The organism is Pseudomonas canadensis (genome assembly GCF_030980095.1).
GTDB classification, from domain to species: Bacteria; Pseudomonadota; Gammaproteobacteria; order Pseudomonadales; family Pseudomonadaceae; genus Aquipseudomonas; species Aquipseudomonas canadensis.
Map to the genome: position 1 here is coordinate 2,560,952 of NZ_CP133298.1, position 54,787 is coordinate 2,615,738.

The window sequence follows — 54,787 nt, forward strand, 5'->3', positions numbered from 1 at the left end:
CGCAGACCGCCTTGGAGGCACTGGCAGATGCCCTCGGCGATTACCGTTCCGGTTGGGGTGAGCAGATCAGCGAGGCCAAGGCGCAGTTGGAGGCCGAAGTGGACCGTGTGCATCAGGTCGAATATGCCGGCGACGGTTTTGTGCCTGAGGTCGACGACCACCTGGACCGCGCGGTGCTGCGTGAATTTATCGAGCTGACGGGCTCGTGCCTGACCCAAAGCCGCGTGCTGGGTGTATTGAATGAAACCCTGGCCGACGACGCCATCATCGTCGCCGCCGCCGGCAGCCTTCCCGGCGACCTGCAGCGAGCCTGGCGCAGCAAGGGCGTGAACACCTACCACGTCGAGTACGGCTATTCGTGCATGGGCTACGAGATCAACGCCGCCCTGGGCGTGAAACTCGCCGAACCGAGCAAAGAGGTCTACGCCCTGGTCGGCGACGGCTCCTACATGATGCTGCACTCGGAGCTGGCCACCTCGATCCAGGAGCGCCGCAAGATCAACGTGGTGCTGCTCGATAACATGGCCTTCGGCTGCATCAACAACCTGCAGATCGGCAATGGCATGGACAGCTTCGGCACCGAATTCCGCTACCGCAACCCCGAGAGCGGCAAGCTCGACGGTGGCCTGGTGCCGGTGGACTTTGCCATGAGCGCAGCGGCCTATGGCTGCAAGACCTACAAGGTCAGCAGCGTGGAACAGCTGCAAGCCGCGCTGGCCGATGCGCGTACGCAGACGGTGTCCACGCTGATCGATATCAAGGTGCTGCCCAAGACCATGATCCACGGCTACCTGTCGTGGTGGCGAGTGGGCGTGGCGCAGGTCTCCACCAGCGAACGCACGAATGCCGCCGCGAAAAAACTCAATGAACACCTGGCGAAGGCCCGGCAGTACTAATCACAAGAGGAGTGTTTGTATGTCTTTGAAGCTCGGTGTCATCGGTACAGGCGCTATCGGCCGGGACCATATCCGTCGTTGCAGCCAGACCTTGCTCAACAGCCAGGTGGTGGCGGTGACCGACATCAACCTGGAGCAGGCCGCCAAGGTGGTGGCTGACTTGAACATCAGCGCCGAGGTGTACGCCGACGGCCATGCGCTGATCAACTCCCCGGAAGTCGAAGCGGTACTCGTCACCTCCTGGGGCCCGAGCCACGAAGAGTTCGTGCTCGCCGCCATCGCCGCCGGCAAGCCGGTGTTCTGCGAGAAACCGCTGGCGGTCACCGCCGAAGGTTGCCGCAAGATTGTCGATGCCGAAGTGGCCTTCGGCAAACGCCTGGTGCAGGTCGGTTTCATGCGCCCCTACGACGAAGGCTATCGCGCCCTCAAAGCCGTGATCGATAGCGGCCAGATCGGCGAACCGCTGATGCTGCACTGCGCGCACCGCAACCCGACGGTGGGCGAGAACTACAAGACCGACATGGCGATTACCGACACCCTGATCCACGAGCTGGATGTGTTGCGCTGGCTGCTCAACGACGACTATGTGTCGGTGCAAGTGGTGTTCCCGCGCAAATCCAGCAAGGCGTTGGCCCATCTGCGCGACCCGCAGATCGTGCTGCTGGAAACCGCCAAGGGCACGCGCATCGATGTGGAAGTGTTTGTGAACTGCCAGTACGGCTATGACATCCAGTGCGAAGTGGTGGGGGAGACCGGCATCGCCAAGCTGCCGGAGCCGTCCCAGGTGCAACTGCGCAGTGAAGCGAAGCTGTCCAACGCGATCCTGATGGATTGGAAGGACCGGTTTATCGGCGCCTATGACGTGGAGTTGCAGGCGTTCATCGACAGCGTGCGCGCCGGCCAGGTCGGCGGGCCTTCGGCGTGGGATGGCTTTGCGGCGGCAGTGGCGGCGGATGCGTGCATCGAGGCGCAGAACAGTGAGCAGATTGTGAAGGTGAGCCTGCCGGATCGCCCGCGCTTCTACGGCTGATTCACTGGAGAAACCCGGTCAAAAACTGTGGGAGCTGGCTTGCCTGCGATGGCGGTTCATCAGTGTCAGATTCATTGCCTGACACACTGCTATCGCAGGCAAGCCAGCTCCCACAGTTGAATTGGGTTTCCAGTTTAAATTAGGAGTGTTTGTATGAGAATTGGACTGGTTGGCTACGGCCATGGAGGGCGCTTCTTCCATGCGCCGCTGATTGCAACGCTGCCCGGCGCTACGTTTGTTGGCGTCGTTACTCGCTCACCTGAACGCCGCCAGCAGTTGGCGACTGACCATCCCGGTCTCAAGGCTTTCGATTCCATCGGCCAGATCGTCGAGGCGGGTGTCGACGCCCTGGTCATCTCCACCACCCTCAAAGGCCGCCCGGCCCTGGTGCTGGAAGCCATCGAGCACGGCGTTACCGTGGTCAGCGACAAACCCTTCGCCGCCAACGCCGAACAGGCCCAAGCGCTGATCACCGCGGCCGAGCGCCAGGGCACGCTGCTCAGCGTGTACCAGAACCGGCGTTGGGATTCGGACTACCTCACCCTGCGCAAACTCATCGACGCCGGCGCCCTGGGCAAAATCAGCCGCTTTGAATCCCGCGTGGAACGCTACAGCCCGCAAGCCGTAGGTAACGCCAGCGGTGGTGGCTGGCTGCGCGACTTGGGCAGCCATTTGGTCGACCAGGCCTTGCAACTGTTCGGCCCGGTAGATCGAGTGTTCGCCCAGCTGCATTACACCGCCGAACACCCCACGGTGGATCACGGCTTCTTTGTCTCCCTGACTCATGCCAACGGCGTGATCTCCCATCTGTGGGGCAACGCCTTGCAAAACAGCCAGGCACCGCGTTTTCGCGTCAGTGGCAGCGCAGGCTGTTACACCGTCGAAGGCCTGGACGGTCAGGAAGAGGCGCTAATGGCCGGCAAGTCGCCGAAAACCGAAGGCGAGCACTGGGGGGCCGAAGAGCATCGACGCTGGGGCTGGTTCGAACAAGGTTCTGAGCGTGAGCGAGTACCCTCGGAGAAGGGCTGCTGGACGCAGTTCTATCGGCAGTTGCAACTGGCCGTGCAAGGGCAGGGACCGTTGCCAGTGGACGCCTATGACGCCTTGGAAACCACCCGTATATTGGACGCCGCACGCCTCAGCGCCGAGCGTCAGCAGGTGGTTTCAACAAAAATAGAATAAAATTCTAAAACAGGTTGATATGGAAATTATTTTCCAATAAAGTCTTTTCCAGGTTGCATAAAGTACGTTCGGGCTCGACCCGCGCGACTCAACAAAAACAAGATCAAAAACAACCAGGTACCGTCAGATGAAAATCTTCAACGCTGTACTGCGAGTTTTACGCCCCACTCTTGCGCCACGCGGTCTGCCCCGCGCCCGGCCGTTCTACTTCTCCTTCCTTAATGTGCTGTGCGTCGAAAACAAAGGCGCGCTGGTGTGCTGCATTCCAGGCGCACCGGTCGTCCGGCTGCCTGCCGAGCTCTGATAAACGCAACGTCCAAAAAACCAACAAGAAAGTGGAGACAGACCGTTCATGAAGACCCCGATCCGTTTTACCGCGCTGGCCCTGTCCATGCTGCTCGCCAGCGGTGTTGCCTCGGCTGCTGACCTCAAGATAGGCGTGAGCATGTCCGCCTTCGATGACACCTTCCTGACCTACCTGCGCGAAGACATGGACAAGCAAGCCAAGTCGTATCCCAAGGGGGATGGCGTGCAATTGCAGTTCGAAGACGCCCGTGCCGACGTGGTCAAGCAACTGAGCCAGGTCGAGAACTTTATCAGCCAGAAAGTCGACGCGATCATCGTCAACCCGGTGGACACCGCGTCGACGGCCAACATCATCAAGGCCGCCACCGCAGCGAAAATCCCGCTGGTGTTCGTCAACCGTCGTCCTGACAGCGCGACATTGGCCCCAGGCGTCGCGGCGGTGACGTCCGACGACGTCGAGGCCGGCAAGCTGCAGATGCAGTACATCGCCGAAAAGCTTGGCGGCAAAGGCAACATCGTGATCCTGCTGGGTGACCTGGCAAACAACTCCACCACCAACCGTACCAAGGGTGTGAAGGAAGTCCTGACTAAGTACCCAGGCATCAAGATCGAGCAGGAACAGACCGGTATCTGGCTGCGTGACAAGGGCATGACCCTGGTCAACGACTGGCTGACCCAGGGCCGCGAGTTCAACGCAGTGTTGGCCAACAACGATGAAATGGCCATCGGCGCGTCCATGGCCCTCAAATCGGCGGGCAAGAAGGGCGTGTTGATCGCCGGTGTCGATGGTACGCCGGATGGCCTGAACGCGATCACCAAGGGTGACATGACGGTGTCGGCCTTCCAGGATGCCAAGGGCCAGGCCGATAAGTCGGTGGAAACGGCGCGCAAGATGGCCAAGAACGAGCCTATCGAGCAGAACGTGGTGATCCCGTTCCAGCTGATCACCCCGGACAACGTCAAAGACTTCAAATAGCCCTGCATAACAACAATAAGCCGGCAGGGCGGTCTTGGCCGCCCTGCAGATGGAGTACCTCCCTATGCTCGCTCAAGCGACTGTCTCGCAGCCTCCCGGTCTTCAGCCCCAGCCGCTGGAAGAACCCTACCTGCTGGAAATCGTCAACATCAGCAAAGGCTTTCCCGGCGTCGTGGCCCTGGCCGACGTGCAACTACGGGTGCGCCCCGGCACCGTGCTGGCGCTGATGGGCGAGAACGGTGCGGGCAAGTCGACGCTGATGAAAATCATCGCCGGCATCTACCAGCCCGACGCCGGGGAAATCCGCCTGCGTGGCAAGCCGATCGTGTTTGAAACCCCCCTGGCGGCCCAGAAGGCCGGGATCGCGATGATCCACCAGGAACTCAACCTGATGCCGCACATGAGCATCGCCGAGAACATCTGGATCGGTCGTGAGCAGCTCAACAGCCTACACATGGTCAATCACCGCGAAATGCACCGCTGCACCGCCGAGTTGCTGGCGCGCCTGCGCATCAACCTGGACCCTGAGGAACATGTGGGCAACCTGAGCATCGCCGAGCGGCAGATGGTCGAGATTGCCAAGGCGGTGTCCTATGACTCCGACATCCTGATCATGGATGAGCCGACCTCGGCCATTACCGAGAAGGAAGTGGCCCACCTGTTTTCGATCATTGCCGACCTCAAGTCCCAGGGCAAAGGTATCGTCTACATCACCCATAAAATGAACGAAGTGTTTGCCATCGCCGATGAAGTGGCGGTATTCCGCGACGGCCACTACATCGGCCTGCAACGTGCCGACAGCATGAACAGCGACAGCCTGATCTCGATGATGGTCGGCCGTGAGCTGAGCCAGTTGTTCCCGGTGCGCGAGACGCCCATCGGCGACCTGTTGCTGACGGTGCGCGACCTGACACTGGATGGCGTGTTCAAGGACGTATCGTTCGATCTGCACGCCGGTGAAATTCTCGGTATCGCCGGGCTGATGGGCTCGGGCCGTACCAACGTGGCAGAAACCATTTTTGGCATCACGCCCAGCAGCAGCGGCGAGATCACCCTGGATGGCAAGGCGGTGCGCATCACCGACCCGCACATGGCCATCGAAAAGGGCTTCGCGCTGTTGACTGAGGATCGCAAGCTCAGTGGCCTGTTCCCGTGCCTGTCGGTCCTGGAAAACATGGAAATGGCCGTGCTGCCGCATTACTCCGGCAACGGCTTTATCCAGCAGAAAGCCCTGCGTGCGCTGTGTGAAGACATGTGCAAGAAGCTGCGAGTGAAAACCCCGTCGCTTGAGCAGTGTATCGACACCTTGTCCGGTGGTAATCAGCAGAAGGCCTTGTTGGCGCGCTGGCTGATGACTAACCCGCGGCTGCTGATCCTCGATGAACCCACCCGTGGCATCGACGTGGGCGCCAAGGCCGAGATCTACCGATTGATCTCATTCCTCGCCAGCGAAGGCATGGCCGTGATCATGATTTCCTCCGAATTGCCCGAAGTGCTGGGCATGAGTGATCGGGTCATGGTGATGCACGAAGGCGAATTGATGGGCACCCTGGACCGCAGCGAAGCGACCCAGGAAAAAGTCATGCAGTTGGCCTCCGGGATGACGGCAGTCCACTGACGTACAGAATAAGAAGGTGATGGGCTATGAACGCAATAACGGATAACAAACCCGCGACGGTACCCACCAAAAGTCGCCGACGCATGCCCACCGAGCTGAGCATCTTTTTGGTGCTGATCGGCATCGGCCTGGTCTTCGAGCTGTTTGGCTGGATCGTGCGGGACCAGAGTTTCCTGATGAACTCCCAGCGCCTGGTACTGATGATCCTGCAAGTGTCGATCATCGGCCTGCTGGCGATTGGCGTGACCCAGGTCATTATCACCACGGGGATCGATCTGTCCTCCGGTTCGGTGCTGGCGCTGTCGGCGATGATCGCCGCGAGTTTGGCCCAGACTTCCGATTTTTCCCGTGCGGTGTTCCCGAGCCTGACCGACTTGCCAGTGTGGATCCCGGTGGCGATGGGGCTGGGCGTCGGGCTGCTGGCGGGGGCGATCAACGGCAGCATCATCGCCGTCACCGGCATTCCGCCGTTCATTGCGACCCTGGGCATGATGGTCTCGGCCCGAGGCCTGGCGCGTTACTACACCGAAGGCCAGCCGGTAAGCATGCTCTCGGACTCGTACACGGCCATCGGCCATGGCGCGATGCCCGTGATCATCTTCCTGGTGGTGGCGGTGATCTTCCATATCGCCCTGCGCTACACCAAGTACGGCAAGTACACCTACGCGATTGGCGGCAACATGCAGGCGGCGCGTACCTCGGGGATCAACGTCAAGCGCCACTTGATCATCGTGTACAGCATCGCCGGTCTCTTGGCTGGCTTGGCGGGTGTGGTGGCCTCGGCACGTGCCGCCACCGGCCAGGCCGGCATGGGCATGTCTTACGAGCTGGATGCGATTGCTGCGGCAGTGATCGGCGGTACCAGCCTGGCGGGCGGGGTAGGGCGCATCACCGGCACCGTGATCGGCGCGCTGATCCTTGGGGTGATGGCCAGCGGGTTTACCTTTGTCGGTGTGGATGCGTACATCCAGGACATCATCAAGGGCCTGATCATTGTGGTGGCGGTGGTGATCGACCAGTACCGCAACAAGCGCAAGCTCAAGCGCTGAAGCGCTTTCTGGTAGGAGCCGGCTTGCCGGCGATAGCATCGACACGGTCTCGCTGAAGAGCCCGGTTGACTGCATCGCCAGCAAGCCGGCTCCTACATTTAACCGTTTGTCTTCTATATAGCTCCACAACACTGAATTTCTTGCTATAAACGCACTCCGATGACCATTCGCCGAGCCCGTCCTGGTGCTTTTGGGGGTTATCTCGGAAAAATTGCCTGTCTTTTCAGTTGCTGCGCCCTCAAGTCGGCCTTAGACTGCCGCCCCTCGTAAATTGAGTGCCGGGTGGCGCTTGAAATGAATGGCGCCCTTCCGAGACCTGCAGAGGCCTTCCGGAACGCTCCCTTATTCGCCTTAATGCACGTATTTTTTATAGAGAAATCAATGACAAAGGAAAAGTTGCTGGCCATGCCGGCGGATGACTACATGAATGCCGAACAGCACGCTTTTTTCGAGCAGTTGCTGCAAGACATGAAAGTGGAACACCACGAGCGCATTGAACAGAACCGTATCGCCATTGAAAGCCTGGACACCCCGGCCGACCCGGCCGACGCCGCTTCTGTTGAAGAAGAGCGCACCTGGCTGGTCAACGCCATTGACCGCGACCAGCGCATGCTGCCGCAGCTTGAGCGCGCACTGGAGCGCATCAAGGAAGATTCCTTTGGCTGGTGCGATGACAGCGGCGAGCCTATCGGCCTCAAGCGCCTGCTGATCAGCCCGACCACCAAGTACTGCATCGAAGCGCAAGAGCGCCACGAGCAGATCGACAAGCATCAGCGCCAAGCCTGATGCGGTGAAGCGGGGGACCGTCCAGCGGTTCCCCGGGAAAGACCCGTTGCACCCCGTCTATTGATCTGCTGCAAGCCACCCCACTAAAGGCCCATGGATAATGGCCCGATAGTGGCGTTTAATGCAGCGACAATAATGACAAGCAGTGGGGTAACGAAGATGGCTGGAGACGGATCTCTGATGGGCGCAGCAGTGCCACCGCAAGCGGTGGCGCGCGGGCTGCCCGGCTGGCTGACGCCCCTGTTGCAGAGTACCGCCCTGGTGTTGGTCCTGCTGGGCTTGGCGCTCGCCAGCCTGCCGCTCTACCTTTGCCTGCCACTGGCCCTGCTGGTGATCTGGCTACCTCGATTGAAAAGTCGCACACCTGTTATCGCATCGTCCGATGCCGTCGATGCCATCGGCGAATTGACTCGCGACCTGTCCTACACCACCAGTCATAACGCGTTGTCCGCGGCCGGCGTGGCCTTTTCGGTCAAGCAGCTGGCGGCCCGTGTGCAGTCGCAGTTGGGCGCGGCCAAGCAGATTGTCAGCAGCGCCGAGGTGATGATCGGCACTGAAAAGATCACCTCCCAACTGAGCCGCGAAGCGCTTGGCGCCGCCAGCCAGGCGCATCAACGCAGCACTGAAGGCCGCGAAGTGCTGGCCCAGTCGATTACCCGCATGCACCAACTCAGCCAACGCGCCAACGCCAGCCGTGAGCTGATTGAAGCCTTGAGCCTGCGCAGCGAGGAAATCCAGCGTGTGACTTTGGTGATTCAGTCCATCGCCAGCCAGACCAACCTCTTGGCGCTTAACGCCGCGATTGAAGCGGCGCGGGCCGGTGAGCATGGGCGCGGGTTCGCCGTGGTCGCGGATGAGGTGCGCGGTTTGGCGGGGCGTACCGCAACGGCCACCGATGAAGTCGGGGTCATGGTGGCGGACATCCAGCAGCGCACCGCCCAGGTGGTGGAGCAGATTCGCCAGTTATCGGCGGACTTGCATACCGGTGTCGAGCAGGTGGAGCACGCCGGCGAGCAGTTGCAAAGTATCGCCAGCCTCGCGGCCGATGTGGAAGGCCAGGTGAATGAAATCGCCCAGGGCACCGACACCAACCGCACCCAGCTCGACAGCTTGTTCCATGCCGTGGAACAGATGCGCAGCGACCTGGCTGTCAGCGATCAGCAAACCCGCCAGTTGGCCGACGCTGCCGTGCAGATGGAAGGGCAAGCCGAAACCATCAGCGAGCGCCTGGCGGAAGTTGGGCTGGACGACTACCACCAGCGTATCTACGACCTGGCGCGCGAGGGGGCGAGCCGGATTGCTGGGCAATTCGAAGCCGATGTGCAGCAGAACCGGATCAGCCTGGATGACCTGTTCGACCGCAGCTACACGCCGATCGCCAACACCAGCCCGAGCAAGTACCACACCCGGTTCGATAGCTACACCGACCAGGTGTTGCCGCCGATTCAGGAGGCGCTGCTGCCACGGCATGAGGGGTTGGTCTTTGCCATTGCCTGCACTCCGCAGGGCTATGTGCCGACACACAACAAGGCATTTTCCCATGCGCTAACGGGTGATGCGCAGGTGGATGCGGTGCAGAACCGCACCAAGCGCAAGTTCGAAGACCGCACCGGGATCCGTTGCGGCAGCCACCAGCAGGCCGTTTTGTTGCAAACCTATACCCGCGACACTGGAGAACTTATGCATGATCTGTCAGTGCCGATCATGGTCAAGGGCCGGCATTGGGGCGGCTTGCGCCTGGGCTATAAACCTGAGGCAGTAAAGGGCGGGCGCTAAGGATTATTGTTGTTTATGCAATGGAGCTATTCCTGGGATAGCTTTTTCCAACTGGAAGAAAACCGTAGCATGGCCAACATTGTTAGCCAGCTAACTAATGCTGCGGAGAAGCTCCATGCAAAACAAAGTCGATGTCGCCGTGATGATTGGCAGTGGCGTTCCCGAAACCTTGCGTGCGCTGGGTCAGAAGGCTTGCTGGGTGGTGTTGCTCAACGGTGAGCAGCGCGGCACGGCGTTCGCCAGTCGCGATGAAGCGGAGGAGTGCAGGGCTGCCTGGCAGGCGCTGTTGCGCCTGGAGCAGTCAGACAGCCTGCATTGACGCCGACTCAGTTCGCTTGATGCAGGCGTTGGTTAAGTTCATCCACGGCAATCGCCCATTCGGCATCGTCGCGAAGCTCTTCCTTGAGAAAACTCGCTTGTTGCGCCGACCAGAACGGTGCATCGATGAGCTTCACGTCTTCAGGCAATGGATGGGCAACGATAAACGCATCGATGGCGTCTGGGGTTGAATCCAGGCCCAATTGTTCAAACAGGGTTTCAAGGGTGGGGATTGGCGCGTCCATTTGGTTCTCCATGCAGGGTGGTCGTTATGCATGGGAGGGTTGTGGCGCAGCAGAGTTCTATCGGATCTCAGGAATTCAGGGCCCCGTCGTCCACGGCAGTCTTTAACGCCTTGGCGGCGTCCTTGGCGGCGATGGCAGCCGCGTCGACGGTTTTGAACCAGCGGTCTTTTTCCACTTGGTGGGTGGTGACAGTGGTCAGCGGAGGCTTGGCCCGCATAATGATCACTGCTTGAAACTCACCGTCTACTTCCCTTGCGTCGCCATGGATGAAAAATTCGCCGATATCAAATTCCGTCACTTAGAGCCTTCCCTTGGAGATAACTGCACTGGAGAAACCTGGCCCGCAGGGCACAAACTTCAGTGGACGGGCCAGTATGGCAGTTGTTGCGGGTCGGCGGCGCAGTTAAGTTATCGGGCGGACGAAACGACCGCTCCATGGTGAGCTTGCAACTGGGCTTCTAGTTTCTTGGCCAGTTCACAAGCCTTGACATGGCCGCTGCGAAAGCCTTTTATTTGGCCGCTGAGCACTTCACGGATGTGGAAGAAGTTTTTACCGGCAGGTACAACCTGGTAAAGAACCGGGTCCGAGTACCCCTCGAAGCCGCCCAAGCGGTAGTATTGAGCCTCGCCCTGGCATGATGAACGGGTGTGCGAAGACATCGCATTGTAGGTTGATCGTTGCATGGCCTGCTCCTTTCGATCGCTCCGGTTGACTTGATTGCAACGTTTTGGGTGGTTTTGATTGGTGCTGCTGTTTTAGTATTGTCGTCGGCGATCTGCGCCTGGTTCCATGACAGCGTGCTTATTTGCGCTTGCGTGTCGGAAAACTGCATTTTTAACTGGGTTATTCTCTGAAGTGGGTCGGTCCGTATTCTCTGGCCGTTGAACCTGTGATCTCCTGTGGTGCCTGATGACCTTGCACAAGGTCCATCGCGTACGTCTGTACTGGTCTTATGGCGCGGCAGTGGGTTCTTCTTCAGTTTTTTTCAAAGAATGAGTGATGTGATCGTGCCGTAATGGCCGTTTTTTTGTGCTGCCCGCTCTGGCGGACAGCGCTCTTTTTGATGTGGGGGCGTTTCCTTGGCAGTCAGTAATCTGGATATGCACGCGTTGTTCGTGCTGGGTGATTTGCGCGCAAAGTTGGTCAAACAGTTTCAGTCCCGTTTCGTTTACATTACTGAGCAGACGCCGGAAGGTATCTACATCGCCGAGATCGACACCGAGGCGGCGTTGGTCGTGGACGACAAGCCCCGCCTGGAACTCAAAGTTGGCGATCACTTCCGCGCAGCGGTATTGCCCAGCCGTGAAGGTGGCAAATTCGAACTGAAGTTCCGCGATATCAAGTTGACCGTCTATGGCCTGGGTGACTACGCCTTTGTCTCCTCGGCCGAAGGCCAGGGCATTGTGTTCAAGGAAGGCCACAGCGTGATGCTGGTGTTTGCCGCCAACGAGCAACTGCAGGAAGGCCTGACCAAGACCCTGAAAGCCGTGACCGGCAAGGCCGCCAAATGGCGCAAGGGTGAACTGGTGACTTTCAAGGCCAGCGAATAACCATCAAATTCCGCGAACACCCGTTATCTCCCGGAACCTCTACTACAGTTGAGTTGACTTAACTATTCAGAGGCTTCGCGCTTACGCAGCAAAGCCGTCCGCTGTCTGCTGCGATATCGCGAGGTGCAAGGGCATGAAAGGATTGAGAACGCTGTTGGCTGCATCCGTGACAGCCTTGAGTCTGTCCGTGGCCGCACTGCCGGTTTCGGCCGCCGAGACGCCGATACACTTTGCCGATTTGAACTGGGAAAGCGGCAGCCTGATCACCGAGGTACTTCGGGTGATTGTCGAAAAGGGCTACGACTTACCGACCGACACCTTACCGGGCACCACCATCACCCTGGAAACCGCCCTAGCGAAGAACGACATCCAAGTGATCGGCGAAGAGTGGGCCGGCCGCAGCCCAGTGTGGGTCAAGGCTGAAGCCGAAGGTAAAGTCGTCGGCCTGGGCGATACGGTCAAAGGCGCAACCGAAGGTTGGTGGGTGCCGGAATACGTGGTCAAGGGCGACCCAGCCAAAGGCATCAAGCCTCTCGCGCCGGAACTCAAGAGCGTGAAGGACCTGGCGCGCTACAAGGACGTCTTCAAGGACCCGGAATCCCCGGGCAAGGGGCGCTTTCTCAACAGCCCTATCGGCTGGACCTCGGAAGTGGTCAACAAACAGAAGCTCAAGGCCTACGGTCTGGACGACAGTTATGTGAACTTCCGCAGTGGCTCGGGCGCGGCACTGGATGCCGAGATCGCTTCGTCGATCCGCCGGGGCAAACCGGTGCTGTTCTACTACTGGTCGCCGACGCCGTTGATGGGGCGCTACAAGTTGATCCAGCTGGAAGAGCCACCGTTTGATGCCGAGGCGTGGAAGACGCTTACGGATGCGGATAATCCTGATCCAAAACCAACACGCTCGCTGGCATCCAAGTTGAGCATCGGGGTGTCGACGCCGTTCCAGAAGGAGCATCCGCAGATTGCGCAGTTCTTTGAGAAGGTCGAGTTTCCGATTGAGCCGCTGAACAAAGCCTTGGCGACCATGAGTGAAAACCACTCGGCGCCACGGGAAGTGGCCCAGGTGTTTCTGAAGGAACATCCGCAGGTGTGGAAGGCTTGGTTGACCGAGGATGTGGCGCAGAAGGTTGAAGCCAGTCTGAAATAACAGTACGCATGTACTGTAGGAGCCCGGCTTGCCGGCGATGGTGTTTATCGGACGCCATCGCCGGCAAGCCGGGCTCCTGCGTTCAGGTGTTTAGAACCTGGTTTGTACTGCCAGCTCGAATGTCCTTGGCGCACCCAGGTAGTAAGCAGGCGACACATGCGCAAACTCGGCATACACCTCATTCGTCAAGTTGCGTACCCGGCCCGTCACCGAGGTATGCGAGTCCACTTTGTAGCGCAGGAACGTGCCGAACAGCGTGTAGGCCGGCACCGTCTGGGTGTTGGCGTTATCTGCGTACACCTCGGCCACATAACGCGCATCCACGCCCCCTTGCCAATCCTCGGCAAAATCATAGGTCAGCCACAGGTTCCCCACGCGCTTGGGCACGTTGGTTGGCGTATTGCCTTTGCGCGAGACCACCGCGCCACTGGCGATTTTCTCGTTGAAGTCGTCGTACTCGGCGTCGACCCAGGCGAAGTTACCCTCCGCCAGCAACCTTGGCGTGATGCGTAACGAACTGGCCAACTCGATGCCTTTGGATGACTGTGCGCCGACCGGAATGCTGTTAGTCGGGTCCTGCGGATCGGTCACGGCAAAATCCTTACGCTCGATCTTGTACGCGGCCACGGTGGCCGAGCCACGGCCGTCCAGGTAATCGAACTTGCTGCCCACTTCCCACTGTTTGCCCGTCGAAACATCAAACACTTGCGTGGTGGTGTTCGGCTGCTCGGCGGCGGTGCTGTATTGCACATACACATTGGCCGACGGGATGAACTGGTAAGTCAGGCCGACGCGGCCGGTTACCGGCTCCCAGCTGCGCTTGAAGTGGCGGGGATTGGTCGCGGTGATCGCACGGTGGTTGGTGACGTCCAGGTCGATAGCGTCGTAACGCAGGCCGGTAAGCAGCGAAAGTTTGTCGGTGAGCCCCAGGCGGTTCTCCACGAACACAGCTTTGGTGGTGACCTCGTTGGTCTTGTCCTTGCCGAACTTCTCACGGGTTCGCGGGATGTCGTAGAAGTGCCCGGGATCGAAGTTGTCTGGATTCACTGTACTGTTGCCTGGCACATTCCATGGGGTATTGGTGGTGCTGTTGACCTTGTATTCGAAACCGCCAGACCACGTGGTCGACAATCCGAACATACTGTCATCGTGGCGCAGTTCGAACTGGTTGCCGTTCTGTTCGCCTTGATGACGTACCTGATAGGCCGTCGAGCGGTTCACCGCGCTGTTGTCGGCGTTGTACTGATAGGTTTCCAGGTTGCGGTAATCGCGTTGGCTGTCCAGGTGGTAGAGGGTGTTTTTCAGGCTGGTGCTGTCGTTGAGGCGGTAGTCGATGATCGAGCGCGCCCAGATCGTGCGCTGTTCGTAGCGACCGTCAGCAACGTTGTAGTTGTTGAAGCGGTTGTGCTTGTCGATCTTCAGCTCGCCCACCTTGGGGTTGAGCACCGGCGTGCCCCAGTAGGGACTGTCTTCATGCTCATCCTGGTATTCCAGCGCCAGGGTGTGAGACAGGTTGGGCGTGAGGTCGCTGAGCAGGGAAAACGCCAGGCTCCAGGCCTCGCGCTGGTCGCGGTCGATGTAGCTGTGATTGGTGTTGCGGCTTACATCCAGGCGCGCGTAGTGCTGCACATCGGCGCCGGGTTCGGTCAGGGCGTGATTGACACCAAACGCCATGCCGGCGGTGTCATAGCTGCCATAGGTGAGCTGGCCTTCGGCGGCCTGTTCCTCGCGGGTGGCCAGCTTGGTCACGTAGTTGAGCGAACCGCCCACGGAGCCGGCACCGTTGATCAAGGAGGAGGGGCCGCCTACCAGCTCCACCCGGTCATAGATCCAGGCATCCACCGGCCGGGCCAGGCCGGTCGCCACATTGATCCCGTTGAACATCTGGGTGATCTGGCTGCTGGTAAACCCACGGTAGGAGACAAACCCGCCAAATCCTGGCGGGGCGCTGGCATTGACGCCAGGCAAGGTGTTGGCGGCGTCGCGGAAGGTCTTGGCGCCGCGGCGCTCGATGTCATTGCGGTTGGCGATAGCCACCGACGCTGGGGTTTCGCGCACACTCAAGCCCAAGCGCGAGGCCATGCCGCTGGATTGATCCAGGGCCAGGCCAGGCTCGGCGGTTTGTTCGCCATCAATGGTGGTCGGAGCCAACTCAAGGGCCCAGGCGCAGACGGGCAGGCAGCCGAATAGGCCCGCCAACAGGGGTAGATGTTTCATGGTTGAATCCTGAAAAACTTGGCTTGAAAACAACGCACAACCGCCCGTACTTCCTTGCGGAAACGGTGGTCAGTGCAGATCGGAAAGCGAAGGAATCAGGCGAAAGCAGGCGGTGCGCGCGGATTAGCCGCAGGCCAGGTGAAGCGGGCAGGGATGTCAGCAGCCAGGACAATGGCCGGCGGTGGCGCATGGGGCTGTGGCAACACCGCCACATTCAGGCTGGAACTCAGCGCTGGGCCCATGCCGCCGGTTGAGCACAGCGGGCAACCAAATGCCTTGGACAGCGTTGGCAGGTTCTCTTCAGTGGAGTTGGACGGCTTGGGCGCCTGGGTGCGCGGGTCCACTGTACAAAACTGACCGCCGATGCCATTGAGCTGCATCCCGACCATCTGCCCGTGACCGATACTGCAGGCGAACACATTGAACAGGACGCAGCAATAGAGCATCCAGGCAATGAGCGAGCGGTCGGCACGGGCGATTTTCATGGGGCGGCACTTTACCACCAGCCGCCGACGAAATGCCTGCAAAAAATCACCAGGCGACTATCCTCTTTCGCACCTTTTACGGGAGAGCCAGCCATGAGCTTTGTTGTCGCACGATGGATTGTCGGCATTTTCACCTTCATCAGCATGGTGCATTTGTACTGGGCTGCCGGCGGAAAACTCGGCTTCCAGGCCGCTATCCCCCAACTGCCCGGCGAATTCGCGCGTGGGCCGAAACCTGCGTTCAAACCCTCGGCGCTGGCTACGTTTCTGGTTGCCCTGGGGTTGGTGGGCATTGCGCTGATGGTGTGTTTGCGTGCCGGGCTGTATTTCTCGGCGGTGTCCCACGGGGCCTTGCAATGGGGGATCAGCGCGATTTCGGTGGTGATGTTTGCCAGGGCGATTGGGGATTCGGAGTTGGTGGGGTTTTTCAAGAAGGTCGGTGGTTCGCGGTTTGCGAGGTTGGATACGTATTTTTATTCACCGTTGTGTCTGGTGTTGGGGGTGGGGTTGTTGGTGGTGGCGTGGGGGTGAGGGGGGCTAACGCAGCGTTTGTAAAAAGCTAGAAGAAGAAAAACAGGCCTGTTCGGTCCGCTCGCCATAAGGGACTCATTTGCCTTGGCGAGCGGGGTTGCTGTAAATGGGCTCGGGCGCTCGCTTTCAACTTTTAGACTTGGTCGTGTTGTAGTACCGCTCTAAACAAGTCAAAAGAATTTGTATGAATTTTCTCTGGTCAGTTACAGGCGCGCTGAAGTAGGTTGCCATATTTTTAAAAACTTCATCAAAGTCATCATTTATAGCTAGGTAGTGTGTGATCGACGTAATGAACCACTCTTGCTCGGCCCTGCTGTAATCTAAAAATTCTGGCTTGGTCAATTCATCAAGAAGCTCGGTGAGTTCTTTCTCGTTATTTATGTCTTTTGATGCGATGAGTTTTTCTCGCTCAAAGTCATCCGTGTTTTCAATGTCGTAGGTGAACAGTAGTCCACGGATTATTGACATGCTCGGCTTGTTTGTCATTTTTTAGTCATTTCTCTGTGTATGCGGTTTTCGGTTTACCTTGGTTATTTAATATCACTCTTGCTTTACGCTGCTGACTATATTCCATACTGGTTCTGGAATATCCTTCACCAATTATTTTGCCCATGTCCATTGGTTGTAACGATGCTGCGAGTCCATTTCTTCTAAAAATAAGCTGGGCTCTATATATCGAGTTTAACTGATCCCTGTGGCTGAGATAATGCGTTGCGGCGGGCGGATATTTAGGTTCCCCTACGTTCGGCCCAGATGTGTAACGCTCAATAGTTCCTGTCGTCGGGTTTCTTGCGGTGTTCAAACGTTCGAGTTGAGACGCGAGTGTAGTCTGTGCTCCGTGTTTCTCTAGAAAGTGTGCTCCTGGCGTCGCCTTCTCCAATTCGTCTAGGCGCCTATATGCGTTCGCCTCAGCAAGCTCATCAATTCTTTCCTGACGCTTAGCACGCGTCAGTTGCGGTAAAGTGGGCTCTCCGTCGTTGACGCTTGGCGAAGAGCGTTGAGAGATGGCGCCTTGTTTGCAACCATCTCCACCAGGACATGAGCTCAATCCTAACGGGTCAACCCATCCGGTAGGATTGGGTGCGTACTGGTACGCATTGATCCCACCCGCCAGTTTCACCGGGTCCGGTGTCAGGTATCGACCAATATCCGGATTGTAGTAGCGATGACGGTTGTAGTGCAGCCCACTTTCTTGGTCGAAGTATTGGCCTTGGAAACGAAGCGGATTGTCCACTTTTCCTATGTCGAGACGGCTGATTTCGCCGTAGGCGCGGTAGTGGGCGGACCAGACGATTTCGCCGTTCGGGTCGGTGAGTTCCTGCGGCGTACCGAGGTGGTCGAGTTGGTAGTGGTAGGCCTTGGTTTCCTTTGGGCCGAAGCCTTCCAGCAGGGCCAGCGGGCGGAAGCTATCCGGTTCGTAGAGGTAGCTGCGGTGGCGGTTCGCGTGGTGCTCGGCGATGATTTTGTCGCCTTGCCAGAAGAACTCAGTCGTGATGCCGTCGACGGTTTTGCTGATACGCCGCCCAAACGCGTCGTAGCGATAGCTCGCGGTTTGGCCGTTGGGCGTCTTAACGTCGATCAGCCGATGCTGGCAGTCGTAGCGGTAATCAGTAACGAGTTGATGACCTTTGCCGCGTCGTTCGCGGATGAGGTTGCCGAAGGCGTCGTAGTCGTAGTGATGGTCGCCTTGGATCATCAGCCGATTGCCCGCCACGATGTCGGGGCCGGGGCGGTTTTGCATGAGCAGGTTGCCGGCGGGGTCGTGGCCGAAGCGTTCTTGCTCGCTTTGCGAGTGGTTGGCCCGGGTGAGGCGGTTTAGCGGATCGTAGTGGTAGTGGTGGTCGCCTTTGTGGGTGTCGAGCAAGCGGGTGAGGTTGCCGGCTTTGTCGTAGTCGTAGTGGCGTTGGTAAAGCGTGTGTTGCTGTTGGGTAACGGCGTGGGCGTGCAGGCGTTGTTGATCGTCGTAGTGGTAGTGGCTGATCAGTTGGCCTTGTTGGCGTTGGTGTTCCTGACCGGCCTTGAACAGGTGGGAGGTAAGGGTTTCACCGTTCAGTTCGACGGTGACTAGGTGGCCGCCTTTGCCGTGGTTGAACGCCACCCGATTGCTGTCGGGCAGGCGTAGGTTTTGCAGTTGGCCGCAGGCGTCGTAGCCATAGCGCAGCGTGCCCCAGCCTTGGTGTTCGGCGGTGAGACGGTTTTGGCTGTCGTACTCGTAGGCCAACGCCCAGTGGCCATCCTCGACGCTTAGGAGATTGCCCTGACGGTCGTAGGCGTAATCGACCCGGTTGCCATCAGGCAGGGCTTTTCTTACGAGCCGTCCGGCATAATCGCGCTCGTAGTGGGTAACCAGCTGACTACCGTCATCGCCATGCTCGGTCTTTTCCTGCAGGTTGCCGTTGAGGTCGTAGAGGTAAGCAGTGCGCTGGCCGTCAAAGCCGGTTTCCTGTTGGATCAGGCCATTGGTGTGATACTGGAGTCGGTAGGTTTCGCCCACCTCATTTTCGATCTCGGTCAGCAATAACCGCACATTGTCGTAACGGTATTTGATCTGAGTGCCATCGGCGTTGATGCGCCGGCTGATCAGGTGCAGGCCATCGGCGTATTCGTAGCGAGTGACGTGGCCGAGTTCATCGCGTTCGGAGGTGATTTTTCCGTACGCGTTGTAGGTATATTTACGCGTATCACCGCTCGGCAAGACGATTTGGACTAATCGTCCTACGTGGTTCCACTCAAATTGCGTGAGCGCGCCGTGTTCGTCTTCCAGGCTGATTTTTCGCCCGAGATCGTCATAGCGGTAGCGCTTGATTCCGCCATTCGGCAACTGCTCTTCAAGCAATTGCCCGTGCTCATTCCAGACCAGTCGGTGACAGCTGTGATCCGGCAGCCAAACCTGCGTCAGTTGTCCGCGTTTGTTGTAGCTGTAGTCAGTAGCGTTGCCGTCAGGATCGGTCCTACGCGTAACGTCGCCCTGGTCATTACGCTCATACTTCCAAACCGCTTCACCACGCCGCACAACCCGTACGAACCCATTGTCATGCTCGTAGGTCGTTGGCTCATCATCCCCCGGAAACAACGCCACCAAACGCCCAGCTTCGTCGTACTGGTAGGCCGTGATCGCCCCGAGAGGGTCCTGCTCAACCGTCAGCCGGCCTTTCTCATCGTAGGATTTGAAGTGCTCAGCACCGTCAGGATCCACCCGCTGCACCAGCCGCGCCCGCTGGTCATGCACATAGACTTCCTGGCTGCCATCGGCGTTAAACACCGTGACTTGACCGTTATCGTCCCAGGCATAGCGTGTGTCCATTTGCGAGAAACTGGCCCAATGCCGGACACATAGCGCGGCCTTACCAGACCTTTCCCACTCCCAGAAGAAACTCGCCCCACCCGCCAAACCACGCTCAAGAATGACGTGCTGCTCGTCGTACCGATAAACCTCGCTTTCGCCTACGGCGTTGGTCGCAGAAACCAGTCGTCCAAAATTGTCATAGGCGTAGGAAACAACGTTCTGCTCCCTCACCCAAACAAACGGCCCGTCATCCACGTCCCGCTCAACCTGGTAATCCACCGCCACAATGCGACCCAACGCATAGCGCAAAAACAGCGAACGCCCCACGCCGTTATCCAACCGCTCAATCTGCCCCAGGTAATTCCGGGAAATGCGCAACCGGTTGTCATACGCATCGCTAATCGCCGTCAGCACACCGTCGCGAAAATGGTAGAAGCGCGACCCTTGAGACAGGACTAACTCATCGGGCAGCGACCCCAGGTAGATCGCCGCTTCGGCCAGGCTATTGGTGATCGCAGGCCGAGAAACTGTGGGCAGGGGCAGGGTAGTCGACCGATTTTCATGATCGATCCACACCACCGAATCACCGGAAACACTCAGCCGATGCGCCAGCGAGTGACTCCAGCCAAACCCCAACCCGCAATCCACTTCCACCGCACTGGTGCGATACAGCCGGGTCCACTCAAACGGCAAGATCCCGTCCAGCTTGCCATCGGTCAGGGTCAGCAGTTCCTCACCCGTGACCATCGACACCGGACAGCCGTTGGTGGCCGTCTTGTCCGAAGACGCAGCCGCATCCCCAGCCGGATTCTTCCCAACAGCAGGCACATCATCCACATGCTCCGCCTGCCTCAGCATCGCGTTCTGCCGCGCCTTCCAGCGCATCTGCAGCCTGCCTTGCTTCAACCCACCAACCACCCCGCGAACCGCGACTGCCTTGTAGCGATCCACGGCCTGCATGAACTTCGTCAGAATCCCCAAAAGCCCCCTGACAAAACCCGTCGCCGCATCAAGAATCTGCTCGCCATACTTGACCAACCGCAGACTCAAATACGCCACACCCGCCGCCGGCAAGGCGATGGTCAACACCACGCCAATCACCAGATCAATCAGCAACGACACCACAAACCCAGCCGCCATCTCGGCCATTTCACCGGGCGGCAATGCGTCCAACCAGATCATCGCCGTGCGCAGCATCAGGAACAGTGCTGCCTCATCACTGGCCAGCAGCATCGCCTGTTCCATGACTTTGGGCGCATCGGTGGCGAGCTGCGCCAATTTGGCCGCTTCTGCGCCCAGCTGTTCGACGTACTTCAACGGGTCATCAAGAATCGCCTGCACCAGCTTGATGCTGTCCCACACATCACGAATCGCCGCCCAACTGCCCGCCAGTACGCCGCTGCCAATCGCGCTGGCGGTGGACTGCTCCCAGCGCGGTTTAAAACCCGACCACTCAGACCGAAGCCACTGCTCCAGGTCCCCGGTCAGCCCCGCGTAAGAGGCAAACAACGCGTCCACTTGCTCAGCAGAAACGCCCCCCTGCACCCGCACTTGATAGCGTCCGCCCGCCGCGCAGTGGTGCGAGCCTTTGCCTTGTTCATCCAGCATGACCACGGTAGAACTGCCGTCATCCAGCCCGATCACCTCCACCGGGATGTTGCCGATCGGCACGTCATACACCGACTCGAACAGGCTCTCGATCTTCAGCTCGTCGCCCACCGGGCACTGGGCCACGGTGGAAAAGTCAGCATCCGCAATGCTCACCGCCCGCTGCGAATCCCCCACCCGCAACACCCGATCCATCCCCAGCAGCGACGGCATATCCAGCCCATGGCTCACCGAATCCAGCGCACGCGAATACCACGCGTCCATGTGCTGGCGATAAATCACCAGGCTCTGATGGAAACCATCCAGCTCAAATTCGACAAGGGCAATGCGGGAAGGGTGGGTCATCTGTGACGTCTCGGCAAAGGGCAAGGCGTCGGAGCATGCCGTAGCAAAACGCAGCGGGATGAGCGGTTGAGAAATTCAGAAAGGGCTGACTGAACACGGGGAAAAAACGCAAAAAACCAACCCAAAGGGCTACAGAAAAAAGCGACAAAACTGATTGCAGCGCGGCAGCTTAAATAAAAATCGCTCTCATCCTTGCCCGATTTTCCGACATGGCCGTCATGGTTAATAGAACCTCCCTTACGCAGGATTTCCCATGTCGCGCCTTGCTCGTCCCTTGCACCCACTGGCCTTGTCAGTGGCGATGGCTTTTGCCGCCGTGCCGTTGCTGACCGTCCAGTCCTCCTTTGCCGAAGAGAGCAGCAGCGCCGTGCGCAGTTTCTCGATTCCCGCCGGTGATTTGAGCCAGGCGCTCAATAGCCTGGCCGAGCAGGCGGGCCTGGTGCTGGCGTTTGATGCAAGCCTGACGCGCGGCAAGCGCAGTAAGGGTTTGAGCGGGCAATACGACACCGATGTGGCGCTGAACCAGTTGCTCGACGGTAGCGGCTTGCAGGCCTTGAAGATTTCCGCCGACCGCTACCGCCTGGAAGCTATCCCGGATAACGGCGGGGCCATGGAGTTGCAGGCCACCACCATCAGCGGCGCATACCAGACCGAAAGCCCGACCGGGCCGGTGTCCGGCTATGTGGCCACGCGTAGCTTGTCGGGCACCAAGACCGACACCGCGCTGATCGAAACGCCGCAATCGATCTCCATCGTCACCAAAGACCAGATGCGCGCGCAAAACGCCGAGAGCCTCAACCAGATCCTGCGCTACAGCGCCGCCGTCATTCCGGAGACCCGTGGCGCCACCGCATCGCGCCTGGACCAGTTGACCATCCGGGGTTTCTCACCGGCCACTTACCTCGACGGCCTGCGCATGCCCTCGAGCCGTGACGCCTTGCCGCAAAAGGACGCTTTTGACCTGGAACGCGTCGAAGTGCTACGCGGCCCGGCCTCGGTCCTTTACGGCCAGGGTACGCCGAGCGGCGTGATCAACATGGTCAGCAAGCGCCCGCTGGACACGCCGTTTCACGAAGTGGGCGTGGAATACGGCACGTTCAACAAGAAGCGTACGACCTTCGACCTGAGTGGCCCATTGGATGATCAGGGCGTGTATTCCTACCGCGTGGCCGGGCTTTTCGACGATGCCGACGGGCAGGTAGAACACACCGAGACGCGCCGCCAGTCGCTATCCAGCGCCTTCACCTGGCGCCCGGACGACGCGACCTCGCTGACCCTGCTCGGGCATTTCCAGAAGGACCCCAAAGGCGCGTCCTACGGTTCGGTGCCGGCCTGGGGCTCGGTGCTGCACAGCCCGACCGGGCGCAGCATCGATGTGGATTTCTACGACGGTGAAAAGAATTTCGAGAAAAGTGACCGCGAGTACTACAGCATCGGCTGGGCATTCGAGCATCACTTCGATGACGTGTGGACCGTGCGCCAGAATGCGCGTTACCTGCGCAGCGAAGGCCAGTACCGCAGCCTCTACAGCAACTACCTGATGGCGGACTATCGCACCATCCGCCGCTCGACCATCGCCAGCGATGTCGACCTGGATGCCTACACCCTCGACAACCAAGTGCAGGCCAAATTCGATACCGGCCCGTTGCAGCACACCTTGCTGATGGGGCTCGACTACCAGAACACCAGCACCGATACCCTGTCCGGCTCGGGCGTGTACACCGCCGGCCCGACCCAGGATATTTTCAATCCGGTCTACGGCGCGGCCGTTCCGGTGCCGGCCTACACCACCGACGGCACCTCGCGCAGCGAGCAGACCGGCGTGTACCTGCAAGAACAGATGAAATGGGACAAATGGGTCCTGTTGCTGGGCGGGCGCTATGACTGGGCCAGCACCGACAGCAGCACCAAGACGATTCGCACCGGCGCCAAATCCGAGTCGTCCCTGGACAGCAAGGCGTTTACCGGCCGTATCGGCCTGGTCTATCTGTTTGATAATGGCCTGGCACCCTATGCCAGCTACGCCGAGTCGTTCAACCCGCAGTCGGGCACCGGCTACGGCGGTTCGGTGTTCAAGCCGACCGAAGGCAAGCAGTACGAAATCGGCATCAAGTACCAGCCGCCAGGCAGCAACAGCTTTATCACGGCAGCGATCTTCGACCTGCGCCAGACCAACGTGCTGACCACCGATCCGGACCCGACTCATCTGTGCGGCTCCGGACGCTGCCAGAGCCAGGACGGTGAAGTGCAATCCCGTGGCTTTGAGCTGGAAGGCAAGGCCAGCCTCAATGACAACCTGGACATCACCGCGGCCTACGCCTACTTGGACAACCGCATCAGCAAGTCCAACAACACCGTGCGGTATGCGCCCGTCAGTGACATCGGCGTAGGCCCGGCCATCGCGGCCGAAGGCACCACCACCTACGGCGTGCCGCGTCACACCGCCTCGGCGTGGGCCGACTACACCTTCCACGATGGCAACCTCAAGGGCTTCGGTGCCGGTGCGGGGGCTCGGTATGTCGGCTCGTCCTGGGGTGATACGGCCAACACCCTGAAGGTGCCGGGCTACACCCTGTTCGATGCAGCGGTGCACTACGACATCCCGAACATCACCAGCCTGAAGGACAACCTGCGCCTGGCGCTCAATGCCACCAACCTGGCGAATAAAGAGTATGTCGCGTCCTGCTACTCCTATTCGTGGTGCTGGTATGGCTCGCAGCGCACCGTACAGGCAAGCGCTACGTACCAGTGGTGAGGTAAAAAATGGCCTTGGCGAAAGGATTCGGGAGCAGCATCGCCAAGGCCGAAACGGGCTAGCGCTTAGCGGGCTCAATCCATTTGTTGACCACCGGCGCCTGCCACCGCCCAAGGGCATCGAGCAGGGCGCCGGGGTTGTCTTCGACGATCAGCATTTGGCTGTGTTCGGCCTTGATGAAGCCTTCTTGCACGCCGTGCGCGAACAGGCCCTGCAACGGCACGAAAAACTGTGCGGTGTTCAGGCAGGCCACGCCTTTGTGGTGCTCGCCCAATTGCGTCAAGGTCATCGCTTCCAGCAATTCTTCAAAGGTGCCGAGGCCACCGGGCAGGGCGATGAAGCCATCGGCCAGTTCGCTCATGCGCGCTTTGCGGCTGCGCATGTCTTCGGTGATTTCATAGGTGCTGAGCCCTGGATGCATGTGCCCGAGTTCATGCAGCAATCGGGTGATGACGCCGATCACTTCGCCACCCTCGGCCAGTGCGCTGTCGGCAATCACGCCCATCAGGCCTTTGGCACTACCGCCGTAGACCAGGCGAATACCGCGCCGGGCGATTTCGCGGCCCAGCGCTTTGGCGTCTTCACTGTAGCGAGGGTGGGTGCCGAAGTTGGAGCCGCAAAACACCGTGAGACTGCGCATTAGAAATCCTGGCTGGGGGGAGGGCGTCGCAGTTTCACGGCTGTTGGCCGACAAGAACAGCGCCAAGAAATCACCTGATGACTAGGCCACCAAGCATTCCAGGATGCGCCGGCCCAGTGCTTCGGCGCTGGTCTGGGAGTCGATGTTGGCAAACCCCAACAGCAGGCCGGGACCGGAGTGCTGCACGACATTCCATTCGCTCAAGGCTTCCGCGAAGAGACCGACGCTTGCCAGTTTCTGCACCAGCAAGCGGTCCGATTGCGGGGTCTTGAACCGCAGGATCAGGTGCATCCCGCCAGGTTGTGCATCAATGGAAATATGCGCGCCTAATACCTTGCGCAACCCGTTGGCGGTGGCTTCGCGGCGCTCGCCGTACAGCTTGCGCATGCGCTGGATATGCCGGGCGAAATGCCCTTCGGCGATAAAACTGGCGACGATGGCCTGGGTCAGTTCCGGGCAGTTGCCGAGGAAGCTCTGGCTGACCTGTTCGAAACGCCCGACCTGGGAAGCGGGTACCACTAGGTAGGCCAGGCGAATGCCGGGGAACAGCACTTTGCTGAAGGTACCCGCGTAAAGCACCCGGCCCTCGCGGTCCAGGCTCTTGAGGGCAGGTAATGGGCGGCTGATGTAACGGTACTCGCCGTCGTAGTCGTCCTCGATGATCCAGGCGTGTTCACGGCGGGCCCAGTTCAGCAGTTCCAGGCGGCGCGGCAGCGACAGCGACACACACAGCGGGCTTTGATGGGCCGGGGTGACGACCACGGCGCGGGCGGCGCTGAGGTGCTGTACGCAGAGGCCGTCCTGATCCACAGGCACGGGGATGGACTTGATCTGCAAGTGGTCCAGCAGTGGTCGTGTGGGCAGATAACCAGGGTCTTCGACCAGCACCGCGTCGCCGGGTGAGAGCAACGCATGGGTGACCAGGCTCAGGGTGTTGCGGTAGCCCGACGTGACGAAGATCTGTTCCGGCGTGCAGTGGATCCCCCGCGCCACCTGCAAGTAACTGGCGATAGCGGTGCGCAGCGAAGGCAGGCCGTAGACCGGCGGGTTGGACATGTCCGCCAGTTGTGTGGCACGCACGCAGCGGGCGGCGATTTTCGACCAGATCTTGCGTGGGAAGGCGTCCAGCGCCGGCAGGCCCATCTGGAAGGGGCGCACCTGTGACTGTTGTCGCACTGCGTTGTAGGGCGTGATGACCACGGGCGTAGGTTGGGCGCTCTCGATGCCGTGGGCCACCACCGTGCCTGCCTGGCCGCGAGGTTCAAGGTAACCCTCGGCGGCCAGCAATGCGTAGGTGCTGTCGATCATGCCGCGCGCCAGCCCCAGTTCCTTGGCCAGCGCCCGTGCTGCCGGGACACGTTGGCCAGGCTTGAGCAGGCCCTCCGCGATGGCGCTGCGAAAGCGCCAGTAAAGCTGGCGGTATATCGGCTCGGCCGAGGTAGGGTCCAAAGGTGGCAACGTGTGCATGGGGGAGATTTCCTGGTCGCGGCTGCCTTAACTGTAGCGGCTGCATGACCTGTACCCAAGGACCATAACTGCAACATTTGACTAGACCATCATGGTCCGGTCACCGGGCCCATTCTTGGCTCTTTAGAGGTGAGCCATGGCGCTGCAACATGGTGCCTTCACTCAACGTCAACAGGATTTATCATGACCACTCGCCTCGATTACACCCAAGCATCCCCGGAAGGCTACAAGGCTTTCGGTGGCGTCTATGTCTACCTGCAGAACAGCGGCTTGCCCAAGGCGCTGATCGACCTGGTTTACCTGCGCGTCTCGCAGATCAACGGCTGCGCCTTCTGCATCGACATGCACTCGCGTGACCTGCTCAAGCAAGGCTTGGCCGTGGACAAGCTGGTGCTGGTGCCGGTGTGGAACGACGCACGGGATGTGTTCACCGCCCGCGAACGTATCGCCCTGGCTTTCGCTGAAGCGGTCACCCGCAGCGACGTCTCGGACGCAGAGTACGCAGCGGCCGCCGCCGAGTTCAGCGCCAAGGAGCTGGCCGACCTGACTTACGGCATTGCCTTGATGAACGCATTCAACCGCCTGGGCATCACCTTCCGCACCACGCCGGCTGCGGCTAACTGAAACCTTGCGCAATAAGGCAATTTAATGGCCCCTTTGTAACAAAATCCTCGCCAGAATCGCTTTTATTTTCAGGTGGTTAGGTGAGGATGCAAATGCGCTCTGTTGGAATCATGCTGATCGCCTGCTCCCTGGCCGGCGGCGCGGCTGCCGTGCAGGCACGGGAGCTGCGCGAGGGTGACAAGTACATGTGCAGTTGGGGCGCCGGCACCGCAGCCAGGGCTCAGGAACTCAAGCTGTCGGGCGTGTCGTTGTACGCGGCGCGGCAGAAGATCCAAAGCATGAAGTTCAGCAAATCATGGATGCGCATGATGGCTATGGGCATTACCGAACAGACCTACGACAGCCGTTCACGGCTCAAGCCCGAGGCGATCCGCCAGGGCTTCTATCAGGATTGCGTGCGCTACAAAGTCGCGCGCAAATAACGGCTTAACGTGACAGCGGCGAGCTGGCGTCTTCCTGGAAATACACCTTCGCCGTCTCAATAAACCGCCGATTGGCCTGGGACAGGTATTCGCTGGCGCGCCAGCACAGGTTGAAGTGCATGAATTGTGCCGGCTCGAATGAAACGCCGGCCAACCCTGGTTCTTGCTCCTGCACAGATCGTAGCAAGGTGGACACGCCCATGCCGTTGCGCGTGGCGGTAATCACCAACGGCACGAAGTTGCTTTCCAGGGCGATGTTGAAACGCACGCGGGCGTTGCTGCAAAAGGCGTCCAGCAGATGGCGCTGCAGGAAAGTGTTGTCGAACACCAGCATCGGTTCGTGTTGCAGCCGCTGCGCCGAGATGGACGAGAGGCCCGCCAGCGGGTGATTTTCGGCCATGCACAACACCATCTCATCGCTGCCGAGCAGCACCGACTCCCACGCCGGATCAACCCGCCGCGACTCCAACAACGCCACATCGATGTCCCGCGTGGCCAGGCGTTCGCTGATGTCATCGGCGCTGCCTTCCACCACATGCATGGCAATGCCGGGGTACTGTGCGCGAAATTGCATCAGCAGGTCGGGAATATGGCGGATGCCGTACATGGGCGGTACGCCCACGCGGATTTCGCCGCTGTGCAGTTGGGTCAGGTCCTGCAGCTCACGGCGGGCACCGGCCAAGCCTTCAAGGCACGCCTCGGCGCGTGCCAGGAACAGCTGGCCTTCGGCAGTCACGCTAATCTGCCGCGTCGCGCGGTTGAACAGGGCCACGCCCAACTCATCCTCCAACCGGCTCACCGCCATGCTCAGCGCCGGCTGTGCCACGTGCAACGCCTGGGCGGCTTTGGTGAAGCTGCCTTGACGGGCGATCTCGACGCAGTACTCCAGCGCTTTCAGGTTCATGACGGCTCGCATAACAAAGAGTGATGACTGGCTTCACAAATGGATATTTTCTGTGATGAAGGCAAGTCTATAGCCTGTCGGCATTCTTCTCCATGCCGAGTACCCCACCATGCCCAACCATTGGCTCTTCACACTGATTATCGGCGCGCTGGGCGGCAGTCTTGCCAGTTGGGCGGGGTGGCCGTTGCCCTGGGTGATCGGTTCGCTGGTCGCCGTGATGCTGACCCGTTGCGCTGGCAGCCTGGTGCCGGAAATTCCCCGTGGCCGCCAAGCCGGGCAACTCATCGTGGCGGTTGCCATCGGCTGTCATTTCACGCTGCCGGTGATGCAGCAGGTGGCGGCTCATCTCGGGCTGATCGTCACGGCGGTGTTGCTGACGCTGGTACTGGCGCTGTGTTCGGTGCTGATCCTGCATCGCTGGGGCGTGCCGTTCGGCACGGCGTTCTTCGCCTTGATGCCGGCCAACTCCAGCGAGATGGTGCACCTGGGCCGCCAACGCCAGGCGGACACCAGCTTTATTGCCGCCGCCCATAGCATCCGATTATTGCTGATTCTTTTGACGGTGCCGGCTGTCGCCACTTTCGGCATGCCCCCCGTCGCTGCGCATGCGCCATTGCCGGTGATCTGGCCCTGGCTGATCTTCATCCTCGCCGTGGGCTGGCTGGCGGCCTTGGGTTTCAAGCAGTGCAAGTTGCCTAACCCCTGGACCTTCGGGCCGTTCCTGATTTGCGCGGTGGGGGTGGGTTGCAATCACCTGTCGATGAGCATGCCGGGTTGGCTCAGCGGCAGCGGCCAGTTGCTGATTGGCTGCGCATTGGGCGTCGCGTTTGACCGCAGTTTCTTCCGCCGCACGCCGGGCCTGCTGGGCAAAGTGCTGCTGCTATTGATCGGTTCGGTGATTGCCAGCGCATTGGCCGCTTGGGCGCTGGGTGCCGGGTTGGGCATGCCGTGGCTGTCGCTGGCCCTGGGCATGATGCCCGGCAGCGCGCCGGAAATGAGCCTCACCGCCGAGGCCCTGGGTCTGGCCGTGACCCTGGTGACGGCGATGCAGGTGATCCGCATGTTGCTGATCCAGGCGGCGTGCCTGCCGTTGTATCGCCTGTTGGATCGGCCTTCTGAAGCACCGTCCAGTGCAAAATCTGCGTAGACCTGTCCAACTTCGCCCCGGCGCCACTCGCCATACTGGCGCCAGGTAACCGAAGAGGCCCACGCCATGACTGACTATGTATTCACACCTACGCCAACCCCCTCCCTGGCCGTGCAGGGCAGCGAAGCACGCTTCCCGCTACGCCGGGTGTTCTGTGTGGGTCGCAACTACAGCGAACACGCTCGTGAGATGGGGCATGACCCTGACCGCGAGCCGCCATTCTTCTTCATGAAACCGGCGGATGCCGTGGTGCCGGCCGAAGGCGTGATCGCCTATCCGCCGCTGACCGCCGACCTGCACCACGAAGTGGAGCTGGTGGTAGCCATCGGCAAGGGCGGTGTGGACATCAGCCCGGAACAAGCGTTTTCCCACATCTGGGGGTATGGCGTCGGCATCGACCTGACCCGCCGCGACCTGCAAGCCCAGGCGAAAAAGCTGTCACGCCCGTGGGATTGGGCCAAGGCTTTCGATGCGTCCGCACCGACGACTGCGCTGCAACCGGTGAGCGTGGTCGGGCATCCGTCCAGCGGCAAGATCTGGCTCAACGTGAACGGTGAACAGCGCCAGGTGGGCGACCTGGCCGACCAGATCTGGTCCGTCAGTGAAGTGATCAGCCATGCGTCGAAGTCCGTCGCGCTCAAAGCCGGCGACCTGATCTTCACCGGTACGCCCGCAGGCGTCGGTGCGTTACAACCGGGCGACGAGATCAGCGCTGGCATCGACGGCATCGGCGAGTTGCGTTTCACCCTCAGCCAGGGTTGAGGCTACAGTGGTGCCCAGGCCACCCGAGAGACCGTTATGCCAGGCACCCGCGTCACCACTTACGGCATGGAACAGCGCAGCGACCGCCCCGACTTCTACATTCGCGACAAACGCGGGCGAGCGGCGCTGACCAGCCCCCATCGCCATGAGTATTTCCAGATCCAGATCAACCTCGGCGGCGACACCGTGCAGCATATCGGCGGCGCGGTGCGGCCGTTTCCGCGCAAGGCCCTGGCGTTCATCTTGCCCCATCGCTTGCATGTGATTCCCCATCCTGAAGATGGCGAATTCATGCTGATCAACTTCAGCCAGGCGTTTTTCCTACCGCAGCTCACCTGCGATCCCCTGGACCTGGAAGACATTCCCATCGGCCAGGCGCCGGAGCTGTCGCCGTTTCGCTTCCAGGAGCAGTTGGACTTCATTCTCGAAGACGCGGCGTTCGAGCAGGTGCAAACCTGGCTTGCCCACATGCGCGAACTCGATGCCCACCGCACCTTCGGCGCCCGCGAACGCCTCAAGGGCTACCTGTTTCAACTGATCGGCCTGGTCTGTGAGCAGTACGCCGAGCCCTTGCAGGCTTTCGCCGCCAACAATGCCACGCGGCGCGGGCGCAAGGATGCGTTGGCACGGGTGCAGGGCTATATCCGCGAGCACTTGCATGAACCGACCCTCAACCTCACGGATGCAGCGGCGGCGGCGTTCCTGTCGCCCAACTACCTCACTCACTTGTTGCGCAAGGAAACCGGCAAACCCTTCTCGCAACTGGTGCTCGACCGGCGCATGCAGATGGCGCGCACCTTGTTGTTCAACAGTGCGCAAATGATTGGCGTGATCGCGCACCGCTGCGGTTTCACCGACGAGGCGTATTTTTCCCGGTGTTTCCGCAAGGCCCATGGGGTGGCGCCAGGGCAGTTCCGTCGACAGCAGCAACGCGAGGCGCTGTAGGGCGTTTTACAAATCCACGACATTCACTGTGTTTCTATTTGCATACAATTGCGCCCTCTACTAGGGAGGCCAGTATGCAAACGCTCATCCGCCTGGCGACGCAGGACGATGTCGACACGCTCTTCGCCATTCGCACCTCGGTGGTGCAAAACCATTTGAGTGTCGAGCAAATGGCCGACCTGGGCATAACGCCCCAGGTACTGGCTGACAGCGTCCGCGCAGCGCCCTGCGTTTGGATCGCCGAGGCGGAGGGTCAGCCTGCCGCTTTTGCCATGGTCGACCTGGCCGAAGGCGAGGTATTCGCGATGTTCGTGCGGCCGGCTTTCGAGAACCTGGGCCTGGGCCGTCAACTGATGGCGGTGGCTGAGGCCGCACTGTTTGAACACCATGATCGGTTGTTCTTGATTACCGACGGCCGTGACGGAGTCCGTGCCAACGGGTTTTATCAGCGGCTGGGTTGGAGCGTGGTCGGCCCGGTGGACGGCGATGATGTCCGTTACGAGAAGAGCAGGGCGCAATAACGTCATGAACCCACCCGAGCCGCCGTCGTCCAACAGCTTTCGCTACTTTGTGCTCGGTGTGCTCTGTGCTGCGGTGTTGCTGGGGTTCTATTTTGTGCGGCTCAACGCCGAGATTGACCGCGAGCGGGAAGCCGCCAACGAACGCCTGGCATTGTGCAGGCAGGTAGAAAGTGTAAGGCGCTCGGTACTGCCCAATAGCCTTGAAATACACGAAGCGTGTAAGCAATTGAATGGACGTATATCCAATAGTGCGACGCCGCTTTAATCCAATAGCCCTTTTTTATAAGTGGAAATAGTATCGGTAGTTGCACCAAAAAGTGGCACACATAGACCGCGCTACCTTAAAAAATGTGTGGTTATTGAATGACTTACAGCGATTTTAATCCGACGAAAGGATTAAAATAATCTTGTTACAGGTTTTTACAATCGTTACTATAGCCGGGCGTTCACCTCCCACGGTTTATGCATTTTTAAATCCCAAGTTTCCATCAGCTACTTGGGATTTTTTTTGCCTGCGATTTGACCTTCGCGTCACACTTCACCGTCAGCGAACTCCGCGCGCATCCGCCCATTGCGTTTGGCTTGATACAACAACTTGTCGACCTCTTCGACAAACCCCAGCATCGGACTGTCGGGTTTCACGATGCGCGTACCGACGCCCAGACTCAGGGTCAGCAGGTTCGACACCGCCGAAAAACCATGCTCGATCTGCTGCTGGCGGATCAGGTGCAGGCAGCGCTGCGCCACTTGCCTGGCAGACTCTGCGTCGGTTTCCGGGAGCAGCCACACGAACTCTTCGCCGCCGATACGTGCAATGAAATCCCGTGGTCGGTTGGCCGCCTGAGACAAGGTATTTGCAACTTGGCGCAGGCATTCATCGCCCTTGATATGGCCGTAATGGTCGTTGTATTGCTTGAAAAAATCGATATCCAGAATGATCAGCGACAGGGGCAATTGGCTGCGCTGGGCGCTGGCCCATTCGCGCTCCAGCACGGTGTCGAACATGCGCCGGTTGGCGATGCCGGTGAGGCCGTCCTGGTAGGAGTATTCCTCAAGTTGTTTTTGCAGGCGCACCAGGTGCTCTTCGGTCTTCTTGCGCTCGCTGATATCGAACATGAACCCGATTAGCGCCTCGACCTCGCCGTCCTTGCGCACCACATGCACCACATCGCGAATCCACACGTAGTCGCCATTCACGGTCAGCGCGCGGTAGTCCGCTTCGTGGTCCACCCCGGCGCGCGATTGCGACACGCAGAAATTCACCACATATTCCCGATCATCCGGGTGCATGCGCTCGACCCAGTCGTCCACGCTCACCCAACTCTGCGGGGTCCAGCCCAGCAAAGCCTCGATCTGCGGGCCGATGTAGCTGAAGGTCATGCTCTGCCAATCGATACGCCAAGGGATGGCCTTGGTCGACTCCAGCAAGGTCTTGTACACATCGCTGTCGGGCTGGCTCGGAGGGTCGATGCTCATGGTGGTTTGGCTCAGATGATGGCGAAAAGCCAAGAGCGTCTTGTGATCGACGCTTCGAGTCAAGCGCTCGCCAGCGCAGCAGACGAGAGGTCGAACAGCGGGTTTTCTGGCGTCAGTGATTCGGCGTTTTCGAGGCGAAATGAGGCATGGCTAACACTTTTGCATTAATGCTTCCATGCCCGGTAGAACCTCTTCTACTCTGTCTCCATCACAACTACCGGGTGAGGCCCAGGGATGGGAACTTGTCATGATTTCAATCGCTGATCTCAACCGCATCATGGCCTCGGGTTTCCTGCCGCTGGCGTGCGATTGCACGCTCAACAGCGACGGCTCGTTGCGCATCAATATCTTCGAGCCAGTGTCCGGCCGGGTCGACCTGCTGCTGACCGGCGTGTCCCCCGAAGGTTTGGACAGCATCCGTTCCATCTCAAACCTGATTGGCGAGTTGCGCACCGAAATCAAGGCCGGGCGCCGGGGTTTTGCGGCGGTCGGCTAGCCGTTGACGCTGTGGGTCGGCGTATCGAGCGCGCCGTAATAGCGCCAGCAGCAATGGCGGTGTTCCGGCACGATCACGCAGCCGCTGAGGCTGGCAATCAGCAGTGCGGCAACCAGCATATAAAGTCGGCGGGACATGGTGTTTCCTCTTGGGTTGATCAGCGTTAATCCTTCAACGTTGCCACCTGCGTAAATCCGTCGCGAAGCTTGCAAACCTTTCATCAAGCGCCTTCATGCCCTGGGCAATACTGCCTGCGACAATAATCTGCGCGTCCTGCGACGGATTTTTCGACACGCCCCGTTCAACCCATCAGCGACCGGCACTTTCGCCCGTTGCATGAAGGAGTTGCCATGAGACCCCTGGCCACATTGCGCTTTGCCTTGCTTGCTCCGCTGGCCCTTGCCGCGTTTGTCAGCACCCCGGTGTTTGCCCAGACCGAAATCATCATCCGCCAGGCGCCGCCACCGGAGCGTGTGGAAATGGTTCCTGTGGAGCGACCGGGCTACGCCTGGGACCGTGGCCACTGGCGCTGGGAAGGGCGTGGCTATGGCTGGGTGCCAGGCCACTGGCAGCCGGTGATGCGCAATGCGCGCTGGGAGCCCGGCCATTGGGAGGCCCACGGTCCCAACTGGTACTGGCGCGAAGGGCATTGGATCCGCTGACCGAGAATTGCCCGATTGAAAGACTCTGATCCGGACGTTGAACTGCTCGCACGTATCGGCAACAACGAACCTGCGGCCGTTAACGAAATGGTGACGCGCAAACTGCCGCGTCTGCTGGCGCTCGCCAGCCGGATCCTGGGGGATGCCGACGAAGCCAAGGACGTGGCCCAGGAAAGCTTCCTGCGCATCTGGCGCCAGGCGGCCAGTTGGCGCAGTGGCGAGGCGCGTTTCGACACGTGGCTGCATCGGGTGGCGCTCAACCTGTGCCATGACCGCTTGCGTCGGCGCAAGGAACGTCCTTTGAACGAGGAGGAGGCGCTGGAGCTGGCGGACAGCGCACCATCTCTGGATGAACAATTGGAAAGCGCCGACCGCAATGCGCGCATGGCCGCCGCGTTGGCCGCTTTGCCCGCGCGTCAGCGCGAGGCGATTGTGTTGCAGTACTACCAGGAGCTGTCGAACATCGACGCAGCGGCCCTGATGAATATCAGCGTCGAGGCACTGGAGAGCCTGCTATCGCGGGCCCGACGCCAGTTGCGCAGCCAACTTGCCGATACACCCGGGCTTGCCCGCCCAGGAAGGGGAACATCATGACACCCGAACGATTTGCTTATCTGGCCGACGCCTATGGCGCCAACCTACAGCGTTGGCCCCTGGCTGAGCGCGGGGCGGCTCAGGCGCTGCTCGACGGCGGTAATGTCAGTGCCCGAGAAGTGTTGGATCAGGCCAGTTGGCTCGACGCCCAACTGGACAGCCATCAACTGGCATTCACCGACCCGGCGCTGGCCCGGCAGATCCGCCAGTCGGCGCTGCGCCGGACGTCGTTCTGGTCGCGCTATGCCGCTTGGCTGTCACCGGCGGGACTGGTGGGCGTGGGTATTGCCGGTGTTGTCACCGGCATGCTGGTGGCGTCCATGAGCGTACCGCTGCCGATGGTGTCCGCCGAGGTGTTGCCCAGTGTGTTTGACCAGGGCGATGCGCAAGTCATCTTTACCGTCAATGCCGAGGAATCCGAGCAATGAGTACCCAATCCCTTAAACCGTGGTTGCTGGTCTCGGTGTTGCTCAATGTGTTTTTGATGGGCGGGGTGGGCGGGGCGGTTTACCACTGGATGGCCAGTGCCAAGCCTGCCGAGGCGGCGGTCAACCAGCATGGGCTGCGGCAGGCGATGGTCAAGTTGCCGCCGGAGCGGCGACGGGAACTGCGCCAGTTGTTGCGCCATAACCGTGCCGATAGCCAGCCGCTGGTAATGGCCGGGCGGGAGGCGCGGTTGGGGGTGATCAAGCAGTTGGAGGCACCGACGCTGGACCGGGATGTGCTGGTCACCGAATTGGCCAAGGCTCGCGAGGCGGATATGGCACTTCGTGCCTTGGTGGACACCACGCTGGCGCAGTTTGCCAGCACCTTGCCCCAGGTCGAGCGGCAAAAACTGGTCGAGGCGTTGTACCTGCGCGGGCAGGGCAAACCTAAAGAAAAACTCAAGGAGCCGGTAGCGGACTCAAAATAGCAGGCAAAAAAAATCCCGCCGGGAAGGGCGGGATCGGGATTCAGGGTTGCCCGTGAATCAAGCCGGGAACAGTTCGCTCAGCTTCATCGCCAGCATCATGTCGCCTTCGGTGCGCAGTTTGCCGCTCATGAAAGCCTGCATGCCGTCAGTGGAACCGTCGACGATGCCTTTCATGGTGTCGCCGTCCATCACCAGGGTGACCTGAGCGTCTGGGTTTTCACCTTCCTGCAGTTCGCAGGTCTTGTCTTTGACGACCAGCGAGAAGTTCTGGGTGTCGTCGATACGGAAACCGAACACCAGGTCCAGGCCGTCGGCGGCGGCTGGGTTGAATTTGGCTTTCATTGCTTCTACAGCTTTGGCTACGTCAGTCATGGTTTCGATCCTTTAGGGTAGAGTCCAGTGACCTTGGGGTCACGGTTGGCCGCAGTTCATCGGAATGTGATGAGCTGCGGCGCCTTCAACAGTTGCAAGTGGGTATGACTGTTGAAGGAAGCCAGTGCCACCTCGCGGCCGCGGAATTTCAGCTGGTTGAGCGAGGTGTTAACAATTTGCCAGTTCAGTTCGAAGGCCTGCGCGGCAGGCATCCGGGTAATCAGGTGGAGCAAGGCGGTGATGGTGCCGCCGGAGGTGAATACCGCAATTTTCTGCGTGTTGTCCGCCGCTTCAAGAATGCGTTGCAAGCCGCCCTGGACACGTTCCACAAAGCCCAGCCAACTCTCCAGCCCCGGTGGATCATAGGTGCCGGCCAGCCAGCGCTCGATGATCAGGGCGAAGATGCGCTGGAATTCGCTGCGGTTCTGCGCGGCATTGCGCAGGATCTCCAGGGCGTCGGGTTCGGTGGTGAGCAGATCGGGGAGCAGGGCGCGGATGATCGCGTCGGCATCGAATTCGTTGAAGGCGCTGTCGATTTCCAGCGGCGGCACCGGCAGGCCCAGGGCACTGTACTGATCGAACGCGGCGGTGGCGGTGTGCTGCTGGCGGCGCAGGTCGCCGGCCACACAGCGGTCGAACACCAGGCCCATGTCGGCCAAGTGGCGGCCGAGCACCTGTGCCTGTTCCACGCCGACGGGCGACAGGACGTCATAGTCGTCTGCACCGAAGGAGGCCTGGCCATGTCGAATCAGATAGATGCTGCCCACGTCCGTTTTCCCGGTACGTTGAAAGTCTGGCGAGGTTATGAGGATGCCTGCGAGCTGTCAATGAAAAAACATACGCTTGTTTTAAAAGCGCGTTGGAGAGCGCCTGGTGGCGGTTTGAGCACTGGCTCCCGGCAAGCCCCGTCGGTATGCTTGGGCAATCCGCGCCTGGCGCACTGCATTTGTAAGGAGAACCATGGATTTTTTGGCCGAATACGCGAGCTTTCTGGCGAAGACCGTCACTCTGGTGGTCGCTATTCTGGTGGTACTGATCAGCTTCGCGGCCCTGCGTAGCAAAGGTCGTCGCAAATCCGCCGGTCAATTGCAGGTCAGCAAACTCAATGATTTCTACAAGGGTTTGCGTGAACGCCTGGAATCGACGCTGCTCGACAAGGACCAGCTCAAGGCCCTGCGCAAGTCCGAAGGCAAGGCCGAAAAGAAGAAGGGCAAGCAGAAAGCCGAGGCCAAGCCACGGGTGTTCGTGCTGGATTTTGATGGCGATATCAAGGCGTCGGCCACCGAGAGCCTGCGCCATGAAATCACCGCTTTGTTGAGCCTGGCCACGCCGAAGGATGAAGTGGTGCTGCGCCTGGAAAGCGGCGGTGGCATGGTCCACAGCTACGGCCTGGCTTCGTCGCAACTGGCGCGTATCCGCCAGGCCGGCGTGCCGTTGACCGTGTGCATCGACAAGGTGGCGGCCAGCGGCGGCTACATGATGGCGTGCATCGGCGAGAAGATCATCAGCGCACCGTTTGCCATCCTCGGCTCCATTGGCGTGGTAGCGCAGTTGCCAAACGTCAACCGTCTGCTGAAAAAGCACGACATCGACTTTGAAGTGCTGACTGCCGGTGAGTACAAACGCACCCTCACGGTGTTTGGTGAAAACACCGAGAAGGGCCGAGAGAAGTTCCAGGAAGACCTGGACATCACCCATCAACTGTTCAAGAACTTCGTCTCGCGTTACCGCCCGCAGTTGGCGATTGATGACGTCGCGACCGGAGAAGTGTGGCTGGGTGTTGCAGCCCTCGACAAGCAACTGGTCGATGAGCTGCAAACCAGCGATGAATACCTGGCCACCAAGGCCAAGACCGCCGAGGTGTTCCACTTGCACTATGCCGAGCGCAAGAGCTTGCAGGAGCGCGTAGGCCTGGCGGCCAGTGGTTCGGTGGACCGCGTGCTGCTGACCTGGTGGAGCCGGTTGACCCAGCAGCGATTCTGGTAAAAATGCTCAGCGGTGCGCAGGTTTCATCGAGGCCTGTTGCACTGCTGGTATGGGGTTTCTCATTAATATCCCCACCACCAGCGCCCCCAGCAATCCCAACAACCCCGCCACCCACAGCACGCCACTGAACCCACCCACAAACGCCTGCCGTGCCAGCGGCTGCACCAACAGCCGTGCCGACTCCGGCAACAACCTCATCGCCGCTGGCATATCACCCGCGACGACGCGTGAAGCAATGCCGTTAACCTGGGCCCGCCATTGTGTGTCGATGCTTGCGCTCAACAACTGTTCGCTATGGCTGCTCAATAATGCCCCATACACACCGACCGCCAACATGATCGCGCTGAAGCGCATGGTGGTGCTCATACCGGACGCCATCCCGGCACGGTCTCGCGGCACGCAGGCCATGATGTTTTTTTGCGTATCGCCATTGAGCAGACCTGCCCCGGCCCCTGTCACCGCAATCGCCAAGGCAAAGGGCAGGTAACCCCCCACGTTTACCGCCCAGGCGCTCAAGAGGTTGCCGCAGCCCACCAGGGTCAAGCCGGCCGCCATCATCGTTGCTGGCGCGAAACGCCCCGCCAGGCGGGCGCCAATGCGTGGGCAGATCAACATGGTCAGCGCAAACGGCAGCATGCCCAGGCCCGAGGCGATCGCGGAGAACCCCAGGCCGTTCTGCAGGTAGAACGGCAACAAGGTCATCATCACCTGGGCACAGCCGGCGTAGGCGAACATGCCCAGCAAGGCTCCGATAAAGCGCGGGTGACGGAACAGTTGCAGGTCGACCATGGGGCGCTGTTGTACACGTTCGACGACGACAAATACGCCCAGCAAGGCCGCGCCGCCTATGAGCCGGGCGTAGGTCAACGGGCTGTCCCAGCCGATGCGATTGGCTTCGATCAAACCCCAGATCAGGCACAGCAAAGCGGCGCTGAAGGCCAGGCTGCCCCAAGGGTCGAGTCGCGCCGACTGGGTATCGCGGGATTCCTCAATGGCGCGCAGCACCAGCGCCATCAGCCCCAGGCCCACCGGCAAGTTGAGATAGAAAATCCAGCGCCAGCCCAGGTACTCGGTGATCAAGCCGCCCAAGGTCGGCGCGGCGGTCATGGCCACACCCATGCACGCGCCCCAGAAGGCCCAGGCTTTTGCCCGTTCCACGTCGTCATGGAAGGTGTGGCCGATGGAGGCGAGCGCCGAGGTCAATAGCAGGGCGGCGCCGACGCCTTTGATCGCGCGTGCGATGTCCAGGAACACAGCGTTGGGCGCTGCGCCGCAGCCCAGGGAGGCCAGGATAAAAATGCTCAGCCCCCAAATCAGGGTCTTCTTGCGGCCAAAGCGATCGGCGATGCTGCCGGCGGGCAACAACAGTGCGGCAAAGGCCAGCATATAGGCGCTGACGACCCACTCGATGTCGGCAAAGTTCGCCCCCAGGTCGCGGGCGATGCTGGGCAGCGTCACGGCGACGATGTTGGTGTCGAGCACGATCAGCGAGCAAACGCCGGATGCGGTCAGCAGTGTGAGGCGTGGACTGATCCGGCTCATGGTTGAATTACCTTGCAGGCAATACGAAGAAGGCGGTTGACGGGCATCGCAAGGGCTCTCTAGTATTCAGGTGCTGTGAGCTTATTCCCTCCCGGCAATATCTTTGTTAGTCGCCGTGAAGCACTTCATTACCTTTGAGCTAATGCTGTTATGGATATTCGTCATTTTCGCTATTTCCTGGCCGTTGCCCGCCAGCGCAACTTCACGCGGGCCGCGGAGCACTTGGGCATTGCGCCCCCGACGTTAAGCCGTCAGATCCAAGACATGGAAGCGGCGCTGGGGACGCGTCTGTTTGTCCGCCAGCAACGCGAAGTCAGCCTGACCGAAGCTGGTGCTGCCTTATTGATCGAAGCCGAGGCTACCGTGCGCCAGTTCGAGTTCGCCCAGCGCAATGCTCAGCGCGCCGGACGTGGCGAGATCGGCCATATCGAATTGGGCTATGTGGCGTCGGCGGTGTATTCGGGCCTGTTGCAGCGGCAAATGCAGGCGTTCGGCCAGGCGTTTCCGGATGTGAGCGTGAATGTGCGCGAATGTGCGATGGCGACGTTGCCTGGCGCGGTAGCGGACGGGCGTGTCGATATCGGTTACATCCGCTCGCCCATGACGCTGCCGGAGGGGGTCGAGGCGGTGCGCCTGGACAGCGAAGGGTTTGTCTTGGCGCTGCCCCAGGACTCCTGGCTGCTGGGGCTCAAGGCCATCGGTTGCAAGCATTTGGAGAACGAGACATTCATCTTGCCGGAGCAAATCAGCGGCACCTTGCAGGTGGCCGCGCAAGGTGGCTACGCACCGCGCCTGGGGCCGCAACCCGGTGGGTTGGTGGCGGTGGTGGCGCTGGTGTCACTCGGGCAGGGCGTGGCGGTGGTGCCGGCGTCCATGGTGGGGCATGTCAGTTTGCCAGGCGTGGTGTACCGCAGCATTCAGGGCGTTGACGCATCGTCGTGGCTATCGCTGATTCACCGGCGCTTCGAAAAAGCGCCGGCGGTCGCGCGGTATATCCAGCAGGTCAAGCAGACAGTCGCGTCTGCACCGAATCGGCCAGACGCGTGAGGATCAGGCAGCACGACACCGCGCCGGCATCCAGCACGCCGAGGGAACGTTCGCCCAAGCGACTGGCGCGGCCGATCTTGGCCACCAGGTCCTTGGTCGAGTCGCGGCCCTGTGACGCGGCGGCTTTCATCGCATTCAGAGCGTCGCTGAAGGAGGCCCCTGAGGCATGCTCGCGCTCAAAAGCCTCAACCGCCGGGATCAAGGTGTCCATCAGGCATTTATCGCCCACACCCGCGTCCGTGATGTCCTGCAACGAGGTCAAGCCGCCGCGCAGCAAATGAGCAAAGGTTGCGGCGTCGATGTCATCACTGCTGCGCACTTCATCGGCCATGCCGATAAACAGGCTGCCATACAAAGGCCCCATGGAGCCGCCGATGCCTTCCATCAAGCTGAGGGTCAGCTCGTCGAGCGCCTCGGCCAGGGTCAGTTGGCGTCCTTCAATGGTGCGCCCGCAATGGGCGAAGCCCTTGGCCATGTTGATGCCGTGGTCGCCATCGCCGATGGCGCCGTCGATTTCACTGAGGTATTCGCGGTTGGCGACGATCACGCTGACCAGGTCGCTGACGATGGCGCCGCCGTCACAGGTGGAAAAATGCTGGCTCATGGTTTACTCCGCCTGGGTCATGCCGATGGAGCGGCAGGGTTGATCGATCAGGGTGGCAAGCTCTGCGTCGAGGCCGAGCAGGGTCAGGGTCACGCCCATCATTTCCAGGGAGGTGAAGTAGTTCCCGACGTAGCAGCGGTGAATCTTCAAGCCTTTGGCCGTGAGTTGTTTTTCGACCTCGGCATAGAAAACATACAACTCCATGACCGGCGTGGCGCCCAGGCCCGAGACCAGTACCACCACGCTGTCGTCCTGGCCGAAATCACGGTCGGCGAGGATCGGCGCGAGCATGCGTTCAGCCATGGCGGCAGCCGCTTCGATCGGGATCACCTCGATGCCCGGTTCGCCATGATGGCCGATGCCCAGCTCCATCTGGCCGTCAGGGATCTGGAAGTTCGGCTTGCCCACTGCTGCAATGGTGCAGGGGGTCAGGCCGATACCAATCGAGCGGCAGTTATCCACGGTTTTCTGTGCGACCCGGATCACCTCGTCCAAGTCGTAGTGCTGCACGGCAGCAGCGCCACCGATCTTCCACATGAAGATCTCCCCGGCCACGCCACGGCGCTTGGCAATCTCGGCCTTGGGGGCGGACGCTACGTCGTCGTTGGCGACCACCGTGCGGATGCGCATGTCTTTGCTGGCGGCCATTTTCATCGCCAGCTTCACGTTCATATTGTCGCCAGCGTAGTTACCGTAAAGGCAGGCCACGCCTGCGCCATGGTCGGCGGCGCGGAAGGCGTCGAAGAAACTCTTGGCGGTGGGTGAGGAAAAAATTTCGCCGACCGCCACGGCATCCACCAGGCCCGGGCCGACATAGCCAAGAAAAGCCGGCTCATGGCCCGATCCGCCGCCAGTGACAATGCCGACGCGGCCCGGCGCAGAAGGCTTGGCCTTGACGATGACGCGTGGGTTGGTCTCGAATTGGCGCAGTTCGGGGTGCGCGACCAGAATGCCGCGCAGCATGTCCTCGACCACCTGGTCCGGATCGTTGATGACTCGATTCATAACGCGGGTTCCTGTTCTTGTTCTAGTGGGCACATGGATCAACTGTGGGGGCTGGCTTACCGGCGATGGCGGTGTGTCAGATAACACCTGCATCGTCGGGTATGCCGCTATCGCCGGTAAGCCGGCTCCTACAAGGGTGTGTGTCGTCTGTGGGTCAGGGTTCCAGAACGACCTTCAGCGACTTGTCGCCGCGCTCCATCACCGCGAACGCTTCCTTGAAATCCGCCAGCGCGAATTTGTGGGTCACCACGTCGCGCATGTCGATCTTGCGGTTGCCGATAAAGTCGATGGCGCGTGGGTACATATACGGCCCTAGGTGTGAGCCGAGAATGTCGAGTTCCTTGCGATCACCAATGATCGACCAATCTACTGTGGCCTCGTCATTGAACACACTGAATTCGACGAAACGCCCCAGTTTTCGCAGCATTGCCAGGCCCTGGTTCACTGCCTTGTGGTGCCCGGTGGCTTCGATATAGATGTCGCAGCCATAGCCGTCGGTGATCTCGCGGATCTTCGCCAGCACGTCCAGCTCGGCCGGGTTCCAGACTTCGTCGGCGCCCATGCGCAGGGCCAGGGCGGCGCGTTCGGGTTTCATGTCCAGCACGATGAGCTTTTTCGGATTGCGCAGGCGCACGGCACCGATGATGCCCAAGCCCAGGGTGCCGGCGCCGGCGACCACCACGATGTCGTCGTGGTCGACATTGGCGCGTTCCGCCGCGTGCAGCGAGCAGGCCAGCGGCTCGATCAAAATCGCTTCGTCGGGGGCAATGGACTCCGGCACTGTGTGGATGATGCCTTCCTTGGTGAAGATCATGTACTGGGCCATGGCGCCCTGCACATTGTTCTGGAAGCCATACAGGTCGTGCTTCTGGCACATCCAGTATTGGCCGTGGTTGCAGAAGCGGCAGCCCCAGCACGGCACGATCTGTTCGGAAATCACCCGATCACCGACCTTCACTCCGCGTTTTTCTGCACCTGGGCCCAGGGCAACCACGCGGCAGACGAATTCATGGCCGGGGATCATCGGCGGCTTCACGTAGCGGGGTTGTTCGGCGTCACCCCAGAACGACGGGGCGCCGCGATAGGTCTTGATGTCGCCCATGCAGATGCCGCACAACTCGACTTTGGTGAGGATTTCATCGGGGCCGGGCGTAGGCACGTCGACGATTTCCAGGCGGTAATCTTCCGGGCCATGGCACACCACGGCCTGCATGGTTTTCGGGATGACTGGGGACAGTTGTTCGGGTGTGCGTTCGGTAACGGTGGACATGACAAAACCTCACGACAAGAAGATGAATTACTGAATGCTGTAGCCGCCGTCGATCACCATGTTGGCGCCGGTGATCATCTGCGCCGCATCACTGAGCAGGTACAACGCCAGCCCGGCGATTTCTTCCGGCTGGGCAAAGCGGCCCGCCGGGATCTGCAACTTGGCCTTTTCACCCACGTCGCCCGCCCAGGCTTTCTTGCCCAGGGCTGTCTCCACAATGGTCGGCGAGATGGCGTTGACGTTGATGTGAGGGGCCCATTCCATGGCCAGTACTTTGCTCATGCCGACAATGGCGGCCTTGCTGGCGCAATAAGCGACGTGCCGGTCCAGGCCGATCACGGCGGCCTGGGAGGCGAGGTTGACGATGCGTCCGCTGCCTTGGGCGAGCATGTGCCGGGCGCAGGCCTGGGCCACGAAGAAGCTGGCCTTGAGGTTGATGTCCAGGGTGGTGTCCCAGGCGCTTTCGCTCACGTCGATGGCCTTGTCCAGCAGTACCACGCCGGCGCTGTTGATCAGGTAATCCAGGCGTTGGAAGTGTTCGAAAACTGTGTCGATGGTGGGTTGTATCTGGCCGATCTGGCCGAGGTCGACGGCAATGCCCAGATGCCCGGCGCCCAGGCTGGCGGCTACCTCGACCACTGCCGGCTCACGGTCCAGCAGCGCCACGCGGGCGCCGCGTTCTACCAGCAGGCTGGCACAGGCCAGGCCGATCCCGGCAGCGCCACCGGTAATCACCGCGCAACGGCCGGTGAGGTCGAAGGCTTGGTTCCAGAATCCAGACATGAATGACTCCATTTTTGAAAACGGTGGAGATCCAATGTGGGAGCGGGCTTGCTCGCGAAAGCGGTTTGTCAGGTGGTATATCAGTTGGCTGATCCACCGCTTTCGCGAGCAAGCCCGCTCCCACATTTGGAATGCATTTATAGGTCGAAACCGTTATTTGCCGCCGCTGACTTGTTTGTACAGCGCATCGGCGTTGGCATTGGTGACCGGCACCCACGGCAGGATGTAGTTCTTGGCCGTGCCGTCCCCCCATTTCACATCCTTGGCATAGCGCTCCCAGATCACCGACTGCGGCTTGTAGTCCTTGCCGGCCAGTGCACGCAGCGCCACGTCCAGCGCGCCCTGGGACTGGGCCTGGGCGTCTTGCAGGAAGGTGGTGACTTCGTCTTTTTTCGCCGCCTGGATCGCGTCCGGCATACCATCGATCGAGGTGACCGGCACGTCCTTGGAGGTCAGCCCGTGGGACTTCAGGGCCTGCACGGCGCCTAGGGCCATGTCGTCGTTCTGCGCGATCACGCCGTTGATGCCTTTGGGGTGGGCGTTCAACCAGTCTTCAGTGAGCGCCAGGGCCTGGGCGCGGTCCCAGTTGGCGGTCTTTTTCTCGATGATCTTGATGTCCGGGTGTTTGCCCAGCACTTCCAGTTCGCCTTTTTCCCGGTCGATCTGCGCCGACTGGCCAATCGGCCCCTGGATAATCACCACGTTGCCTTTGCCATTAAGTTTGTCGACCATGGCCTGGGCCTGCAGGCGGCCGCCTTCGACATCATCGTTACCCACATACGGCACAGAGGCATCGGCTACTTTCGTATTGGAGGCGATGACCACCACGTCGTTGCTCATGGCCGCCTTGACGGTGCCGACGCCGGCCTTGGTGTCGATCGGTACGAACAGGATGGCGTCGTAGCGTTGGGTCACCATGTTTTCGATCTGGTTGTTCTGGGTGAGGGCGTCGTAGTTGCCGTCGAACACGGTCAACTGCACGGTGCCGTCCTTGACCGCCGGGTGTTCCTTGAGCTCGCGGACCCAGTTCTGCATGAACTGGCCCTTGAGGCCGTAGACGGCTGCGCCGACCTTGTAGGTCTTGCCATCGGCGGCCAGGGCGATACTGCAGGCGAGCAGGGAGAGGGCCGCTGTGGCGGCTAAGGTGGTACCAAGTTTCATGAGTAGAACTCCGGTTATTGTTGTGGGTCGTTCTCTAGCGTTTTTTCTTGCGCCACACGTCGATCAGTACTGCGAACACAATGATCAGGCCCTTGGCGACCTGCTGGTAATAAGAGGACACGCCGAGCAGGTTCAGCCCGTTGTTGATCACCCCGATCAACAGTGCGCCGAACAGCGTGCCGACAATGCTGCCGGTGCCGCCCGACAAGCTGGTGCCGCCGATCACCACGGCGGCAATCGCGTCCAGTTCATAGGACACCCCGGCCTGGGGCAGGGCAGAGGTGGTGCGGGCCGAGAGCACCACGCCGGCCAGTCCGGCGAGCAGGCCCGAGACCACGTATACCGAAAACATCACCTTGCGCACGCCGATGCCAGAGGTGCGTGCGCTCTTTTCATTGCCGCCGACCGCGTACACATAGCGGCCGTAGGTCGTGTAGCGCAGCACCATCCAGAAGATCAGCGCAACCACGGCGAAGATGACGATTGGCACGCCGATCGGGCCGATCTTGCCGATGCCCAGCGCCAGGTAGGCGTCGGGCAGGTCGGTGATCGGGCTGCCATCGTTAAGGATGAAGGTCATGCCGCGCGCAATGCTGAGCATGCCCAGGGTGGCCACGAAGGGCGGGATCGACAGGTTCGCGACCATGAAGCCGTTCACCACGCCGAGCATCGCGCCGGCAAACATCCCGGCACTGACCGCCGCCAGCACGCCGTACCCCTGGGTCGCGACCATGGCGCTGCACAACCCGGCAAAGGCCAGGATCGAGCCCACGGACAAGTCGATGCCCTTGGTCAGGATCACATAGGTCATGCCCACCGCAAGGATGCCGTTGATCGAGGTCTGGCGCAGGATGTCCATCCAGTTGCGCCAGGTCATGAAGTATTCACTGGAGAACGCCATCACCACGCACAGCAGGATAAACACCAGCGGCAGGCCGAAGCGGTCGAGGGACAGACGCAGGCGATTGCGCGGCGCGGCAGTGACAGGTGCTGCGAGGGTTTTGGCATTCATGAGGCAAGACTCAACAAGGCTTCCTGGGAAAGGGCGGTGTCGGTGCTGATGGTCACCAGCCGGCCGCCCTTGAATACGGCGATGCGATCGCTCAGGTGCAGCAGTTCCGGCGCTTCCGACGACACCACGATGGCAGCGCCACCGCCGCGTACGAATTGGTCGAGCAGGTGGTAGATCTCCTGCTTGGCGCCTTCATCGATGCCACGGGTCGGTTCGTCACACAGCAGGCAGACCGGCTCGGTGGACAGGCATTTGGCGAGCACCACTTTCTGCTGGTTGCCGCCACTCATGGATGCCACCGGCAATTCCAGGGACGTGGTCTTGATCTGCAGGCGCTTGACCATGTCCTGGGCGAGTTGGGTTTCTTTGCGCGCATTGATCAGCGACCAGCTCGAAAGGCGCTTGTAGGCCGACAGGGCAATGTTGGAAAGAATGCTGCCGGTGAGCACCAGGCCACTGTCCTTGCGATCTTCGGTGACCAGCGACATGCCGGCATTGATGGTCGCCTTCGGCAGCCCGATCGGCATGGGCTTGCCTTGCAGGGTGACACTGCCGGAGTCCGCGACCGTCAGGCCGTAGATGCAGTTGAGGAACTCGCTGCGCCCCGAGCCCATCAAGCCATAAATGCCGAGGATTTCGCCTTGGCGCAATTGCAGGCTGATGTCGTGGAACTCTCCGGTGCGGCTCAGGTGGTCGACTTGCAGACAAGTGTTGGCAGCGCATTCGCGACCGACCTTGTGGTCGATGCGAGTCAATTCCTGGCCGACGATGCCGCGTACCAGATGGTCGCGATCAATGTCCGCCATGCGTCCGCTTTCGACGAAGGCGCCGTCGCGGAAGATGCTGTAGTCGTCGGCGATCTGCGCCAGTTCGCTGAGGCGGTGCGACACATACACAATACCGGCGCCCCGGGCCGTCAGGCGGCGGATGGCCTTGAACAGGGTTTGCGCCTCGTGTTCGCCAATGGCCGAGGTGGGTTCGTCCATGATCATCACCTGGCAGTCATGGCTGAAGGCCTTGGCGATTTCCACCAGTTGGATCTGCGCGACGCTCAAGCGGTGCATGGGGCTGGTGGCATCGACGTCGAACTCCAGGCTTTCCAGCAATTCGCGGGTGCGCCGGTTCAGAGCCTTGTTGTCGACGATGCAACCGACGCGGCGTGGTTCTCGCCCCAGCCAGATGTTCTCGGCGACGGTCATGTAGGGGATGGGTTCCAGCTCCTGGGTGATCATCGCGATCCCCGCTGCCAGCGCTTCACTCGGGCGGTTGAACTGCACCGGTGCGCCGTTGAGCAGAATGCTGCCGGCGTCACGCTGGGTGATGCCCATCAGGATGCTCAGAAATGTCGATTTGCCTGCGCCATTGCCGCCGCACAGGGCGTGGACGCTACCGGCCCGCAGAGAGAGGCGCCCGTCACGCAGGGCAGGGACCCCGGCGTAAGCCTTGGCGACGTGTTCAGCCTGGAGCAGTAATGGCGTGGCCATCGGCGTGTCCTCGTGCTGTGAATTCTTATTAGGTCGCACAGTCATGTTTCGCTGTGATCATATGTGTATCAAATGAAATTCTGATCAGTCAATCTCTTTCATGTAAAAGCACTGATTCTCGTCTTGTTCGTCAATAATGCCTTTTTAGGCGCTTTTGACTGGCAAGTCAGTTAAATCATGCTTGACAGTGAGGGGTGGTTGGCGGCGAAATGCTTGAGCGAAATTTCATTGAGTGATCATATGATCAGTCATAAGTACGATCACGGCAGCGGAGCCAGACGCCATGAACACACCTTTCCCGGTGGCTATCGGATGCGATGAAGCGGGTTTTGAGCTCAAAGAGCTGTTGAAGCGCCATATCGAGGCGCTGGGTTACCCGGTGACCGACTTCGGCACCCATTCCACCGCGCCGGTGCTTTACCCCGACATCGCCCTGGCCGTGGCCAACGCGATCAATGCCGGGCAGCAGCGCCTGGGTGTGCTGGTGTGTGGCACCGGGATCGGCATGGCCATTTCCGCCAACAAGGTGCTGGGCATTCGTGCGGCGCAGGCCCATGACACCTATTCGGCGGAGCGGGCGCGTAAGAGCAACGATGCGCAAATCCTGTCCATCGGCGCGCGAGTGATCGGTGCGGAGCTGGCCAAAAGCATCGTCAAATCATTCCTGGAGTCGGAGTTCGAGTCGGCGCGTTCCGGCGCCAAGGTCGAGCGCATCAATGCGATCGAGCGCGACGGGCATCAGTAGTGGACTAAACGGGGCAAGAGTCGGGAGAATGCGCCTTTGACGCCGAAACGGAAGCCCGTCCCCATGAGTGACAGTACCCAGCGCATTGCCAGCGATATCGATCAGATGACCGAAGTGGCAATGCTCTATTACCTTGAGAACGTCACTCAGGAAGCCATTGCCAAGCGCTTTGACCTGTCGCGGGCGAAAGTCAGCCGCTTGCTCAAGCGTGCGCGCGATGAGGGGATCGTCGAGGTGCGCGTGCTGCAGCACCCGGCCATGAACAACGAGCTGGAGCAGGCATTGGTGCAGCGCTTCAAGCTGGACCGCGCCTTGATTGCCGTGGACCACAGCGACCCCGACACCCAGCGCTCGGCCGTTGCCAGTCTGGTGGCCAACTACCTGAACAAGACGCTGAGCGATGGCATGATTGTCGCGGTAGGCATGGGGCGTAACGTCGGCGCAGTGGCGGACAACGTATTCTTGCCGGTGACACGCAATTGCACATTTGTCTGCGCCATCGGTGGTTCGCTCAAGGCCGGCGAATACATGAACCCCGACCATATCTGCCGGCGCCTGGCGCTGCGCTTCGGGGGGGAGAGTGAAAGCTTGTATGCCCCGGCCCTGGTGGCGAACCCGGAGTTGCGCGGGGTGCTGATCAATAACGACACCGTGCGCTCCACGCTGGACCGGGCGCGGCGCGCGGATATTGCGTTGATCGGTATTGGCGACATGAGTGAGAACAGCAACATGGTGCGCATGGGCTGGTTCTCACCGCAGGAAATCGCCCAGGCCCGGTTGTCCGGCACCGTGGGTGACATGATGGGCTATGACTTTATCGACATTCACGGGCAACCGGCGGTCAACGCGATCCAGGGGCGGGTGATCGGGTTGACGGTGCAGGAGTTGTTTCGCATACCGGATGTGGTGGCGATTGCCAGCGAAAATACCAAGGCGGCGGCGACGCTGGGGGCGTTGCGGTCGGGGGTGATCAATACGCTGGCCACGACGGTGACCAATGCGCATACCATTCTGGCGTTGGATGACGCTACCCGTAAGTCCTGACACCACGATGCCCCTGTAGGAGTCGGCTTGCCGGCGATGGCGTTTGTGAGGACGCCATCGCCGGCAAGCCGGCTCCTACAGGTGAGATTACAGATCTTGTAATAGTTTTGCGTTGTAGGAAGTTTGTGTTTCAGATGTAGGATCCAAGTCCTTTTGTTATTTCAGGATTTGCATGAACACCCTTTCGGAGCCCCCCAGTCGTCTTTCCCCAAGACTTGCGCTGCCGCTGTTCACTCTGAAGCACCCCGTATTCCGACTGCTAACCTTATACCGGTCCACTGACCGCGCCTTGCCGTGCCCGGCATTCTGAAAATCGATGACTGAAGAGACTCAATAAATGGAATGGTTAGCGGATCCAACGGCCTGGCTCGGGCTGTTGACCTTGATTGTGCTGGAACTGGTGCTGGGCATCGACAACCTGGTGTTTATCGCGATCCTGGCGGACAAGTTGCCGCCGGAGCAGCGTGACCGTGCGCGGTTGATCGGCCTGTCCCTGGCGCTGCTGATGCGCCTGGGCCTATTGGCGAGTATTTCCTGGCTGGTGACCCTGACGCAGCCGTTGTTCGAGGTGTTCGACAAGAGCTTCTCGGGCCGTGACCTGATCATGTTGTTTGGTGGTGTATTCCTGTTGTTCAAGGCCACCATGGAATTGCACGAGCGCCTCGAAGGCCATGTGGTCCAGCGCACGGGCAATGCCGCCTACGCGATGTTCTGGCCGATCGTGGCGCAGATCGTGGTGCTGGATGCGGTGTTCTCCCTGGATGCGGTGATTACCGCCGTGGGCATGGTGGACGAGCTGGCGGTGATGATGATCGCGGTGATCGTGTCCATCGGTGTGATGATCGTCGCGAGCAAGCCATTGACCCGCTTCGTCAATGCGCACCCGACGGTGATCATGCTGTGCCTGGGCTTCTTGATGATGATCGGTTTTGCCCTGACCGCCGAAGGCCTGGGTTTCCATATTCCGAAGGGTTACCTGTACGCAGCGATTGGTTTCTCAATCCTGATCGAGTTGTTCAACCAGATCGCACGGGCCCGCCGCAAGAAGTCGGCGCAAGGTGTGTTGCCAGTACGTGAGCGTACGGCCCATGCCGTGATGCGCTTGCTCGGCGGTCGTAGCCTGGCGGTGGAAGAGGTGAGCGATGAGGTTGCCGACCTGCTGGGTGAGCCAGATGCTGGGCAAGGCCCGCTGTTTGATCGGCGCGAGCGCGTGATGATCAGTGGTGTGCTGCAACTGGCCGAACGGCCGATCCGCACACTGATGACACCGCGGGCCAAGGTCGACTGCATCGATCTGGCGGATGATCCCGACAGCATTCGTCTGAAACTGATGCATTCGTCCTACTCGCGACTGCCGTTGATCCGCAACGGCGCCGTCGATGAACCGCTGGGCTTTGTGCACAAGAAGGAGTTGCTCAAGGAATACCTGGCCGGTAACGAGCCGAACCTGGAGCACCTGGCACGCCGGGCGATCAACCTGCTGGACAGTTTCTCGATCCTCAACGCCCTGGAGCAGATGCGTCAGGAATCCACCCACATTGCGTTTGTGATCAACGAATTCGGTGACTTCATGGGCGTGTTGAGCATGACCGACATCCTGGAATCCATCGCCGGTGAGCTGCCGGACGCCAGCGAAATCGAAGGGCCGGATATTGTCGAGGAGGGCGCTGGTTTCCGCGCCAATGGTGCACTGAACCTCAATCAGGTGCGTCAGCGCACGGGCTTCAACGCGGTTGCGACCGACGATTATCAGACCCTGGCCGGCCTGGTGATGAGTCTGCTGGATCGCCTCCCAGTGGTGGGCGACAGCCTGGAACATGAGGGTTGGCGCCTGACGGTGGCGGCGGTGGAGGACCGCCGGGTGACGCAGGTCAGCCTGCTTCGGTGCGTGGATTCCTGATGGGGGCGTAAGCGGTGTCACTCAGCTTCGATTGATGCCTGGAGTGGCGCCGCCGGGTGTTCTGCCGTCACGTCTGAGCGCGGTTTTTTGCTCTTCGAGCGTTTTTTTCCGAAAGGCATCGACGATGTCTTTCAGGCGTTTGGCGTTTGCAATGCCAAATGCCGGGTGTTTTGGGTGCGACAGCCTTGCGGTCGCGTTGAACAAGCCGGCCAATGCAGTCAGTTCCGAAAGGTCGGATATCGGCCAAAACACCCCGGATGCACTTGCCACCGCCACTTTCATCGGGTGTGCGCCGCCTGCTGCGTCACCGACATGTACGTTACAGAGCAGTTGAAGGTAGTCCGCCATTTGAGCCAGCGGCAGGCCGTGGCGTTTTTCTGCCAGGAGCGTGTGCACGGGGATCGCCGCAGTCAGTTTTAAGTTGGGCTGAGTGATTGCGTCGTAGTAAGTGTAGGCCTCCATAGTGAGCTTTCGCAGGTTTGGAGCAGAGGGGGCGCATGTGTCGGGCCTCTGCGTGACAAAAAAATGCCCTTTTTTTGACTGGTTTATCAGTACGTGGTTGGCTTCTGGATCGATCAGCCACATTAGAATCCCCAGGAATTTGGTGTATTCGGAGCTTCTGGTGCTCATGTCTGATTTGAATTCAATCAGGAAGAACCTGTCTTCATGGGCGGTTAGCACATCGCCCGCTGCACTTTCAGCCTTGCCGTCCAATTTCGCGAGTAGTGGCGGTGTTGCCGCCATTTCTTTCACTGCCAGATCGAGCTTTTCCTTGGCCTTATTACAGGTGTTTTGCTGTGTTTTGTCTGAGGGATTGCACAGCAGTAAATGATTGTTCAATTGGAACCAGCCAAGCGCATCTGAAATCAGTGTCTGCTGTTTTTCGCGGTGATGGATCCACTGAATATCGCGAAATGCCAGAATCAACGTATCTTCCCAGGGCTGGTCAGTATTCTCTGTTGCAGTAGCAGTGCTCATATCCATCCCCTCAGTTAACCGCCACGCCACTGAATTTCACCACGTTATCCTCACCCTTGAGGCTGCGAAACCTGATCTTGAGTGCCGGGATGCTCTCCAGCTTCCCGCGCACGGGCTGGAACACCATCGTCACTCGGGTCGGCACATTGCGTACCAGCGCAAATGCGTTCCACTGGTCAGACTTAGATTGGCCGACCTGCAGTTGCTCGACATCCAGGGAGCCGCCGGTTTTTTCAAATAGGGTGCTTTGCTTAAGGTCGCGCATTTCGCGGTCGACATTGGTGTTGGTCAGTTCCAGCAGGCAGCTCGGTGCCTGGCCAATCTGCTCACACTCCAGCAGTTCGATGCGTACACCGTCGACCAGCTCTATACGCTTGCCAAACAGGTTGGCGCCGTCATTTTCAGTCATCAGCTTTTGCGATTGGGCAAATTCGAAAGTGGGTTTGGCGTACTCACTGCCCAAAATGAAAAAACCGCCGGCGAGCAATACGGCCAGGATCACCGAAAGCGTGCCTTTTATCGCATCCGGCAGGCGACGCGCCTGCCAGCCAATAGACAGTGCCGCGAGGAACAGGAACACGCTGATCACCAGAATCAAGTTTTTCCAGTTGAGAAAGCCAAAGCCGAACACGCTGGGATCGGGAAACACATAGGTGATCAGCGCCCACATGGCGCCCAGCGTTGCGCTGATACCGGCCATGACTTTGGTGATTGCAGCATTGAGGCGTTTTTGCGGAAGCAGAGGAGTGTCCATACGCAGAAGAAAATCCATCGAGGCGGTAGAGGTGGTGCCGAACATTAACTCAATGAAGGCATTGAGCTATTATCCAGTAAGTGGCCGCCCGGTAAAGCATTTCGATGCGCTGTCTATCACGCACGGGGCGTGATCGGTTTATGCGGGCGTGTGAAACGTAAGCGTTGTCAGAATCACCCCGCTGGGGTGCAGATCCGTCGACAAGCCTTCGATTAGCGGACGGGTGCCCAATGTGATGATCGCGATGTAGATCAGCAGGCAGAATGACTTGAGTCGCTCGAAATCATGCTGGGCGAGCTCAAGTTGCAAGGTGGGTGACGGGCGTTTCTCCAAGACTTCAGCTTCAATGGTCTTGAACATTGCCGACCTGGTGGCTGAGACTAATTTGAGCAGCTTAGACGCTAGGTCGTACCGTGCAAGAGGGGACGCTGGACGTAGCGGTCGAAAAGCTCTTCCACAGTTTTTTCCTGATCTTTAATGGGGTCGAAACCCTCGATAATTTCCATCAGTTCGCCCATGACGTAAACCAACAAGGTGGGCGTGCCCTTGACATGGGGGTGTTGCGGAGTGTTTGCGCAGTCCAGCACCAGGCTCACGATATCGGGATGCCTGGCAGCAATCCGTTCGAACAATGGGCCGGTGTCTGCGCACGCAGGGCAGCGAGCTGAAACGAACAATAGAAACACGGGGTGGGAGGTACTCAGTACCTTTTCATATTCCTCGGCGTTGGTAATGGTTGCGGTGGCAATTCCCATGATAGTGGTCCTCCTGGACAGTGCGAGTGTCTGCCCACGCTAAGTCGAGGAATCACTGCCGTCTACTGTCAACCTTCACAGGTCGCTATCGCGCTCCAGGCGTTCCCGCGCCTTGCGCGCCTGGCTTGCGCATTTCTTGTATTCAAGGTTGTCCCTCGAAGCCTTTGCCTGACGGTAGCCGTGGTGGTTCTGGCTGGTGTAGTTGGTGCTCAGGGCTGCGTTGAGCTTGCGCAGTTCTTCCTTGCATTCGCGGCGGTCGTTACTGGCCCAAGCACTGCCGGCCACCAGAAAGGAAAGCAAGACCAGGGTGAGGCGGAACTTCATCAGGGCGGAGTCCTTGTCGGAATGAATGTGCCAAGGCTAGCCCAGCGTGGGGATTTTTCCACGCGCCAGACGCACTGCAACGGTGCGCGGTAACGCCGTCGTAGCGCACGCAACTGGGTCTGTCACCGCTGTGTGGGGCCTTGGGTAGCAAAGTGATTTCAGGTGCTGGCTTAACGCCTTATCGCACATTATCTTTTATCTAGTTGATTTAACACAGATTTATCCATGTCGTTTTTTTCTGTTGCCGCGTGTGGCACACTTTCTGCTGTCTATTCCGTTGTTACATACTAAGTTCCGGTATAGCGGAATACACAACTCCTGGAGTGCTTGTCATGCAT

59 protein-coding genes (2 of these 59 cut by a window edge) are annotated in these 54,787 nt (G+C 60.0%); 32 read left to right on the plus strand and 27 right to left on the minus strand.

Annotation, left to right across the window (positions count from 1 at the left end):
• The 10 genes from iolD to RB216_RS11775 all read left to right on the plus strand — a co-directional run.
• Positions 1–896 carry the 3' end of a 3D-(3,5/4)-trihydroxycyclohexane-1,2-dione acylhydrolase (decyclizing) gene (gene iolD / locus RB216_RS11730; RefSeq protein ID WP_308908728.1) on the plus strand. It extends 1,036 nt beyond the left edge of the window, so the window shows 896 of its 1,932 coding nt (coding positions 1,037–1,932); its start codon lies off the left edge, out of view; its stop codon occupies positions 894–896.
• A 19-nt stretch (positions 897–915) separates the two neighbouring features.
• A complete protein-coding gene (gene iolG, locus RB216_RS11735; protein WP_236318712.1) occupies positions 916–1,926 on the plus strand; it encodes a bifunctional inositol 2-dehydrogenase/D-chiro-inositol 1-dehydrogenase in 1,011 nt (336 codons plus the stop codon).
• Between the two features lie 153 nt (positions 1,927–2,079).
• Positions 2,080–3,108 carry a Gfo/Idh/MocA family protein gene (locus RB216_RS11740; RefSeq protein ID WP_236318711.1) on the plus strand — a complete coding sequence of 343 codons (1,029 nt, stop codon included), beginning with the start codon at positions 2,080–2,082 and terminating at the stop codon, positions 3,106–3,108.
• A 127-nt stretch (positions 3,109–3,235) separates the two neighbouring features.
• Complete coding sequence (locus RB216_RS11745) at positions 3,236–3,412, plus strand: hypothetical protein (protein WP_163002101.1); 177 nt, start codon at positions 3,236–3,238, stop codon at positions 3,410–3,412.
• A 48-nt stretch (positions 3,413–3,460) separates the two neighbouring features.
• Positions 3,461–4,390, plus strand: a complete 930-nt coding sequence (locus RB216_RS11750; protein ID WP_028615865.1) for a sugar ABC transporter substrate-binding protein — start codon at positions 3,461–3,463, stop codon at positions 4,388–4,390.
• 64 nt (positions 4,391–4,454) lie between these two features.
• A complete protein-coding gene (locus RB216_RS11755) occupies positions 4,455–6,008 on the plus strand; it encodes a sugar ABC transporter ATP-binding protein (protein WP_028615866.1) in 1,554 nt (517 codons plus the stop codon).
• A gap of 26 nt (positions 6,009–6,034) precedes the next feature.
• The gene (locus RB216_RS11760; protein WP_016975559.1) at positions 6,035–7,057 is read left to right on the plus strand and encodes an ABC transporter permease; all 1,023 of its coding nucleotides are present in this window, start codon (positions 6,035–6,037) and stop codon (positions 7,055–7,057) included.
• Between the two features lie 381 nt (positions 7,058–7,438).
• Positions 7,439–7,843, plus strand: coding sequence for a TraR/DksA family transcriptional regulator (locus RB216_RS11765; RefSeq protein ID WP_010564800.1), 405 nt, complete (start codon positions 7,439–7,441; stop codon positions 7,841–7,843).
• Between the two features lie 543 nt (positions 7,844–8,386).
• The gene (locus tag RB216_RS11770; RefSeq protein ID WP_371923963.1) at positions 8,387–9,619 is read left to right on the plus strand and encodes a methyl-accepting chemotaxis protein; all 1,233 of its coding nucleotides are present in this window, start codon (positions 8,387–8,389) and stop codon (positions 9,617–9,619) included.
• Positions 9,620–9,734: 115 nt separating this feature from the next.
• Positions 9,735–9,938, plus strand: a complete 204-nt coding sequence (locus RB216_RS11775) for a hypothetical protein (RefSeq protein WP_028615868.1) — start codon at positions 9,735–9,737, stop codon at positions 9,936–9,938.
• 7 nt (positions 9,939–9,945) lie between these two features.
• Here RB216_RS11775 and RB216_RS11780 read toward each other — a convergent pair whose 3' ends face one another.
• The 3 genes from RB216_RS11780 to RB216_RS11790 form a co-directional block, all read right to left on the minus strand.
• Complete coding sequence (locus RB216_RS11780) at positions 9,946–10,182, minus strand: DUF2789 domain-containing protein (protein WP_028615869.1); 237 nt, start codon at positions 10,180–10,182, stop codon at positions 9,946–9,948.
• A 67-nt stretch (positions 10,183–10,249) separates the two neighbouring features.
• On the minus strand, positions 10,250–10,480 hold the full coding sequence (locus RB216_RS11785; protein ID WP_028615870.1) for a hypothetical protein: 231 nt from the start codon (positions 10,478–10,480) through the stop codon (positions 10,250–10,252).
• 110 nt (positions 10,481–10,590) lie between these two features.
• Positions 10,591–10,866: a hypothetical protein gene (locus tag RB216_RS11790; RefSeq protein ID WP_028615871.1), complete on the minus strand. Its 276-nt coding sequence runs from the start codon at positions 10,864–10,866 to the stop codon at positions 10,591–10,593.
• A gap of 417 nt (positions 10,867–11,283) precedes the next feature.
• On the opposite strand from RB216_RS11790, the gene RB216_RS11795 reads away from it, so the two are divergent.
• Complete coding sequence (locus RB216_RS11795; protein WP_174890956.1) at positions 11,284–11,733, plus strand: hypothetical protein; 450 nt, start codon at positions 11,284–11,286, stop codon at positions 11,731–11,733.
• A 133-nt stretch (positions 11,734–11,866) separates the two neighbouring features.
• Positions 11,867–12,883: an ABC transporter substrate-binding protein gene (locus tag RB216_RS11800; RefSeq protein ID WP_028615873.1), complete on the plus strand. Its 1,017-nt coding sequence runs from the start codon at positions 11,867–11,869 to the stop codon at positions 12,881–12,883.
• Between the two features lie 90 nt (positions 12,884–12,973).
• Here the strand turns inward: RB216_RS11800 and RB216_RS11805 are convergent, their stop codons facing one another.
• Positions 12,974–15,100, minus strand: coding sequence for a TonB-dependent receptor (locus RB216_RS11805; RefSeq protein WP_308908729.1), 2,127 nt, complete (start codon positions 15,098–15,100; stop codon positions 12,974–12,976).
• 95 nt (positions 15,101–15,195) lie between these two features.
• Positions 15,196–15,585 carry a DUF2946 domain-containing protein gene (locus tag RB216_RS11810; protein WP_016975551.1) on the minus strand — a complete coding sequence of 130 codons (390 nt, stop codon included), beginning with the start codon at positions 15,583–15,585 and terminating at the stop codon, positions 15,196–15,198.
• 93 nt (positions 15,586–15,678) lie between these two features.
• Between RB216_RS11810 and RB216_RS11815 the strand changes: the two genes are divergently transcribed.
• Positions 15,679–16,116, plus strand: a complete 438-nt coding sequence (locus tag RB216_RS11815) for a DUF3995 domain-containing protein (RefSeq protein WP_068934183.1) — start codon at positions 15,679–15,681, stop codon at positions 16,114–16,116.
• Positions 16,117–16,242: 126 nt separating this feature from the next.
• Here RB216_RS11815 and RB216_RS11820 read toward each other — a convergent pair whose 3' ends face one another.
• Together RB216_RS11820 and RB216_RS11825 are read right to left on the minus strand one after the other, a co-directional pair.
• Complete coding sequence (locus RB216_RS11820; RefSeq protein WP_028615877.1) at positions 16,243–16,602, minus strand: hypothetical protein; 360 nt, start codon at positions 16,600–16,602, stop codon at positions 16,243–16,245.
• Positions 16,603–16,609: 7 nt separating this feature from the next.
• Positions 16,610–21,355 carry an RHS repeat-associated core domain-containing protein gene (locus RB216_RS11825; RefSeq protein WP_308908730.1) on the minus strand — a complete coding sequence of 1,582 codons (4,746 nt, stop codon included), beginning with the start codon at positions 21,353–21,355 and terminating at the stop codon, positions 16,610–16,612.
• Between the two features lie 253 nt (positions 21,356–21,608).
• Here RB216_RS11825 and RB216_RS11830 point away from each other — a divergent pair, with 253 nt between their 5' ends.
• Positions 21,609–24,110 carry a TonB-dependent siderophore receptor gene (locus RB216_RS11830; RefSeq protein WP_068938014.1) on the plus strand — a complete coding sequence of 834 codons (2,502 nt, stop codon included), beginning with the start codon at positions 21,609–21,611 and terminating at the stop codon, positions 24,108–24,110.
• 58 nt (positions 24,111–24,168) lie between these two features.
• On the opposite strand, the gene RB216_RS11835 is transcribed toward RB216_RS11830, so the two are convergent.
• Both RB216_RS11835 and pdxR read right to left on the minus strand, forming a co-directional pair.
• Positions 24,169–24,750 (minus strand): LOG family protein, encoded by a 582-nt coding sequence (locus tag RB216_RS11835; RefSeq protein ID WP_068938015.1) that lies wholly within the window; start codon positions 24,748–24,750, stop codon positions 24,169–24,171.
• A gap of 81 nt (positions 24,751–24,831) precedes the next feature.
• Complete coding sequence (pdxR, locus tag RB216_RS11840) at positions 24,832–26,217, minus strand: MocR-like pyridoxine biosynthesis transcription factor PdxR (RefSeq protein ID WP_308908731.1); 1,386 nt, start codon at positions 26,215–26,217, stop codon at positions 24,832–24,834.
• A gap of 183 nt (positions 26,218–26,400) precedes the next feature.
• Here pdxR and RB216_RS11845 point away from each other — a divergent pair, with 183 nt between their 5' ends.
• Together RB216_RS11845 and RB216_RS11850 are read left to right on the plus strand one after the other, a co-directional pair.
• Positions 26,401–26,841: a carboxymuconolactone decarboxylase family protein gene (locus RB216_RS11845; protein WP_122685265.1), complete on the plus strand. Its 441-nt coding sequence runs from the start codon at positions 26,401–26,403 to the stop codon at positions 26,839–26,841.
• Positions 26,842–26,933: 92 nt separating this feature from the next.
• Positions 26,934–27,263: a hypothetical protein gene (locus RB216_RS11850; RefSeq protein WP_025999890.1), complete on the plus strand. Its 330-nt coding sequence runs from the start codon at positions 26,934–26,936 to the stop codon at positions 27,261–27,263.
• 4 nt (positions 27,264–27,267) lie between these two features.
• On the opposite strand, the gene RB216_RS11855 is transcribed toward RB216_RS11850, so the two are convergent.
• On the minus strand, positions 27,268–28,167 hold the full coding sequence (locus RB216_RS11855; protein ID WP_308908732.1) for a LysR family transcriptional regulator: 900 nt from the start codon (positions 28,165–28,167) through the stop codon (positions 27,268–27,270).
• 109 nt (positions 28,168–28,276) lie between these two features.
• On the opposite strand from RB216_RS11855, the gene RB216_RS11860 reads away from it, so the two are divergent.
• The 5 genes from RB216_RS11860 to RB216_RS11880 all read left to right on the plus strand — a co-directional run bounded on the left by RB216_RS11860 (position 28,277) and on the right by RB216_RS11880 (position 31,807).
• A complete protein-coding gene (locus RB216_RS11860) occupies positions 28,277–29,314 on the plus strand; it encodes an AbrB family transcriptional regulator (RefSeq protein WP_028616447.1) in 1,038 nt (345 codons plus the stop codon).
• A gap of 66 nt (positions 29,315–29,380) precedes the next feature.
• Complete coding sequence (locus RB216_RS11865; protein WP_028616446.1) at positions 29,381–30,076, plus strand: fumarylacetoacetate hydrolase family protein; 696 nt, start codon at positions 29,381–29,383, stop codon at positions 30,074–30,076.
• Between the two features lie 36 nt (positions 30,077–30,112).
• The gene (locus RB216_RS11870) at positions 30,113–31,021 is read left to right on the plus strand and encodes a helix-turn-helix transcriptional regulator (RefSeq protein WP_308908733.1); all 909 of its coding nucleotides are present in this window, start codon (positions 30,113–30,115) and stop codon (positions 31,019–31,021) included.
• Positions 31,022–31,095: 74 nt separating this feature from the next.
• Positions 31,096–31,542 (plus strand): GNAT family N-acetyltransferase, encoded by a 447-nt coding sequence (locus RB216_RS11875; protein WP_308908734.1) that lies wholly within the window; start codon positions 31,096–31,098, stop codon positions 31,540–31,542.
• Between the two features lie 4 nt (positions 31,543–31,546).
• Positions 31,547–31,807, plus strand: coding sequence for a hypothetical protein (locus RB216_RS11880; RefSeq protein ID WP_073860003.1), 261 nt, complete (start codon positions 31,547–31,549; stop codon positions 31,805–31,807).
• A gap of 266 nt (positions 31,808–32,073) precedes the next feature.
• Here the strand turns inward: RB216_RS11880 and RB216_RS11885 are convergent, their stop codons facing one another.
• Positions 32,074–33,018, minus strand: coding sequence for a sensor domain-containing diguanylate cyclase (locus RB216_RS11885; RefSeq protein WP_028616443.1), 945 nt, complete (start codon positions 33,016–33,018; stop codon positions 32,074–32,076).
• 247 nt (positions 33,019–33,265) lie between these two features.
• On the opposite strand from RB216_RS11885, the gene RB216_RS11890 reads away from it, so the two are divergent.
• Entirely contained in the window at positions 33,266–33,514 is a 249-nt protein-coding gene (locus RB216_RS11890; protein WP_028616442.1) for a DUF1652 domain-containing protein, read from the plus strand.
• On the opposite strand, the gene RB216_RS11895 is transcribed toward RB216_RS11890, so the two are convergent.
• Entirely contained in the window at positions 33,511–33,651 is a 141-nt protein-coding gene (locus tag RB216_RS11895; RefSeq protein ID WP_162834922.1) for a hypothetical protein, read from the minus strand. The genes RB216_RS11890 and RB216_RS11895 overlap by 4 nt on opposite strands.
• A 213-nt stretch (positions 33,652–33,864) precedes the next feature.
• Here RB216_RS11895 and RB216_RS11900 point away from each other — a divergent pair, with 213 nt between their 5' ends.
• From RB216_RS11900 to RB216_RS11915, 4 genes are read left to right on the plus strand one after another with little or no spacing between them, the layout of a single operon-like run.
• Positions 33,865–34,176 (plus strand): YXWGXW repeat-containing protein, encoded by a 312-nt coding sequence (locus RB216_RS11900; protein ID WP_028616441.1) that lies wholly within the window; start codon positions 33,865–33,867, stop codon positions 34,174–34,176.
• A 15-nt stretch (positions 34,177–34,191) separates the two neighbouring features.
• Positions 34,192–34,770, plus strand: coding sequence for an RNA polymerase sigma factor (locus RB216_RS11905; protein WP_068938022.1), 579 nt, complete (start codon positions 34,192–34,194; stop codon positions 34,768–34,770).
• Positions 34,767–35,198 (plus strand): hypothetical protein, encoded by a 432-nt coding sequence (locus tag RB216_RS11910; protein ID WP_068938023.1) that lies wholly within the window; start codon positions 34,767–34,769, stop codon positions 35,196–35,198. Before RB216_RS11905 ends, RB216_RS11910 begins: the two co-directional genes overlap by 4 nt.
• On the plus strand, positions 35,195–35,683 hold the full coding sequence (locus RB216_RS11915; protein ID WP_308908735.1) for a periplasmic heavy metal sensor: 489 nt from the start codon (positions 35,195–35,197) through the stop codon (positions 35,681–35,683). Before RB216_RS11910 ends, RB216_RS11915 begins: the two co-directional genes overlap by 4 nt.
• A gap of 57 nt (positions 35,684–35,740) precedes the next feature.
• On the opposite strand, the gene RB216_RS11920 is transcribed toward RB216_RS11915, so the two are convergent.
• A complete protein-coding gene (locus tag RB216_RS11920; protein ID WP_068938025.1) occupies positions 35,741–36,055 on the minus strand; it encodes an SCP2 sterol-binding domain-containing protein in 315 nt (104 codons plus the stop codon).
• 56 nt (positions 36,056–36,111) lie between these two features.
• Positions 36,112–36,822 carry a histidine phosphatase family protein gene (locus RB216_RS11925; RefSeq protein ID WP_305384916.1) on the minus strand — a complete coding sequence of 237 codons (711 nt, stop codon included), beginning with the start codon at positions 36,820–36,822 and terminating at the stop codon, positions 36,112–36,114.
• A 193-nt stretch (positions 36,823–37,015) separates the two neighbouring features.
• Between RB216_RS11925 and sohB the strand changes: the two genes are divergently transcribed.
• A complete protein-coding gene (sohB, locus tag RB216_RS11930; RefSeq protein ID WP_010210988.1) occupies positions 37,016–38,041 on the plus strand; it encodes a protease SohB in 1,026 nt (341 codons plus the stop codon).
• A 6-nt stretch (positions 38,042–38,047) separates the two neighbouring features.
• On the opposite strand, the gene RB216_RS11935 is transcribed toward sohB, so the two are convergent.
• Entirely contained in the window at positions 38,048–39,583 is a 1,536-nt protein-coding gene (locus tag RB216_RS11935) for an MFS transporter (RefSeq protein ID WP_028616435.1), read from the minus strand.
• Positions 39,584–39,733: 150 nt separating this feature from the next.
• Between RB216_RS11935 and RB216_RS11940 the strand changes: the two genes are divergently transcribed.
• Positions 39,734–40,630: a LysR family transcriptional regulator gene (locus RB216_RS11940; protein WP_028616434.1), complete on the plus strand. Its 897-nt coding sequence runs from the start codon at positions 39,734–39,736 to the stop codon at positions 40,628–40,630.
• Here RB216_RS11940 and dhaL read toward each other — a convergent pair.
• The 7 genes from dhaL to RB216_RS11975 form a co-directional block, all read right to left on the minus strand.
• On the minus strand, positions 40,587–41,234 hold the full coding sequence (dhaL, locus tag RB216_RS11945; RefSeq protein WP_028616433.1) for a dihydroxyacetone kinase subunit DhaL: 648 nt from the start codon (positions 41,232–41,234) through the stop codon (positions 40,587–40,589). The two genes, RB216_RS11940 and dhaL, sit on opposite strands and share 44 nt — an antisense overlap.
• 3 nt (positions 41,235–41,237) lie before the next feature.
• The gene (locus RB216_RS11950) at positions 41,238–42,239 is read right to left on the minus strand and encodes a dihydroxyacetone kinase subunit DhaK (protein ID WP_308908736.1); all 1,002 of its coding nucleotides are present in this window, start codon (positions 42,237–42,239) and stop codon (positions 41,238–41,240) included.
• 154 nt (positions 42,240–42,393) lie between these two features.
• Complete coding sequence (locus RB216_RS11955; protein WP_308908737.1) at positions 42,394–43,509, minus strand: MDR/zinc-dependent alcohol dehydrogenase-like family protein; 1,116 nt, start codon at positions 43,507–43,509, stop codon at positions 42,394–42,396.
• Between the two features lie 27 nt (positions 43,510–43,536).
• Positions 43,537–44,292, minus strand: coding sequence for an SDR family oxidoreductase (locus tag RB216_RS11960; RefSeq protein ID WP_236321011.1), 756 nt, complete (start codon positions 44,290–44,292; stop codon positions 43,537–43,539).
• Positions 44,293–44,445: 153 nt separating this feature from the next.
• Positions 44,446–45,453 carry a substrate-binding domain-containing protein gene (locus RB216_RS11965; protein ID WP_028616429.1) on the minus strand — a complete coding sequence of 336 codons (1,008 nt, stop codon included), beginning with the start codon at positions 45,451–45,453 and terminating at the stop codon, positions 44,446–44,448.
• A 34-nt stretch (positions 45,454–45,487) separates the two neighbouring features.
• Complete coding sequence (locus RB216_RS11970) at positions 45,488–46,465, minus strand: ABC transporter permease (RefSeq protein ID WP_028616428.1); 978 nt, start codon at positions 46,463–46,465, stop codon at positions 45,488–45,490.
• Entirely contained in the window at positions 46,462–47,949 is a 1,488-nt protein-coding gene (locus RB216_RS11975) for a sugar ABC transporter ATP-binding protein (RefSeq protein WP_236321012.1), read from the minus strand. Before RB216_RS11975 ends, RB216_RS11970 begins: the two co-directional genes overlap by 4 nt.
• Before the next feature lie 283 nt (positions 47,950–48,232).
• Here RB216_RS11975 and rpiB point away from each other — a divergent pair, with 283 nt between their 5' ends.
• From rpiB to RB216_RS11990, 3 genes are all read left to right on the plus strand, one after another.
• Complete coding sequence (gene rpiB, locus RB216_RS11980; RefSeq protein ID WP_010210973.1) at positions 48,233–48,694, plus strand: ribose 5-phosphate isomerase B; 462 nt, start codon at positions 48,233–48,235, stop codon at positions 48,692–48,694.
• Between the two features lie 63 nt (positions 48,695–48,757).
• Positions 48,758–49,738: a sugar-binding transcriptional regulator gene (locus RB216_RS11985; RefSeq protein WP_028616426.1), complete on the plus strand. Its 981-nt coding sequence runs from the start codon at positions 48,758–48,760 to the stop codon at positions 49,736–49,738.
• A gap of 337 nt (positions 49,739–50,075) precedes the next feature.
• Positions 50,076–51,638 (plus strand): TerC family protein, encoded by a 1,563-nt coding sequence (locus RB216_RS11990; protein ID WP_028616425.1) that lies wholly within the window; start codon positions 50,076–50,078, stop codon positions 51,636–51,638.
• Positions 51,639–51,659: 21 nt separating this feature from the next.
• On the opposite strand, the gene RB216_RS11995 is transcribed toward RB216_RS11990, so the two are convergent.
• The 5 genes from RB216_RS11995 to RB216_RS12015 form a co-directional block, all read right to left on the minus strand.
• Entirely contained in the window at positions 51,660–52,616 is a 957-nt protein-coding gene (locus RB216_RS11995; RefSeq protein WP_028616424.1) for a hypothetical protein, read from the minus strand.
• Positions 52,617–52,626: 10 nt separating this feature from the next.
• The gene (locus RB216_RS12000) at positions 52,627–53,370 is read right to left on the minus strand and encodes a hypothetical protein (protein WP_028616423.1); all 744 of its coding nucleotides are present in this window, start codon (positions 53,368–53,370) and stop codon (positions 52,627–52,629) included.
• A gap of 138 nt (positions 53,371–53,508) precedes the next feature.
• Positions 53,509–53,730, minus strand: a complete 222-nt coding sequence (locus RB216_RS12005) for a hypothetical protein (protein ID WP_028616422.1) — start codon at positions 53,728–53,730, stop codon at positions 53,509–53,511.
• Positions 53,731–53,771: 41 nt separating this feature from the next.
• Positions 53,772–54,125 (minus strand): thioredoxin family protein, encoded by a 354-nt coding sequence (locus RB216_RS12010; RefSeq protein WP_068938034.1) that lies wholly within the window; start codon positions 54,123–54,125, stop codon positions 53,772–53,774.
• Positions 54,126–54,200: 75 nt separating this feature from the next.
• Positions 54,201–54,449 (minus strand): hypothetical protein, encoded by a 249-nt coding sequence (locus RB216_RS12015; protein ID WP_028616420.1) that lies wholly within the window; start codon positions 54,447–54,449, stop codon positions 54,201–54,203.
• A gap of 332 nt (positions 54,450–54,781) precedes the next feature.
• Here RB216_RS12015 and RB216_RS12020 point away from each other — a divergent pair, with 332 nt between their 5' ends.
• On the plus strand, positions 54,782–54,787 hold the 5' portion of the coding sequence (locus RB216_RS12020; RefSeq protein ID WP_028616419.1) for a transporter substrate-binding protein. 843 nt of this gene lie beyond the right edge of the window; only the first 6 of its 849 coding nucleotides appear in the window; it begins with the start codon at positions 54,782–54,784; its stop codon lies beyond the right edge, outside the window.

Excerpts from the sequence above, each read along its gene's own strand:
- RB216_RS11805 (WP_308908729.1), bottom strand. The coding sequence starts at position 15,100 with ATGAAACATCTACCCCTGTTGGCGGGCCTATTCGGCTGCCTGCCCGTC.
- RB216_RS11940 (WP_028616434.1), top strand. The coding sequence starts at position 39,734 with ATGGATATTCGTCATTTTCGCTATTTCCTGGCCGTTGCCCGCCAGCGC.
- RB216_RS11950 (WP_308908736.1), bottom strand. The coding sequence starts at position 42,239 with ATGAATCGAGTCATCAACGATCCGGACCAGGTGGTCGAGGACATGCTG.
- RB216_RS11855 (WP_308908732.1), bottom strand. The coding sequence starts at position 28,167 with ATGAACCTGAAAGCGCTGGAGTACTGCGTCGAGATCGCCCGTCAAGGC.
- RB216_RS11985 (WP_028616426.1), top strand. The coding sequence starts at position 48,758 with ATGAGTGACAGTACCCAGCGCATTGCCAGCGATATCGATCAGATGACC.
- RB216_RS11960 (WP_236321011.1), bottom strand. The coding sequence starts at position 44,292 with ATGTCTGGATTCTGGAACCAAGCCTTCGACCTCACCGGCCGTTGCGCG.
- RB216_RS11900 (WP_028616441.1), top strand. The coding sequence starts at position 33,865 with ATGAGACCCCTGGCCACATTGCGCTTTGCCTTGCTTGCTCCGCTGGCC.
- RB216_RS11820 (WP_028615877.1), bottom strand. The coding sequence starts at position 16,602 with ATGACAAACAAGCCGAGCATGTCAATAATCCGTGGACTACTGTTCACC.
- RB216_RS11835 (WP_068938015.1), bottom strand. The coding sequence starts at position 24,750 with ATGCGCAGTCTCACGGTGTTTTGCGGCTCCAACTTCGGCACCCACCCT.
- RB216_RS11995 (WP_028616424.1), bottom strand. The coding sequence starts at position 52,616 with ATGAGCACTGCTACTGCAACAGAGAATACTGACCAGCCCTGGGAAGAT.
- RB216_RS11845 (WP_122685265.1), top strand. The coding sequence starts at position 26,401 with ATGACCACTCGCCTCGATTACACCCAAGCATCCCCGGAAGGCTACAAG.
- RB216_RS11745 (WP_163002101.1), top strand. The coding sequence starts at position 3,236 with ATGAAAATCTTCAACGCTGTACTGCGAGTTTTACGCCCCACTCTTGCG.
- RB216_RS11815 (WP_068934183.1), top strand. The coding sequence starts at position 15,679 with ATGAGCTTTGTTGTCGCACGATGGATTGTCGGCATTTTCACCTTCATC.
- RB216_RS11790 (WP_028615871.1), bottom strand. The coding sequence starts at position 10,866 with ATGCAACGATCAACCTACAATGCGATGTCTTCGCACACCCGTTCATCA.
- sohB (WP_010210988.1), top strand. The coding sequence starts at position 37,016 with ATGGATTTTTTGGCCGAATACGCGAGCTTTCTGGCGAAGACCGTCACT.
- RB216_RS12005 (WP_028616422.1), bottom strand. The coding sequence starts at position 53,730 with ATGTTCAAGACCATTGAAGCTGAAGTCTTGGAGAAACGCCCGTCACCC.
- RB216_RS11975 (WP_236321012.1), bottom strand. The coding sequence starts at position 47,949 with ATGGCCACGCCATTACTGCTCCAGGCTGAACACGTCGCCAAGGCTTAC.
- RB216_RS11970 (WP_028616428.1), bottom strand. The coding sequence starts at position 46,465 with ATGAATGCCAAAACCCTCGCAGCACCTGTCACTGCCGCGCCGCGCAAT.
- RB216_RS11795 (WP_174890956.1), top strand. The coding sequence starts at position 11,284 with ATGCACGCGTTGTTCGTGCTGGGTGATTTGCGCGCAAAGTTGGTCAAA.
- RB216_RS11885 (WP_028616443.1), bottom strand. The coding sequence starts at position 33,018 with ATGAGCATCGACCCTCCGAGCCAGCCCGACAGCGATGTGTACAAGACC.
- pdxR (WP_308908731.1), bottom strand. The coding sequence starts at position 26,217 with ATGCACACGTTGCCACCTTTGGACCCTACCTCGGCCGAGCCGATATAC.
- RB216_RS11760 (WP_016975559.1), top strand. The coding sequence starts at position 6,035 with ATGAACGCAATAACGGATAACAAACCCGCGACGGTACCCACCAAAAGT.
- RB216_RS11860 (WP_028616447.1), top strand. The coding sequence starts at position 28,277 with ATGCCCAACCATTGGCTCTTCACACTGATTATCGGCGCGCTGGGCGGC.
- RB216_RS11780 (WP_028615869.1), bottom strand. The coding sequence starts at position 10,182 with ATGGACGCGCCAATCCCCACCCTTGAAACCCTGTTTGAACAATTGGGC.
- RB216_RS12015 (WP_028616420.1), bottom strand. The coding sequence starts at position 54,449 with ATGAAGTTCCGCCTCACCCTGGTCTTGCTTTCCTTTCTGGTGGCCGGC.
- RB216_RS11775 (WP_028615868.1), top strand. The coding sequence starts at position 9,735 with ATGCAAAACAAAGTCGATGTCGCCGTGATGATTGGCAGTGGCGTTCCC.
- RB216_RS11870 (WP_308908733.1), top strand. The coding sequence starts at position 30,113 with ATGCCAGGCACCCGCGTCACCACTTACGGCATGGAACAGCGCAGCGAC.
- RB216_RS11890 (WP_028616442.1), top strand. The coding sequence starts at position 33,266 with ATGATTTCAATCGCTGATCTCAACCGCATCATGGCCTCGGGTTTCCTG.
- RB216_RS12000 (WP_028616423.1), bottom strand. The coding sequence starts at position 53,370 with ATGGACACTCCTCTGCTTCCGCAAAAACGCCTCAATGCTGCAATCACC.
- rpiB (WP_010210973.1), top strand. The coding sequence starts at position 48,233 with ATGAACACACCTTTCCCGGTGGCTATCGGATGCGATGAAGCGGGTTTT.
- RB216_RS11955 (WP_308908737.1), bottom strand. The coding sequence starts at position 43,509 with ATGTCCACCGTTACCGAACGCACACCCGAACAACTGTCCCCAGTCATC.
- RB216_RS11990 (WP_028616425.1), top strand. The coding sequence starts at position 50,076 with ATGGAATGGTTAGCGGATCCAACGGCCTGGCTCGGGCTGTTGACCTTG.
- RB216_RS11850 (WP_025999890.1), top strand. The coding sequence starts at position 26,934 with ATGCGCTCTGTTGGAATCATGCTGATCGCCTGCTCCCTGGCCGGCGGC.
- RB216_RS11920 (WP_068938025.1), bottom strand. The coding sequence starts at position 36,055 with ATGACTGACGTAGCCAAAGCTGTAGAAGCAATGAAAGCCAAATTCAAC.
- RB216_RS11910 (WP_068938023.1), top strand. The coding sequence starts at position 34,767 with ATGACACCCGAACGATTTGCTTATCTGGCCGACGCCTATGGCGCCAAC.
- RB216_RS11825 (WP_308908730.1), bottom strand. The coding sequence starts at position 21,355 with ATGACCCACCCTTCCCGCATTGCCCTTGTCGAATTTGAGCTGGATGGT.
- RB216_RS11875 (WP_308908734.1), top strand. The coding sequence starts at position 31,096 with ATGCAAACGCTCATCCGCCTGGCGACGCAGGACGATGTCGACACGCTC.
- RB216_RS11865 (WP_028616446.1), top strand. The coding sequence starts at position 29,381 with ATGACTGACTATGTATTCACACCTACGCCAACCCCCTCCCTGGCCGTG.
- RB216_RS12010 (WP_068938034.1), bottom strand. The coding sequence starts at position 54,125 with ATGGGAATTGCCACCGCAACCATTACCAACGCCGAGGAATATGAAAAG.
- RB216_RS11770 (WP_371923963.1), top strand. The coding sequence starts at position 8,387 with ATGATCGGCACTGAAAAGATCACCTCCCAACTGAGCCGCGAAGCGCTT.
- RB216_RS11750 (WP_028615865.1), top strand. The coding sequence starts at position 3,461 with ATGAAGACCCCGATCCGTTTTACCGCGCTGGCCCTGTCCATGCTGCTC.
- iolG (WP_236318712.1), top strand. The coding sequence starts at position 916 with ATGTCTTTGAAGCTCGGTGTCATCGGTACAGGCGCTATCGGCCGGGAC.
- RB216_RS11800 (WP_028615873.1), top strand. The coding sequence starts at position 11,867 with ATGAAAGGATTGAGAACGCTGTTGGCTGCATCCGTGACAGCCTTGAGT.
- dhaL (WP_028616433.1), bottom strand. The coding sequence starts at position 41,234 with ATGAGCCAGCATTTTTCCACCTGTGACGGCGGCGCCATCGTCAGCGAC.
- RB216_RS11965 (WP_028616429.1), bottom strand. The coding sequence starts at position 45,453 with ATGAAACTTGGTACCACCTTAGCCGCCACAGCGGCCCTCTCCCTGCTC.
- RB216_RS11740 (WP_236318711.1), top strand. The coding sequence starts at position 2,080 with ATGAGAATTGGACTGGTTGGCTACGGCCATGGAGGGCGCTTCTTCCAT.
- RB216_RS11830 (WP_068938014.1), top strand. The coding sequence starts at position 21,609 with ATGTCGCGCCTTGCTCGTCCCTTGCACCCACTGGCCTTGTCAGTGGCG.
- RB216_RS11935 (WP_028616435.1), bottom strand. The coding sequence starts at position 39,583 with ATGAGCCGGATCAGTCCACGCCTCACACTGCTGACCGCATCCGGCGTT.
- RB216_RS11915 (WP_308908735.1), top strand. The coding sequence starts at position 35,195 with ATGAGTACCCAATCCCTTAAACCGTGGTTGCTGGTCTCGGTGTTGCTC.
- RB216_RS11895 (WP_162834922.1), bottom strand. The coding sequence starts at position 33,651 with ATGTCCCGCCGACTTTATATGCTGGTTGCCGCACTGCTGATTGCCAGC.
- RB216_RS11765 (WP_010564800.1), top strand. The coding sequence starts at position 7,439 with ATGACAAAGGAAAAGTTGCTGGCCATGCCGGCGGATGACTACATGAAT.
- RB216_RS11810 (WP_016975551.1), bottom strand. The coding sequence starts at position 15,585 with ATGAAAATCGCCCGTGCCGACCGCTCGCTCATTGCCTGGATGCTCTAT.
- RB216_RS11880 (WP_073860003.1), top strand. The coding sequence starts at position 31,547 with ATGAACCCACCCGAGCCGCCGTCGTCCAACAGCTTTCGCTACTTTGTG.
- RB216_RS11755 (WP_028615866.1), top strand. The coding sequence starts at position 4,455 with ATGCTCGCTCAAGCGACTGTCTCGCAGCCTCCCGGTCTTCAGCCCCAG.